At 45.9% G+C, this 57671-nt stretch carries 33 protein-coding genes and 1 pseudogene (1 of these 34 running past the window's edge); 22 read left to right on the forward strand and 12 right to left on the reverse strand.

From position 1 onward, the window contains the following. Nucleotides 1-174 precede the first annotated feature (174 nt). A complete protein-coding gene (locus tag QUA53_RS19405; RefSeq protein ID WP_333099248.1) occupies nt 175-423 on the forward strand; it encodes a hypothetical protein in 249 nt (82 codons plus the stop codon). A gap of 302 nt (nt 424-725) precedes the next feature. On the opposite strand, the gene QUA53_RS19410 is transcribed toward QUA53_RS19405, so the two are convergent. Together QUA53_RS19410 and QUA53_RS19415 are read right to left on the reverse strand one after the other, a co-directional pair. Beyond that, on the reverse strand, nt 726-1418 hold the full coding sequence (locus tag QUA53_RS19410; protein WP_333099247.1) for a PEP-CTERM sorting domain-containing protein: 693 nt from the start codon (nt 1416-1418) through the stop codon (nt 726-728). 623 nt (nt 1419-2041) lie between these two features. Continuing rightward, entirely contained in the window at nt 2042-2641 is a 600-nt protein-coding gene (locus QUA53_RS19415) for a sulfite oxidase-like oxidoreductase (RefSeq protein ID WP_333068079.1), read from the reverse strand. Between the two features lie 275 nt (nt 2642-2916). On the opposite strand from QUA53_RS19415, the gene QUA53_RS19420 reads away from it, so the two are divergent. Then, nucleotides 2917-3186 carry a hypothetical protein gene (locus tag QUA53_RS19420; protein WP_333150818.1) on the forward strand — a complete coding sequence of 90 codons (270 nt, stop codon included), beginning with the start codon at nt 2917-2919 and terminating at the stop codon, nt 3184-3186. Between the two features lie 349 nt (nt 3187-3535). Here the strand turns inward: QUA53_RS19420 and QUA53_RS19425 are convergent, their stop codons facing one another. Next, the gene (locus tag QUA53_RS19425) at nt 3536-4231 is read right to left on the reverse strand and encodes a TrkA family potassium uptake protein (RefSeq protein WP_333099245.1); all 696 of its coding nucleotides are present in this window, start codon (nt 4229-4231) and stop codon (nt 3536-3538) included. A gap of 140 nt (nt 4232-4371) precedes the next feature. After that, nucleotides 4372-5706: a TrkH family potassium uptake protein gene (locus QUA53_RS19430; RefSeq protein ID WP_333099243.1), complete on the reverse strand. Its 1335-nt coding sequence runs from the start codon at nt 5704-5706 to the stop codon at nt 4372-4374. A gap of 261 nt (nt 5707-5967) precedes the next feature. Here QUA53_RS19430 and QUA53_RS19435 point away from each other — a divergent pair, with 261 nt between their 5' ends. From QUA53_RS19435 to QUA53_RS19445, 3 genes are all read left to right on the forward strand, one after another. After that, nucleotides 5968-6921 (forward strand): methyltransferase domain-containing protein, encoded by a 954-nt coding sequence (locus QUA53_RS19435; protein ID WP_333099242.1) that lies wholly within the window; start codon nt 5968-5970, stop codon nt 6919-6921. A gap of 36 nt (nt 6922-6957) precedes the next feature. After that, complete coding sequence (locus tag QUA53_RS19440) at nt 6958-8016, forward strand: homogentisate phytyltransferase (RefSeq protein ID WP_333099241.1); 1059 nt, start codon at nt 6958-6960, stop codon at nt 8014-8016. Between the two features lie 126 nt (nt 8017-8142). Continuing rightward, nucleotides 8143-17961 (forward strand): tetratricopeptide repeat protein, encoded by a 9819-nt coding sequence (locus QUA53_RS19445; protein WP_333099240.1) that lies wholly within the window; start codon nt 8143-8145, stop codon nt 17959-17961. A 108-nt stretch (nt 17962-18069) separates the two neighbouring features. Here the strand turns inward: QUA53_RS19445 and QUA53_RS19450 are convergent, their stop codons facing one another. Further along, nucleotides 18070-21285 (reverse strand): glycosyltransferase, encoded by a 3216-nt coding sequence (locus tag QUA53_RS19450; protein WP_333099239.1) that lies wholly within the window; start codon nt 21283-21285, stop codon nt 18070-18072. A gap of 109 nt (nt 21286-21394) precedes the next feature. On the opposite strand from QUA53_RS19450, the gene cobA reads away from it, so the two are divergent. The 7 genes and pseudogenes from cobA to QUA53_RS19485 all read left to right on the forward strand — a co-directional run bounded on the left by cobA (nt 21395) and on the right by QUA53_RS19485 (nt 26482). Then, nucleotides 21395-22960, forward strand: a complete 1566-nt coding sequence (cobA, locus tag QUA53_RS19455) for a uroporphyrinogen-III C-methyltransferase (protein WP_333099238.1) — start codon at nt 21395-21397, stop codon at nt 22958-22960. Nucleotides 22961-22992: 32 nt separating this feature from the next. Further along, complete coding sequence (locus tag QUA53_RS19460) at nt 22993-23190, forward strand: DUF2281 domain-containing protein (protein ID WP_333099237.1); 198 nt, start codon at nt 22993-22995, stop codon at nt 23188-23190. Between the two features lie 16 nt (nt 23191-23206). Next, nucleotides 23207-23500 (forward strand): Fic family protein, encoded by a 294-nt coding sequence (locus QUA53_RS19465; RefSeq protein WP_333222016.1) that lies wholly within the window; start codon nt 23207-23209, stop codon nt 23498-23500. A gap of 295 nt (nt 23501-23795) precedes the next feature. Continuing rightward, a complete protein-coding gene (locus QUA53_RS19470; RefSeq protein ID WP_333099233.1) occupies nt 23796-24986 on the forward strand; it encodes a tetratricopeptide repeat-containing serine protease family protein in 1191 nt (396 codons plus the stop codon). 87 nt (nt 24987-25073) lie between these two features. Then, nucleotides 25074-25652, forward strand: a pseudogene (locus QUA53_RS19475) (Uma2 family endonuclease). A 305-nt stretch (nt 25653-25957) separates the two neighbouring features. After that, a complete protein-coding gene (locus QUA53_RS19480) occupies nt 25958-26140 on the forward strand; it encodes a hypothetical protein (protein ID WP_333099232.1) in 183 nt (60 codons plus the stop codon). Between the two features lie 75 nt (nt 26141-26215). Further along, entirely contained in the window at nt 26216-26482 is a 267-nt protein-coding gene (locus tag QUA53_RS19485) for a hypothetical protein (RefSeq protein ID WP_333099231.1), read from the forward strand. Nucleotides 26483-26554: 72 nt separating this feature from the next. On the opposite strand, the gene QUA53_RS19490 is transcribed toward QUA53_RS19485, so the two are convergent. Beyond that, entirely contained in the window at nt 26555-31702 is a 5148-nt protein-coding gene (locus QUA53_RS19490; protein ID WP_333099230.1) for a CHAT domain-containing protein, read from the reverse strand. Between the two features lie 205 nt (nt 31703-31907). Between QUA53_RS19490 and coaE the strand changes: the two genes are divergently transcribed. Both coaE and patX read left to right on the forward strand, forming a co-directional pair. Beyond that, nucleotides 31908-32639: a dephospho-CoA kinase gene (gene coaE / locus QUA53_RS19495; RefSeq protein ID WP_333099229.1), complete on the forward strand. Its 732-nt coding sequence runs from the start codon at nt 31908-31910 to the stop codon at nt 32637-32639. 815 nt (nt 32640-33454) lie between these two features. Beyond that, entirely contained in the window at nt 33455-33658 is a 204-nt protein-coding gene (gene patX / locus QUA53_RS19500) for a heterocyst-inhibiting protein PatX (protein ID WP_333099227.1), read from the forward strand. Between the two features lie 307 nt (nt 33659-33965). Here the strand turns inward: patX and QUA53_RS19505 are convergent, their stop codons facing one another. Then, nucleotides 33966-35372 carry a TldD/PmbA family protein gene (locus tag QUA53_RS19505; protein ID WP_333099225.1) on the reverse strand — a complete coding sequence of 469 codons (1407 nt, stop codon included), beginning with the start codon at nt 35370-35372 and terminating at the stop codon, nt 33966-33968. Between the two features lie 402 nt (nt 35373-35774). Between QUA53_RS19505 and QUA53_RS19510 the strand changes: the two genes are divergently transcribed. After that, nucleotides 35775-37391 carry a HAMP domain-containing sensor histidine kinase gene (locus tag QUA53_RS19510; protein WP_333099223.1) on the forward strand — a complete coding sequence of 539 codons (1617 nt, stop codon included), beginning with the start codon at nt 35775-35777 and terminating at the stop codon, nt 37389-37391. Between the two features lie 145 nt (nt 37392-37536). Here QUA53_RS19510 and QUA53_RS19515 read toward each other — a convergent pair whose 3' ends face one another. The 4 genes from QUA53_RS19515 to QUA53_RS19530 all read right to left on the reverse strand — a co-directional run bounded on the left by QUA53_RS19515 (nt 37537) and on the right by QUA53_RS19530 (nt 45511). Then, nucleotides 37537-43089 (reverse strand): AAA family ATPase, encoded by a 5553-nt coding sequence (locus QUA53_RS19515; RefSeq protein WP_333099222.1) that lies wholly within the window; start codon nt 43087-43089, stop codon nt 37537-37539. A 169-nt stretch (nt 43090-43258) separates the two neighbouring features. Continuing rightward, nucleotides 43259-44761: a UDP-N-acetylmuramoyl-L-alanyl-D-glutamate--2,6-diaminopimelate ligase gene (locus tag QUA53_RS19520; protein WP_333099221.1), complete on the reverse strand. Its 1503-nt coding sequence runs from the start codon at nt 44759-44761 to the stop codon at nt 43259-43261. 198 nt (nt 44762-44959) lie between these two features. Further along, a complete protein-coding gene (locus QUA53_RS19525) occupies nt 44960-45265 on the reverse strand; it encodes a glutaredoxin family protein (protein WP_333099249.1) in 306 nt (101 codons plus the stop codon). Between the two features lie 90 nt (nt 45266-45355). Next, entirely contained in the window at nt 45356-45511 is a 156-nt protein-coding gene (locus QUA53_RS19530; protein WP_333076272.1) for a hypothetical protein, read from the reverse strand. A gap of 82 nt (nt 45512-45593) precedes the next feature. Here QUA53_RS19530 and QUA53_RS19535 point away from each other — a divergent pair, with 82 nt between their 5' ends. The 3 genes from QUA53_RS19535 (at nt 45594) to QUA53_RS19545 (ending at nt 48890) form a co-directional block, all read left to right on the forward strand. Further along, nucleotides 45594-46871: an ATP-dependent DNA ligase gene (locus QUA53_RS19535; RefSeq protein WP_333099219.1), complete on the forward strand. Its 1278-nt coding sequence runs from the start codon at nt 45594-45596 to the stop codon at nt 46869-46871. Nucleotides 46872-46963: 92 nt separating this feature from the next. After that, nucleotides 46964-47539, forward strand: a complete 576-nt coding sequence (locus QUA53_RS19540; protein WP_333099218.1) for a Uma2 family endonuclease — start codon at nt 46964-46966, stop codon at nt 47537-47539. 109 nt (nt 47540-47648) lie between these two features. After that, nucleotides 47649-48890, forward strand: coding sequence for an exonuclease SbcCD subunit D (locus QUA53_RS19545; RefSeq protein ID WP_333099217.1), 1242 nt, complete (start codon nt 47649-47651; stop codon nt 48888-48890). A gap of 85 nt (nt 48891-48975) precedes the next feature. On the opposite strand, the gene fmt is transcribed toward QUA53_RS19545, so the two are convergent. Further along, complete coding sequence (gene fmt, locus QUA53_RS19550) at nt 48976-49974, reverse strand: methionyl-tRNA formyltransferase (protein ID WP_333099215.1); 999 nt, start codon at nt 49972-49974, stop codon at nt 48976-48978. A 1021-nt stretch (nt 49975-50995) separates the two neighbouring features. Here fmt and QUA53_RS19555 point away from each other — a divergent pair. The 4 genes from QUA53_RS19555 to QUA53_RS19570 form a co-directional block, all read left to right on the forward strand. Further along, on the forward strand, nt 50996-51343 hold the full coding sequence (locus tag QUA53_RS19555) for a hypothetical protein (RefSeq protein WP_333249022.1): 348 nt from the start codon (nt 50996-50998) through the stop codon (nt 51341-51343). A 56-nt stretch (nt 51344-51399) separates the two neighbouring features. Beyond that, on the forward strand, nt 51400-52740 hold the full coding sequence (locus QUA53_RS19560; protein WP_333099213.1) for an ABC transporter substrate-binding protein: 1341 nt from the start codon (nt 51400-51402) through the stop codon (nt 52738-52740). A 563-nt stretch (nt 52741-53303) separates the two neighbouring features. Then, nucleotides 53304-55817 carry an MASE1 domain-containing protein gene (locus QUA53_RS19565; protein WP_333099212.1) on the forward strand — a complete coding sequence of 838 codons (2514 nt, stop codon included), beginning with the start codon at nt 53304-53306 and terminating at the stop codon, nt 55815-55817. Between the two features lie 847 nt (nt 55818-56664). Then, nucleotides 56665-57671, forward strand: partial view of a response regulator gene (locus tag QUA53_RS19570; protein WP_333099211.1) — the beginning only. Its footprint extends 2713 nt past the window's final position; the window shows 1007 of its 3720 coding nt (coding positions 1-1007); it begins with the start codon at nt 56665-56667; its stop codon lies beyond the right edge, outside the window.

The following is a 57671-nucleotide window of genomic DNA, read 5'->3' on the forward strand; positions in this document are numbered from 1 at the left end:
TCCTGGCACATCTTTAGATGAACTCATCTGTGCCTACTGCGCTCAATAGTGTCTCTTTTTTATTTGAAATGACTATACCAATTCAGTGCCGGTACTAACAACCATTACACACCAGCCCACCAACCTGCGTTTAATTTTAGCCTACAAGCTCGGCCTTCCTGAACAATTGAAACCTTGGTTAAAGCTATTTCCGAAGTCGAAGGCGTTTTGTCCCAAACAACTCCAGAAGTTGAGAGTTTAGGCATTAACCAAGATTATTTGCATCTTATTTTCCCCTATTGGAAGCTGCAGGAACAAGCACAGGTGCAACGGACAAAAACTGTGGTAGTGGAGGCGATTAAAGTAGCGTGCGTCTGTGGGAACCTTAAAATTATTCAACCCGTAGCGGTGACTTTGTACGATCGAACCCTTTACCGTGAGTGAGTTTGGAATTTTGAGTTGGGAGAGGGAGACTGTGGGAGAAAGCGAGAGTGGGATAGTCAGAGAGTGGGAAAAATCCTGTTTCTCCTGTCGGACTTCTTCACTTTTGACTTGTGCCATCCCCCTCCATCCGTTAAATCCATTAAATCCCGTACACTGCTGCGTGGCCGAACGTCCCTCTGACTTCTCCCTTCTGACTTTTCAAATCAAGCAAAAGGCGAGCCTATTTCTCATTAGCACGCCTCCAAATAGAACTTTATTTTGTTGTCAAACGTAATTGATGAGATTGTTCCGGTTGAAACAAATCATGAAGTCGTCTTGCTAGCGCGGCGACGGCGTGCTGCAACCAAGCCACCCAAACCGAGAGCCAAACCAGTCATTGTCATCGGTTCTGGAACTGCTTCTGCGCTCACTGCGAAGTCTTGGAAGTCTGCGTCGTTGTTGTTACCACGATCGTCGAAGGAGATTAGCGTGCCTCCATTAAACAGAGAACCTGTGCCGTTGGTAAATTGTCCAGCAGCTTGGAAGACGTTCGTGGTTTCTTTGCCAAGTGCGTCCCACAGTTGCGATTGCGCCCCAAACACCGCTTGCTGGCTGCCACTGTTCAAGGCTGAGGTTGAGTAGACACTGCCACCCCAGTCACTGTCGAGCCCCAAAGTGTAAACTTGATTTGCCAGGAATGTGAATACTACCGAGCCAGAACCCAAGACTGTATTGCCCAGAGTTCCTTTCCATTCGTTGTCCCAGTAGTTGTCTGAGGATTTAGTTTCCGAAAACAGCGTGCTAACTAGAGAGACCGCCGAGTCCTTCACACTGTAGACTCCCAAAGAGGATTGGTACATTCCGTGAGATTCTTTGAAGTTAAACTTGACGCTTGTATCTTGGGTGAATGTGATGCCGTTGGTGCCAAAGGAGAAGGCTTGAGCTGGAGCTCCGGCGCCAAACAGAGCTGTGGCGGCTGCGGTAGCTGTTAGGGCGGATAAGAGTTTGGTATTCATAACCTGTTCCTTTTGTGCGAGGGTCTTAATATTTTCATTATGCGATACTTTCTTTGTATTTGGTTCACTTTAAGTAAAGTTTGACATATTCTTTATCAAGCCTTTACATAACCTTCACAAATGCTGTCGCTCGCATCTATCAGCAGGCGATCGCTCCCTACAAATAGCCACTAAATAATTATAAAGAGTGTGGATGGAAACCTTGCAGTCACTGGTCTGGGAGCGCGGAGTAGCGCAACTGATTTGGAGCTGACCTATGCTAATTTTTTATTTAATTCTCAAGTCTAAATCCTGAACAGCAAACACTTAAGTATAAATACGGTAATATTTGTGCGTACTGACAGTTAGAGAAGTTTTATATTAACCAGAAACTGGGAATATTTGTTTTTTGGGACTTTTGTAGGGGAGTTAAAGTAGTTTATCTATCGGGTAAAGTACGTACAAACTGCGATCTTTGGATTTACGTGTTTTGGTTGAATTAAGTAGATGCGGTGGCGTGAGATATCCCAAAGATGCGGAGGGGATGGAATTTCCGCAGACTGAAGCAGTAAAAGATCGGATTGCCCCTCAACAAAGATTGTATAGAGAAGCTCTCGCCCCGTCTTTGCTCCCGATCGCCCAAATCAAAAAAGACCGCTGTAGCGTTCCTCTGCCCAAGGTTCCCCCCGCTGGTGGTAGCCGTTGCGTTCCCAAAAACCGAGTTCTTCGGTTTCTGTAAATTCCAAGCCGTTAATCCATTTAGCGCTTTTCCAAGCGTACAAGTGGGGAACTACGAGCCGCATTGGGCCGCCGTGGTCTGCTGACAGAGGTTCGCCGAAGACGGTGTGGGCGAAAAAGTTTTCTTCTCGGAGGAAGTCGGCGATCGCAATGTTGGTAGTATAGCCGCCGTAGCAGTGTTCCATGACGTGCAGAGCTTTTGGATCGACTTCTATATAGTTCATAAAATCTGTGACTTTGACTCCCGTCCACTGCACATCGAGTTTTGACCACCGGGTGACGCAGTGAAAATCCGCCGTAAAGTTACTTTGGGGCATGGCCTGGAAGTCCGACCAAGTGAAGGTTTTTGGTTTTGCTAATCCCCAGACTTTAAATTCCCAACTCTCAATACTGACGGAGGGTGTATCGCCGTAGGTCAGCACAGGAAAGCCGTTGGCGAGGTATTGACCTGGGGGGACGCGATCGAGGTTTTCTGATTCTGGCTTGCGAAAAAATTTGCCCAGCATTGATTCACGCTCTACAGTAACTGCCTGCAATCCTGAGTATAACTTGCAGAGATGGGCGCATCGCTATTCGTCTCCAGGTAGAAAGCTTTCATCACTTCTGCCGAAATAAAATCCCCCTATCATGCTAGATGCCCGCCTAATTCTGCCTTCGGAGAGAGGAGAAGCTAAAAATTTTAAAAATTTATCACCCCAGCGTATGAATTACCTAATCCTAAATTTTATCGTAATTAATGGTGCATTTCCGAATCTTTGATGTATTGTTACAATATGCTCAGATGCCATATGTAAAAAAAATTGATGGGGTAAAAATCATGATCGCAAGTTGCTTGATTCCGTTGACGGTATGCTTGATTGCTTGGTGGGTGACTGCCGGGACTGACAACAGAACGCTAGACGGAATTCCGGCTCCCATAGCTGCAATTATTGGAGTGTGTTCGCTAATTTGGTTGCTGGCGGTGTGTCCTTGGCCTGTTGAACTCGCTCTAGTTTTGGCCGTGGTGGTTTTCGGCAAAGCTTATTTGCAAAAAATTTTGAAAGTCGGCTGAATTTTCAGGGCTAGCGCTCCTATGATTTGCGGGGGCGCGATCGAGTGCTGCTACTTTGTTAAATAGTTAAATAAAATTTTTCGCGATTTGTCTGGCTAGGTTCTCGGAGGAGGTCGCAAAGACGGAATCAACCCCAGAACTGGTGAAATTCAATTTATATATTTCAGTTAAAAATTAGAGCATAAAGATTGACAGAGAAACCCGGTTTATCTAAGATAAACCGGGTTGGTAAGGTTATGAAATTTTCACACATCCCGCAATAATTGCTTAGGACTTAGACACTCGGAACCCAAGAAACCGGGTTTCTGAGTCTACGAGTTTTGCTGTACGTGCGTAAAATAGCGAACTGTTAAATTGGCAAGCGACTGATATCTTTATTAGAACCAACTACTACCATCGCGTCGCCTTTTTTCAAGCGTTCACTTGGTTGCGGATTGATCTCGAACTTGTCGGCGCGACCGACTGCTAGCAAGTTCAAACCATACTTGCGCCGGAGCTCCAATTCCGAGATGGTTTTACCGTCAAACTTTTCAGGAACGAGCACCTCAACGATGCTGTGATCTGGGTCGAGGTCAAACCGTTCTAAAATGCTGGGCTGTGTAAGAATCCGGGCCAAAGAGCAGCCCATTTCTCGTTCTGGAAAAACTACATGATCTGCACCCACTTTTTTCAACAGTTTTAAGTGAGTTTCCGAAGAAGCTTTGGCTATTACGTGACTTACCCCGCCTTCCTTAAGATTTAGGGTGGTGGTAATGCTTTCTGCTAGGTAATTGCCGATCGCAACAATCACTGTTTCAAATTCAAATATACCGGCTTCCCCAAGAGCGCTAGGCTCAGTAGAATCTAACTGCACAACGTGAGCAGCAATACGATCGGTCAAAGCTTGAGTTACTTTTTTTTCATCGGTGTCAACTCCCAAGACTTCGTAACCCAAGCCGTGCAGAGTCGAACACACAGCTTTGCCGAAGCGTCCCAAACCAATAACTGCAAACTGCTTGTTGTCGGCGCGCAAAGTGCGAAAAAAATTCAAAGATGACAGGTTCACTCAATATCCAGCGCTGAGCCTCTTGCTGTTTAAATTTTAGCAGAGACAGCGCCGCCTCCTTTTGATTTTTGGGTAAGTAGTAAAAGTTGATTTGGGTTGTCACCCATTGTTTAGATTATCAGCAAGTAGGCAGGATTTTTTTATCCCACTAACAAACTTTCCTCAGCATACTTAAAAGACCTGGGTTTGGGGTCGCCAAATGCAGCACTTATCAGCAGCAACACGCCAACCCGACCTATATACATTGTAGCAATCAAAATCAACTTACCGATCGCTGAAAGCGTGGGTGTAATCCCAGTGGAAAGACCGACCGTGGCAAAAGCTGAAACTGCTTCATACAGCGCTGCGATAAATTCTACTTGGGGATTGGTCAGCTCGATTAAAATAGCAGATGTGAACGCGACCAACAGGGAACCGAAGACTACGCTAATCGTTTTCAGAATCATTGGTGGCGGGATTTGACGCTGATAGCACTCCACATCTTCCTGGCCTTCGATAACTGCTGTGGTACAGCAAAACAATAGCCTAAAAGTTGTGGTTTTGATTCCGCCGCCGGTGCTGCCAGGACTGGCGCCGATAAACATCAGCGCTATAGTCAGAAATAGCGAGGCTTCGCTCATTTGGCCAATGCTAATTGTATTGAAGCCCGCCGTGCGGGGAGTAACAGCTTGAAACCAAGCTGCCATCACCTTTTGAGGGAAATTTAGAGCACCGAAAGTGTCTGGGTTGTCGTATTCCAACACCAAAAAGGCTAGCGTTCCTAAAATTAAAAGGACAGCCGTTGTAGTAGTAACAACTTTGAAGTTTAGGGAAAAAACTGTGCAGATTGGGCTTTTGTTGAAGCGATCGCGCAGCCACAGGTACATTTCCATAATTACTTGATAGCCGATTCCCCCAAATATGATTAAACCCCCGACTGTGAAGTTAACCATAGGCGAAGTGATGTAGCCGATCAAATTATCTGAATAGATGCTAAAACCGGCATTGTTAAACGAATTAACGCTGTGAAATATAGCAGACCACACGCCCTCTTTAAATCCGTATTGGGGGACGAAAACCGTCATCAGCAAAAACACTCCTGTTAATTCAAACAAAAGCGTTGTTGCTAGAATTGACTGCACGAGTTGTACTACGCCGGCTAGCCCGGATTTGTCGAGAGATTGTTGCAGGGCAACTTTGTCTTTCAATCCAAAGCGGCGACCCAATAATAGCAGCAAGAAAGTCGTGGCTGTCATGTAGCCCAAGCCTCCTATTTGCACCAGTAAAACTAGGCACAGTTGCCCCCAAAAAGAGTAATATTTTCCGACATCCACAACCGACAAGCCCGTGACGCAGACAGCGGAAGTAGATGTAAACAGTGCTGTTATTGGATCGCTCCAAGTTCCATCAATTGTGGAAAAGGGCATCATCAGTAATAAAGCACCTGTGAGGATGACAGCGAGAAAGCCCAAAGCAATGGTTCGCGAGACAGTCATTCGATTTTAGATTTTAGATTTTAGATTTTAGATTTGACAGGGAACCCACAAATCGATTTTAGATTTTAGGTTTGAGAGGGAACCCACAAATCGATTTTGGATTTGAGGTTTGAGAAGGAACCCACAAGATCGATCCTCGGGCTTGAAATCAGGACATCTCTGTTTGGCGAATGCCGGAGACCGATCGAACTCAATCGCCAAATTCTATGACAACAGCGGGAAAATAACGGTAGAATTCCTTTAATAACTTGCGATCCGGCGATGACATCAACACTTTACCAGCAAATTCAGCAACTTTACGACGCTTCTAGCGGTTTGTGGGAGCAGGTGTGGGGCGAACATATGCACCACGGTTACTACGGCCCGGATGGCAATTTGAAAAAAGAGCGCCGACAGGCTCAGATAGATTTGATAGAAGAACTGCTGGCTTGGGCTGGAGTACCGTCAGAGAAGGCACTGGGTGAATCTTACCGCATTCTCGATGTCGGTTGCGGGATCGGGGGCAGCACGCTGTATTTGACCGAAAAGTTTAGTTCGATCGCTCAAAATAATTTAAAGTTGGATGGCAAGGTCGATCGAGATTTTAGCCGATCGCCCGAACTCAACAAAACGGGCGCTAGCGTTACAGCTACCGGGATTACTCTGAGTCCGGTACAGGCCAACAGAGCGACCGAACGCGCTAAAATTGCCGATGCTCAAAGCAATGTGAATTTTTTGGTGGCCGATGCTTTGAATATGCCTTTTCCTGACGAGTCATTCGACTTGGTTTGGTCGCTCGAAAGCGGCGAACATATGCCAGACAAAATTAAGTTTTTGCAGGAATGCTGTCGCGTACTCAAACCGGGAGGAACTTTGATTTTGGCAACTTGGTGTCACCGCCCGCTGGGAGAAACGGCGGGTGAATTAACTGATGAAGAGAGAAAGCAATTGGCAGAAATTTACCGGGTTTATGCTTTGCCTTATGTAATTTCTTTGCCGGAATATGAGGAAATTGTCCGCAGTTTGCCTTTGACAAATATTCGCACCGCTGATTGGTCAAAAGCTGTTGCTCCTTTTTGGGATGTGGTGATCGATTCTGCTTTGACTCCGAGCGCGATTTGGGGTTTGCTAACGAGCGGTTGGACGACTATTCAAGCAGCACTTGCTCTCGGATTGATGAGCCGTGGATATCAGAGCGGGTTGATTCGTTTTGGGCTGATTTGTGCTGTAAAATAACAGGCATATATCAGAGAAGTTTTGAGTCTTGAGTTGATGAGTAAGGTGCGTATTACGCACCCTACAGAATATTATTTGTTTGGCGTGGGTGTGAGATTTATGGGCAATGATTCGATTGGCAAGTCTTGGATTGATAAAAATGGCTCGGCTCCGCAAAGCTGGATGAGGGCATTTTGGGAGTTTTCTCGGCCGCACACAATTGTGGGTACTAGCTTGAGCGTGTTGGCGTTGTACGCGATCGCCCAAAGCACGAGGCTGTTTGTGAATCCTGTATTTGGGCCCCTAGCTTTTGCCTGGTTGGCTTGCGTTTGCGGCAATATTTATATTGTGGGATTGAACCAGTTAGAAGATGTTGAAATTGATAAAATAAATAAGCCGTATTTGCCGATCGCCTCTGGAGCATTTTCTCGGAAAATCGGGGAATTAATTGTAATTGCAACTGGAATTATAGCAATTTTGACTGCTGTTTTGCAAGGCCCGTTTTTGCTGGCTACCGTTGGCGTTAGTTTAGCGATCGGGACTGCTTATTCTCTGCCCCCAATTCGGCTGAAGCGGTTTCCTTTTTGGGCGGCGCTGTGCATTTTTACGGTGCGGGGCGCTATCGTAAATTTAGGGTTATTTTTACACTTTAATTGGGTGTTGGGTTTGGGAAGGGCGAAAAGCGCTTTTTCGGGCTGGAGTTTGGAGAGTGTGTCTTTTCGGATTCCTGCGGAAGTTTGGGTGCTCACGGTTTTTGTTGTGGTGTTTACGTTTGCGATCGCCATTTTTAAAGATATCCCCGACATGGAAGGGGACAAGGAATATAATATTACTACGTTTACGATTGAGCTGGGCAAGCCGGCCGTCTTTAATTTATCTCGCTGGGTGTTGACGGTTTGTTATTTGGGCGCGACTTTGGCGGGAGCGATGGTATTGTCTAATGTTAATTTAGTGTTTCTGGCAGTTTCTCATTTGGTGGCTTTGGGTTTGATGTGGTTTTGGAGTGCGAAAGTTGATTTGGACGATAAAATAGAAATTGCGGCATTTTATCAGTTTATCTGGAAGTTGTTTTTCTTAGAATATCTGATTTTTCCCGCCGCTTGTTTGTTGGGGTAGAAGGGGAAGAAGGAAGAAGGAAGAAGGAAGAAGGAAGGAGAAAGGGGGAAGAAGGAAGGAAGAGTTAACAAGTTAGAACAAGTTGGCAATTACAAGTTAGCGAACTCCCAAACAACAAAGATAACTATGGCTTCTAAAAAAAAATCGCCAAAATCTGCCTGCAAATTGGGTGCAGAAGAATCTTTAAAAATAGCTTGGGAACACCACCAAGCGGGACGTTTGTTAGAAGCTGAGAAGTTGTATCGGCAGATATTAGAAGCGCAGCCGCAATCAGCAAATGTGCTGTGTTTGTTGGGAATAGTGGCGAGACAGCAGGGAAAGATTGCAGAGGCGATCGACTTTTACGAACAGGCGATCGCCCAAAACCCCGATTTTGTAGAAGCACATTTAAATAAGGCTAATCTTTTACTGGATGTGCGCGAGTATCAAAGAGCGATCGCCAGTTACGAACAAGTAATCAAAATCCAGCCAAATTCCGCACTCGCCTACAATAATTTGGGCTGGATTAAACAGCAATTAGGTGAAATAGACGCGGCTATTTTAGCTTACCAAACAGCACTGCGACTAGATCCAAACCTGCACGAAACAGCGCACAATTTAGGACATTTATTTAAAGAGAAAAATCACTTTAACGAGGCGATAGCTTATTACCTCCACGCTTTAAAAATAAATCCCAATTTGATATATTCCCTGATGGAATTGGGAACTATTTTGCAGCAGCAAGGTAAATTAGTAGAAGCTTTAAACTGCTACCAGCAAGCTGTAAAACTAGATCCAAACAATCCAGAAGCTCACAACAATGTAGGAGCATTTTTCCACGAACAAGGCAATGCAAAAGCAGCAATATCCCACTACCGACAAGCATTAAACTTAAAGCCAGACTTCGTGGAGGCTATTAACAATCTCGGACACGCTTTGGTCGATTTAGGAGACTTTCAAGAAGCTTTTTCTTGTCACAGTCGAGCCTTGGAATTGCAGCCCGACAATGCCATCGCACACCTCGAATTAGGTTTAACTTTGCTATTATTCGGAGATTTTCAGCGCGGTTTTGCTGAATACGAGTGGCGGTGGCGCACTCCGCAACTACAACCGAGGCAATTTAAACAGCCGGTTTGGGATGGTTCGGATTTGCAGGGGAAAACTATTTTACTCCACGTCGAGCAAGGCTTTGGTGATTCTATTCAGTTTATTCGCTACGCCCCAATTCTTCGGAGCCGAGGCGCTAAAGTTATGGTGGCTTGCTATCCAGAACTGATGCGGTTGTTTGCGACAGTTCCAGGTATTGAATATTTATCAGTTAGTTTAGAGGGTTTGCCAGAATTTGACGTTCACGCACCTCTGATGAGTTTGCCGCGAATTGTGGGGACAAGTCTGGAAACAGTACCGGCAAATGTTCCTTATTTATATCCGCCTACTGAGTGCAAATTTGCGCTTTATTCTGATGCCCAATTGAAGGTAGGGATTGTTTGGGCGGGGAGTCCGCAGCGCCGGAAAGACAATCAGCGTTCTTGCAAGTTGAGCGAGTTTATTCGATTTTTGGATGTTTCGGGAATCGCTTTTTATAGTTTACAAAAAAACTTGTCCGAGAGCGATCGCACTTTGTTGAACCAACACTTAGTGCCGGATTTAACTCCGCATTTGAACGACTTTGCTGATACCGCTTCGGCTATATCTCAACTGGATTTAGTCATTAGTGTCGATACGGCTGTGGCGCACTTAGCCGGCGCTTTAGGAAAACCGGTTTGGGTGCTGCTTTCTTTTGCTCCTGACTGGCGTTGGCTGCTGGATCGTGAAGACAATCCTTGGTATCCAACTGCGAGGCTTTTCCGCCAAAGTCAGCCGGAAAGTTGGCAAGAATTGTTTGACGAAGTACAGGCGGCTTTGAACTCTTTTGCGATCGCCAATACTGCTAGTTATTCAGAAGATTCTGCCAAAAATTCGCTTGACTTCGTTTCACTCGCCATGACTGCTAATAATGCGCCCGACCTCGATTCTGTGGCTCTCAAAAAGACAGGTGCAAGCTTGCTAGATGAGAGCAAACAAAAAATTGTTGCTGCGAGCGAAGCGTTAGGTAAGGACTCCGCAGTCCAGCCCTTGTTGGGGAGTGAGACATCGGGGGCGAGCGCGACGGGTGGGGATAACCCTGTTGTTTTAGAGGATTTATTGCGACAAGCAGAACAGTTAATGGAAACAGGTGATCGGGAAGAGGCGATCGCCCTTTACGAACAGATTATATCTCTCGATCCAAATTGCGTTCAAGCGCGGATTAATTTTGGTTTTCTCAAACAAGAAAAGGGCGAATTGGAGGCCGCTATCCCGCATTACCGAGAAGCTTTAGCCATCGATCCAAATATTCCTCAAACAGCGTACAACTTGGCAAAGATTTTTGAGGAACAAGGTCAAGCGGAAGAGGCGATCGCACATTACGAGCAAGCTCTTGTAGCTCAACCGGATTTCGTACCCGCCCTGATTAATTTAGCGGTGGCCCTGCAAGAAAAAGGCGAACTTGTAAGGGCGATCGATCTGTACCGGCGAGCGCTGGAAATTAATCCGCATAGCTGGGAAGCTTACAACAATCTCGCAACAGTGTTGCAAGAACAGGGCAATTTAGAAGAGGCGCTGGAGTATTATCACAAAGCTCTAGAATTGCTGCCGGATTTTGTGGAAGCTATTAACAATTTAGGCCGGACGTTTCTGGAAAAAGGCGCGGTAGAAGATGCGATATCCTGCTACAGACGAGCAATTCATTTAAGTCCAAATCACGCTAGCGCTCACCTAAATTTGTCCTTGGCTTTGCTGTTGGTGGGAGATTTGGAAAATGGTCTAGCCGAATACGAGTGGCGCTGGCAAATTAAAGAATTTCACACTGGTCATTCCTGTTTTTTGGCGGGACCAGAAAATACTGTTTCGGCGAGAGAATACCGGCGGCTGTGGGACGGTTCTGATTTGGTGGGAAAGACTATTTTGCTGCACGCCGAACAAGGTTTAGGCGATTCGCTTCAGTTTATCCGCTACGCTGCGATCGTCAAAAATAAAGGCGGTAGGGTAATTGTTGGCTGTTACCCGCAATTGCACCGTTTGTTTGCAACGGTTGACGGCATTGATTTGCTAATAGTTAAAGGCGAGCCACTGCCGGAATTTGACGTGCAAGCGCCGATGTTGAGTTTGCCCTATATTATCGGTACAAAGCTGGAAACAATACCAGCAAATACTGCTTATTTATCTCCGCCTGCGGGTGCTGAATTTACGCTTCTGCCCGATCGCACTTTGAAAGTTGGCATTGTCTGGGCGGGGAATCCAAAACACCGCAAAAACAAGCAGCGTTCGTGCAGTTTAAGCCAGTTTCTGCCGCTTTTTGAGGTTTCGGGGGTAAGTTTTTACAGCTTGCAGAAAGATGTTTCCGAGGCAGATCGCGCGCTGTTGAATCAAACGCCGATCGTAGATTTGAGCCCGCATTTTGGCGATTTGGCCGATACTGCGGCTGCGATCGCCAAACTGGATTTAGTTATTAGTGTCGATACCGCTGTCGCCCATTTGGCGGGCGCTTTGGGCAAGCCAGTGTGGATTTTGCTGGCGTTTTCGCCGGATTGGCGGTGGCTTTTGGAGCGTGAAGATAGTCCTTGGTATCCAAGCGCAAGGCTGTTTCGCCAGCATCAGCGGGGCGACTGGGAGGACGTTTTCGATCGGGTGGCGCAAGCTCTAGGCGCGGTTGCTGCTGCATTTGTGCCGTCGGATTCAGCGGATGCAGAGTTTCGGTTGGGCCTGGATTTGCAGCAGCAAGCCGATTTTAGCGGTGCGATCGCTTGTTATGAGCGAGCGATCGCGATCGATCCTAATTACGCAGCGGCGCACAGCAATTTAGGCGTTGTCAAACAGCAAACGGGCAGGCTAACAGAGGCGATCGCGCACTACCGACAAGCCCTAGCAATTGACCGGAATTTGGCGGAAACTGCGAGCAATTTGGGCAGCGCGCTTGCGGAAGCAGGAGAGACTAAAGAGGCGATCGCACAATATGAGCGGGCGCTTTCTTTGAACCCGAATTGCGCGGAAGCGCTGATTAATTTGGGCCTGTTGCGGGAAGAGCAAGGAGATGTGGCGGAGGCTATAAGCTGCTACGAGCAAGCGATTCAAGTCAATCCTAATTGCGCGGTGGCTTATTTGAATTTGGGGATTGCTTTGGAGGCGCAAGGGGAGGAAGCGGGCGCGAATTACGAACAGGCGATCGCGAATTACGAACGGGCGATCGCGATCGAGCCAAATTATGTGGACGCCTTGAACCGTTTAGCATACGCCTCGATCCGACAAGGCAAAATTCCAGATGCGATCGCCTACCACGATCGAGCTTTGGCGCTGCAGCCAAATTTGGCAGAAACCGATCTCGCTTTCGCGAGTTCGCTGTCGAGCCCAGATAAGTTGGATGAGGATTTAGCTGTTTGCCAGCAAGCGATTCAGGCATTGCCAACCAGTGCACAGGCTCACTGCAATCTGGGAATTGTCCTGCACAAACAAGGCAAAATTGAAGATGCGATCGCCTGCTATCAGCAAGCTTTGAGCTTGAAACCCGACTTTCCACAAGCTTGGAACAATCTCGGCAAAGCTTTTGAGGAAGCGGGAAATATGGCAGGGGCGATCGATTGTTACCGTCGGGCGATCGAACTCAAACCCGGTTATATCAATCCCCTCACCAGTTTGGCAAGTGCTTTGCACGATCGCGGTCAACTTGCAGATGCTGTCACCTGCTACAGCCAAGCAGTAAAATTCAATGTCGCTAACCCCGAAGCTCACCTAAATTTAGGTTTAGCTTTGCTGTTGTCGGGAGACTTTCAGCGCGGTTTTTCCGAGTACGAATGGCGACTCCTAGTTAAAGAAAAACAGTTCCGGCGGCACAACTTTATTCAGCCACTTTGGGATGGTAAAAATTTGGAGGGAAAAACTATTTTGCTTTGCCCGGAACAGGGGTTAGGCGATGCAATTCAGTTTATCCGCTACGCAGATTTAGTCAAACAAAAAGACGGTAGGGTAATTGTTTGGTGTTTGCCGGAATTGCAGCGCTTGTTTGCACAAGTTTCTGGAATCGATGCGTTAATAGTGAATCCAGAGGATGCGCCGGATTTTCAAGTGCGGGCGCAGCTAATGAGTTTGCCTCACCTTCTGGGAACAACTTTAGAAACTATACCGACGAAGGTTCCTTATTTAGCTCCGCCGGCCGGTTGGGAATTTACTCTCAATCCAACTACTAATTTGAAAGTAGGGGTTGTGTGGTCGGGAAATCCTAAAAATTCCCAAAATAAGGTGCGATCCTTACCCCTAAATTTGTTGACAAAACTGTTAGATATTCCTGGAGCCGATTTTTACAGTTTGCAACAGGAAATGACAGCAAACGAGCGCGCTTTGTTAGAGCAAATGGCCGTAACAGATTTAAGCTGTTATTTGCACGACTTGGCGGATACTGCGGCGGCTATCTGTGCTCTGGATTTAGTAATTTCTGTAGATACTTGTGTGGCACACTTGGCTGGTGCTTTGGGCAAACCCGTGTGGATTTTGCTCTGTTTTGTGCCGGATTGGCGGTGGATGTTGCAACGCGAAGATAGTCCTTGGTATCCCACGGCACGGCTGTTTCGCCAGTCAACAGCGGGAGATTGGGAAGGAGTTTTAGAAGAAGCTGCTTTGGCTCTAAAAGAAAGAATTTGTCAGCATCAAAAAGCTGTACCGCCAATAGAAGCTCAAACCAATATTGACTTATATCAAAAACAGTTTAATCAGGGAAATATTCTAAAGTCGCAAGGAAGATTTGCCGAGGCCATCGCTTATTTTAAAAATGCTTTGGTTTTGCAGCCGAGTTCAATAGAGGCTACGACTAATTTGGCAGTGACGCTGCACCAAATAGGTGATTTAGCCGAAGCTGCTGCCTATTATCAGCGCGCGATCGAAATAGATCCAAACTGCGCTCAATCCCACAATAACTTGGGTATTTTGCTGCAAGATCAAGGCAATATAATGGCTGCTATATCTTGCTTTCAAAAGGCGATCGCCCTGAACCCGGTTTACGTCAAAGCTCTCAACAATCTCGGCGCGGTACTCCAGCAGCAGGGCGAGTTGCAGAGTGCGCTCGCGTGTTTTCATCAAGCACTTTCTGTCAATTCCAATTACGTGCCCGCGCTGGTAAATTTGGGTAGGTCGATGCAAACACAATCTCAGCTAGACGAGGCTGAACGGCTTTACGAGCGTGCAATTGGAGTAGAACCAAACAATCCTACAGGACACTATCACCTGGGAACGTTACGCTTGGGGGCGGGAAAAATAGAACAGGCTATTTCTAGCTTGGAACGAGCCATATCTTTGAACCCTAATTATCTAGAAGCTCTTACTAATTTAGGGAGTGCATTTGAACAAGTAGGAGACGTAAATCGAGCAATTTCTTGTTACAAAAAAGCAATAAAAATCGATGTTAATTGTGTAAAAGCTCACTTCAATTTAAGCTTAGTATTGCTGTTGACTGGGGACTTGCCGTGCGGTTTAGCAGAATACGAGTGGCGCTGGCAAACAGAACAGGCGAAAAAATTACTACGGTTAAATTTTGACCAACCAGTTTGGGACGGTTCAGATTTGAACGGACAAACTATTTTGCTCCGATCCGAACAAGGTTTGGGCGATGCCATTCAATTTGTTCGATACGCGGCAATTGTGCAGCAAAAAGGTGGTAAAGTAATCATTTCGTGCTATCAAGAACTGAAGCGTTTATTTAAGCAGATTTCTGGCATCGAACAAGTGGCGGTTCGCATGGATGAATTGCCGGCTTTCCAAGTGCAAGCACCGCTGATGAGTTTGCCTCATATTCTGGGAACAAATTTAGAAAATATACCCGCAAATGTTCCTTATTTAGCTGCGCCGTCCAATTGGCAATTTTCCCTAAATTTTGATCGCAATTTCAAAGTTGGGATTGCGTGGGCGGGAAGTTCGGAACATTTGAAGGATTTTCAGCGATCGAGCGATTTAAGCTATTTCCTGACATTGTTAGATATTCCAGGTGTAAGTTTTTACAGCCTTCAGAAAGACTTATCGCCTGACAATCGTACTTTGTTAACTCAAATTCCCGTGATAGATTTGAGCGACAATTTGAACGATTTTGCCGATACTGCGGCGGTGATATCGCAACTAGATTTAGTAATTTCCGTGGATACCGCTGTCGCGCACTTAGCCGGTGCTTTGGGTAAACCGGTATGGATTTTGCTGTGTTTTATGCCGGATTGGCGGTGGATGTTGCAACGCGAAGATAGCCCTTGGTATCCGACGGCGCAACTGTTTCGGCAGCAAACACCGGGCGATTGGGTGGGAGTTTGCGATCGCATAAAAACAGCGTTAAAACACCTAATTTCTACTCGTTCCCAAGCTGTAGCTGGTAAGGAAGATACCGAAGCCTCGCCTCGATTTTCTTTATCGCCCGCACAGGTACAATTTCACATAGCAAATGCCTTAGAAAAACAAGGTAAAAAAGCAGAGGCAGTCGCTCGTTACGAACAAGTAATTGCCGCTTCACCCAGCCACGCCGAAGCCCACAGTTATTTAGGTTATCTCAAACAGGAAAACGGGCAAATAACCGAGGCTATTTCGCACTACAAACAAGCGCTAGAAACCAATCCCAACCTGAGCGAAACAAACTTATACTTGGGTTCTGCCCTCGAAGAACAGGGAAAAGTCGCAGAGGCGATCGACTTCTACAATAAAGCAATTCAACTACGTCCCAACTCGCCAAATTGGCGCTTGAGACTAGCATTAGCTTTGCTCTTAACTGGAAATTATGAGCCGGGTTTTGCGGAGTACGAATCGCGCTGGCAAACTCAACAATTAGATCCGCGCTCTTTTGAGAAACCGCTTTGGGACGGCTCGGATTTGCAGGGAAAAACAATTTTATTGCACCCCGAACAAGGTTTTGGCGATACCATACAGTTTATCCGCTACGCTCCTTTAGTTAAGCAAAAAGGCGGCAAAGTTATTGTTGCTTGTCATGTCTTGCTGAAGCATTTATTTGAAGGAATTGCAGGAGTCGATCGAGTAGGAGTCAGGCCGAGCGATTTGATAGATTTTCAAGTGCAAGCCCCCTTGCTAAGTTTGCCGCGAATTCTGGGAACGACTTTGGAAAATATACCTGCGAATATTCCTTATTTAGCTGCGCCACAGGATTTTAAATTTTCCCTAGAACCGAACAATAAACTAAAAGTAGGTATTGTGTGGGCGGGCGGCCCGCTGCACCGCAACAATCATCGGCGATCGTGTAAATTGAGCGATTTTTTGAAATTTGTAGATGTTGCAGGAATTAGTTTTTACAGTCTTCAGAAAGATTTGTCAGGGGGCGATTCCCTACAGGATAGCTGCGCTTCACGCACTTTATTAAAGCAACACCAAATTGAAGATTTAAGCGAATATTGCGTTGATTTTGCCGACACCGCAGCAATTATTTCGCAACTCGATTTAGTAATTTGCGTAGATACTTCTGTGGCACATTTAGCCGGTGCTTTGGGCAAACCCGTGTGGATTTTGCTGTCTTTTGTTCCCGATTGGCGCTGGATGCTGGAACGCGAAGATAGTCCTTGGTATCCCACTGCGCGGTTGTTTAGGCAGCAAAAAGCCGGTGATTGGGATGGAGTTTGCGATCGCATCAAAGCAGCCTTAGAACACTTAATCTCTACTCGTACCCAGGCTCAGCCTGCTAACGCAGATTCTTATGCTCCGCCTCAAATTCAACCCCCAGAAACTCCCCCACAAATTACCGGAATCGGCATTACTTGGCCCCTCAGCATCACCAGCGGCTGGGGAATTTACGGCGTGAATTTAACACTACAACTGCTGCAAAATCCCGCTTGGCAAGTTGCACTTTTAGCACCGCCATCAATCACCTCAGAATCTATGAATCCGCTGCATAAATCCTTGTTATTACCTGTAATTGAAAAGCAAAAAAGTTTTCAGGAATTAGTAGCAGCCAATTCCGACAAACAAATCAGTTGTAATTTTCCCGTACTTTACGCTTTGGGTAATAATTTAGAATCCTCTGGAGTTGACGATAAAATTACCAGCGCTTGTCAAATAGGAGTCATATTTTTTGAAGACACGCGAATTACAGCAGAAGCACTAGAAACAGCCAAAAAATATAGCGCGATTGTCGCAGGTTCCAACTGGAATGCGGATGTTTTGAGAAGCCACGGCTTGACTAATGTGGCGATGGTACATCAAGGAATTGACCCAACAATTTTCCATCCTGCACCTAAATCTAATCTATTTGGCGATCGCTTCGTCATTTTCTCCGGCGGCAAACTGGAATATCGCAAAGGTCAAGATATTGTAATTGCCGCTTTCAAACGATTTCGCGCCAAACATCCAGAGGCTTTGTTACTAACAACATGGCACAACTTCTGGCCTCAGTATATGCTAGGAATCGAACAAACCGGAAACGTTGCCGGACTTCCCAATATCAACCGCGACGGAAGTTTAGGAATTTCCCAATGGTTAGTGGCTAATGGTTTGCCAGTTGACTCTTTTATCGACATCGGCTTAATTCCCAATCACCTCGCGGGACAAATTTTGCGAGAAGCCGACTGCGCTGTTTTCACCAACCGCTGCGAAGGTGGCACTAATTTAGTCGCGATGGAAAGTATGGCCTGCGGAATTCCGACTATTTTATCAGCAAATACGGGTCATTTAGACTTAATTTACAGCCACATTTGCTATCCTTTATGGACCCAAGGACGAGTTAAACAGACTGCTCCTTTTTCCGGTGTTGAAGGTTGGGGGGAGTCTGAGGTTGCAGAAGTTGTCGAGGCTTTGGAACAAATTTATACTAATCGCGAAGAATCAAAAAATCGCGGTTTAGCTGCGGCTAACTTTATGCTAGATTGGACTTGGGAAAAACAAGTTAAGCGCTTTCTTGATGTTATATCAAATTCGCTTTAACAATAATCTTTTTCCGGTGCATAGAATCCGCTACTACACAAAGTTTAGTTAGCCTAAGCGTTGGCGCGCTGGCTTCGCCCAGGCGAACTAAAGAATAAAGAATCCAGATTAACTTGCGATTTGTTCCAATAGCTTTTTAGCACTATTCACGCTTTCTATATCGTAAATTTCCCGGTTGTAACAAACAATTTGTGCTACCAACTTTTGATGATATTGCTGAGATTTTGCCAACATAGAACCCTGGTAACGCCTATAATTGACAACTACTTCTCTCGTTCCCAAAAAGGGAATATTGTGCTTGTGGCAGTTAACCCAAAACTCCCAATCTTCGTAACCTTCCTTCATCCCCACTTTGTACCCGCTGACCAAATCCAAAATAGATTTGTGATAGAGTGAAGACGGGTGAATCATGTTAGATTGCTTGATATTTTCGGGAGAATACAAGTCGTAACTGGGTACTATGCGATTTTCTGTACCAAACATTTGATAAGAACCAAATGCTACGCAAGGTACATTTGATTTTAAACATATTTCTAAAAGGTCAGTCAAGGCGTTTTTAGCTAGGATATCATCAGCATCTAAAGGCATAATGTATTCACCGTTTGCGGCTGCTATGCCAGCATTTCTAGCACTTGAAAGCCCTTGATTTGTTTGTTCTACAAGCCTAATTTGATATTGGGGATTTGTTACTATTAAATTTTTGGCAACTGTGCTGGTAGTATCTAAGCTGCCGTCATTGACAATGATAATTTCCCAATTTTTGTAAGTTTGGTTAATTACGCTAGTTACTGCTTCCACCAAAAAATGAGATTGATTGTAGCAGGGAATAATCACAGATACCAAAGGTCGATCTGCCAATTGTGGCGATGCTGTAACTTGTTTGACACTTTCTGATTGTAAATTATGTGCCGAATTTCTCGCAGTTTGCAAGCTATAAAAATAAATCTTGGGATGGACGATGGCTAATTGATTCAGATCGGTATTTTGATATTCATTTACTAACCTCGGATATCCCGACAAGTATTCTTGTTTAACAAAAATCAAGATATTCTGAGCGTACCAAGGCTCTACTTTGTCATTGTTCCATATTTTTTTTCTCAAGCAGTCAATAACTGCATAGCCGTTTTTCTGAAAGTAATAAACCCAATATTGTGGCCACTGTTCGTTAACGTGTTCGACGCCTCCTTGAAATGGTATCGCAGCAGAAAACAGAATCACTGGTGCTAGTTGAGTGAGAGAATTAACAAAGTTTTCGGCACAGGTAGCAGGCAAATGTTCGGCAACTTCCAGAGAAATTGCTAAGTCAAATTTTCTGTTTATTTGCAGCGGTTGCTTTAAATCGGCGGATTGGAACTGATTTAAAGGAATTTGTAAAATAGTGCGATCGACATAATCACCATCTATTCCCAAACAATCAGCAATTCCCAACTTGTGGAACGCAGCTAACCAACTTCCCGTACCGCAGCCCACATCTACCACACTTTTAGGTAAAATGGGTTGCAGCAAGTCTAACAGCAGGGGAATAATTTCTCTAGCAGAACTGCGAGTTCCTTCTCCGATTAATTGGTAAAAATCTCTTGTATAAGATGACTGTAGGTTTTGATTGGTTTGGCTGGCTGTTTGAGAATTAATTGTCTCTAAACTGCTAATATTGTAACCGTGCAAATGTACTGGCAACTGCCAGGAAATCTTGGGGTCGGGTTGATGTTTTACTGGCTCGACATTACCCCGCCAAGCCGCGCCCATAATTTGCATTGTTTGATATACTACTGTTTGCCATCCCCTTTGCTTCAAGTAATCTAACCCTTTACCAACATCTGGAGCGGTTAAATCGTGAAATAAAATTATTGCATCTTCCTCAGCCAATTTTTCGCACGCAATGGCATCATTTAACGGCCCATCACCTCCGTGTTCTCCGTCAATAAAAATTAACGACCATTTGCGGTTGAATTGAGCGGAAAATTCTTCTACTCTTTGGGGGCTATAGCCTGGTATTAGCTCGACTGATGTTTGAACGCCCCACGCATTTAGAGCGCCTTGAATTGAGTCGATTACGCTTTGTCTAATGTCCTCTCTTTCTAACAGCGGATCTACGACATCTAACTCAACTCCTGAGAGCGCTAAGTGACAAGCCGACCACCCTAGCCAGCAGCCTATTTCTAAGGCTTTTTTACCTTTGAATTGCAGAGCTGTATTGTAAAGGATGTGTGCTTCGTCGCGATTCAAAAACCCGATGAATGGATAGCGCTTGTCTGCATACCAATTATGCGGAACTTCCCGGCGTAAATAAGGCCAGTTACTCGTATTTGGATCGGCAATAATCATATTGGGGAAATAGGAGTCAGGTATAATTATTTGGAACCCTGGCGAAACGTAATCCCCTGGTTGTAATAAATTATTTTTGCTAAGTTCAGGTTGTTGGTAAGTCATTTTTGGTTCTTGAAAGATTGGTATTGCTTCCTGTTTTTTAGGTTGATAACGGACACTAATTTCCAGTAGATCGCCGTCAGTTGCCATCAATTGTACTCGGTCAAACTGCTGGCGACCAGCTAAATGCAAAATGCCGATCGCCTCCTGCGGCAAGTACGGCTCCACAAAACAGCCTCGCTGCTTGTCCCAAACCGGAAAACCGTTGAATATCCAATTGCACCAAGGTGGGAGCATTTCAGTGAGATTGAACAATTCGCCACTGTAAACAGCGAGGTTGAGGGCAAATTGATCTGTCATGACACAGCCGGATCTTTGCAATCCTTGATTGAGTTTCTTAGCCCAGATTTCCCAGTGCAAAGCATCTTTTCTGAGGGCGAAAACTCCGGCATTTAATATCGGATAACTGTAGAATTTCTTAGCAATTTCTTCACCAAAGTTAGCTTCATATAGTTGATAAACCCACTGCCAAAACTGAGGAAGTTGTCCGTACTGCTGCAAGCTTGCCCTGTGAACTTCGGGAATAATTGCCAGCCCCCGGCGCGATGCTCCTGCAACCAACAAATTAATTGCTCTCCAGTCTTGAACCCAAGCATCTGCATCTATCCAAAGGTATATATCAAAATTGGGAAAGTATTTTCGCAAATAAGGTCTAACTAATAGTCCTTTTAAATGTTCGGGAGATTCATTTCTGCCAGGAAAGTCAAAGTCCCACTCCGGCTTTTGAATGATATTAACTTGTGTTTTTAACCACTGCAACTGTTCGGGAGTGCAGCCGAGATCGAAAAAGCCGATCGCTACATTTTCACCCTCGGGTTTTTCCCGCACCGATAAAATAGTACCTTGCACCAATTCAAAGTAATTTGCATCGGCGGCTGTGATGATGATAATCTGCATAAAGAGCTTTTCTTATACAATAAACTGCTGAGTATAGCGTAGGGTGCGCCTCGGCGCGTCTTACTATAGGCTAGCCATATTCATAAAACTATACTATCGAGGAGGAATTGTGAAAAACCACAAAGGGAAAGTTTATCTAGTCGGTGCGGGGCCGGGAGATTGTAACTTGATGACAGTGCGATCGCACAAACTGCTATCCCAAGCCGAAGTTTTAATCTATGATGCTCTCATCGACATCCCGCAACTGGAATTAATCCCAGCAACTTGTCGGAAAATAGAAGTCGGGAAACGCGGCGGCAAACCTTCCACCCAGCAGCAAGAAATTAACCGTTTGCTGGTAGAAAATTGCAAGTTAGGCAAACAAGTCGTGCGGCTAAAAAGCGGCGATCCGTTTATTTTTGGTCGCTCCAGTTCCGAAATTCAAGCATTAAAAACAGCGGGCTGCGAGTTTGAAGTAATACCCGGAATATCCTCCGCATTAGCTGCACCTTTACTAGCAGGAATTCCCCTCACAGATCCGGTAATGAGTCGCTGTTTTGCAGTAATGAGCGCCCATGAACCGGATGCTTTGGAATGGGAAGCATTAGTGCAGATAGAAACTTTGGTAATATTGATGGGAGGACGCAATTTAAGCGAACTCGTCTGGCAATTGCAAAAGCACGGACGATCGACCGAAACTCCGATCGCCATTATCCGAGATTGTGGCCGCCCCGAACAGCAAATTTGGCTGGGCACTCTCTCGAACATTGTACAGCAAACAGCAGGTCAATCTCTATCGCCTTGCGTGATGGTAATTGGGGAAGTAGTTAGATTGCGCGAATATTTAATCCAGCCAGAAAGCACAAATATGATCGATACACCTGTCACCACTAATAACAGCAAATTGCCGCTAGCAGGAAAAACCATTTTAGTCACGCGATCGGTTTCTCAGTCTGCTGAATTTAGCGATCGACTCCAGCAACAAGGAGCTCGCGTTATCGAAATGCCCGCCTTGGTAATTGGGCCGCCATCCACTTGGGAACCATTAGACAGTGCGATAGCACAATTGTCAAGCTTTCACTGGTTAATTCTCACTTCCCACAACGCTGTAGACTGCTTTTTTCAACGCTTACAAGCAAAAGGCAAAGACGCCCGGAGTTTGTTTGGGATTAAAATCGCCGTTGTCGGGAAAAAAACAGCAGAAAGTTTGCGATCGCACTCTCTACAACCAGACTTTATTCCCCCCAACTTTATCGCCGATTCCCTAGTCGAGAACTTCCCCGATAACTTGCAAAGTTGCAAAATCCTATTTCCGAGAGTAGAAAGTGGTGGCAGAGAAGTTTTAGTAAAAGAATTCACCGCCAAAGGAGCGCAAGTAATAGAAGTGCCAGCTTACCAATCTTGCTGTCCCGAAACTATCGACCCGATCGCCCTCTCCGCACTCCAAAATCAAGCCGTAAATATTATAACATTTGCCAGTTCCAAAACCGTGCATAACTTTTGCAAGCTCATAGAAAAAAGCCCGGAATTGTCCCGATATCAGGATAGGTTAAAAAATGTTTGTATCGCTTCTATCGGACCGGAAACTTCCAAAAGCTGCCAAAATTTATTGGGTAAGTTAGATGTGGAAGCCAAAGAATATACCTTAGATGGATTGACTGAGGCGATCGTTGAATGGGTACAAGCGAGGTTGTAAAATAGTTGTACGAGCATTAGGATGAAAGAAACATGACCGCAAAAGACCAACTTCTTCAAGAACTCGACCAAGTGCCAGAATCCTTGCTGCTGAAAGTGCTTGAATTTGTCCGTTCCTTAAAGAGTGAAGAAGAACAACAAAAACTAGAAGCCAAAGCCAAAGCATTGCAGGCATATCTAGATTCAGAACGCGAAAGAAAGGACGTTTATCGTCGCCTTGCCAACTCCTAATTTTGTCAGCCAAAGTATGGTTGTCAATATCCACGCCAGACAGATAGAAAGATTTGGTGGCACTCCCGTCGTCAGAGATGAAGGTTTGTTAGAGTCGGCTTTTGCTCCACCGCAAGCCACTTTTGGCGGTCAATTATTGCATCCGATAATTGCCGAACAAGCTGCTGCTTATCTCTATCACATAGCGATGAATCATCCGTTTATTGACGGTAAGAAGCGATCGGCTTTTGCGGTGATGGATACCTTTTTGCGTTTAAATGGTTCCACTCTGAATTTGACGGACGCTCGAGCATATGATTTAGTCATGTGAGTCGCACGGGGAACCATGACTAAGGAAGAACTAACCACCGAGTTCGAGTCATGTATTTTTGAGCTTTAATAAGTAAGTTGGGCAGCATTCATGGAGATTAAGTAAGGTGTGGCGTACTCATCCTACATGGAAATAGCGAATCGCGGAACAAAAAAGCGAGTAAAATTATCACTAAACAACAAAGCCGAGATCCTTTGCGTCAAATCAGTAATAAAACTAAACACAAAAAAGCACAAATCGCCGATCGCCCTTTCTCCGCCAAATCCCGCTACCCAACTACTAATTAGCAATAGCCATGAATATAAATTTTTCTCGTTACGACACCTTAACCACCCTGCTAGCAGGAACTACCGCAGCCTTAACCATAGTCATCAGCCAACCCGCGATCGCCAAAACCCCCCAAGAAGTCGCCAGCATTGCCGGGCCGCTGACAGTACAAATTAACAGTTCCCTAGGAGACGGTTCTGGCGTAATTATTGCCAAAAAAGGCAAAACTTACACAGTTTTAACAGTCAATCACGTCGTAGAAAAAGCAGACGTGAAATACACCGTTCGCACGTCTAAAGGCAAAAACTATCAAGCAACCTCCGTCACCCGTTTGCAAACCGCCGAAACTGACCCGGATTTAGCCGTAGTCAAATTTGAAAGCCCCGAAGAATATCCAGTCGCGACGATCGCAGATTCCGATCAAGCCGTCATAGGCACTCAAATCTTCGTTTACGGCTATCCAGCTACGGGCGGACTTTTCGGCGCCCAACGAGAACCCGAACTCTCTCCCGGACTCGTTACCAGCCGCCCTGGCAGCCGCCCGGAAGGTTACACTTTGCGTTATCAGGCCGTAACTTGGAGTGGCATGAGTGGCGGCCCAGTTTTTGACTCCGAAGGCCGAGTCATCGGTTTACACGGACAAGGGGAATTTGGTTTCGCGCAAACGAGTTCCGGCGAAGTCGCCCCGATTAAAACCGGATTTAACGCAGCAGTTCCAATCAATACATTTATCGCGAAGCTAGTGGCGGCGGGAATAAACAAATCCGAGTTGAAAGTAGACAATACTCCCGCCACTATCGGCCCGGTATCCACCGCCAATCCTCAAGACGCCCAAGCTTATTATTTTCGAGGACTTTCGCTGTTAGATCAAGGAGATGCTTGGGAGGCGATCGCGGATTTCAACAGAGCACTCGCTTTCAAGCCCAAATATACCCCTGAATTGTATTTTAATATCGGTAATGCGCGCACTTTCATCACCGCCGCCTTGCCCCCACTCGAACCCACCCGCGGTTCCACTGCTATTCAAGCATACACGCTGGCGATCGCAGCCAATCCCGGTTTTGCCGACGCTTACTACAACCGAGCTTTAGCTTACCTGGACAACAAAGACCAACCAAAAGCAATTGCCGATTTTCAAAAAGCAGCGGAACTTTACAAGCAAGGCGGAAGAACCAGCGCCTATCAAGACGCGCTCAACAGAATCAAACAATTGCAGTAGAATTAAAAGTTAACAATTAAGAATTAAAAATGGGATTATTCATTTTTAATTCTTAATCAAGTTCGTACAAACAGCAGGTAAATAACAATGACTGCTATCACCTTAAACCTCAATTCCATTATCAAACTAACTTCTGAACAGTTTTATCAACTGTGCTAAGAAAACCCGGAGTTGAAACTTGAACGGAACGCCAACGGAGAATTAATTGTCATGCCACCAACCGGAGGAGAAACGAGAAAAAGCAACTCAACAGCGAATGCTCAAATCTGGACGTGGAACGATCGAACTGAACTCGGAGAAGTGTTTGATTCCTCCACAGGGTTTACTCTGCCCAATAAAGCCGATCGCTCTCCTGATGTCTCCTGGGTAGAAAAAGCCCGCTGGGCAGCTTTGACACCCGAACAAAAAGACAAATTTATCCCCTTGTGTCCGGATTTTGTAATCGAGTTTCTTTCTCTGAGTGACAGATTGACAAAGACTCAGGGAAAAATGCAAGAATATATGCAAAATGGCTGTCGTTTGGGTTGGTTGATTAACCGCAAAAAACGAGAAGTAGAATTTTATCGTCCCGGTCAATAAGTGGACGTTTTACAATCTCCTCTCACCCTTTCTGGGGAAAATGTTTTACCGGGATTTGTTCTCAATTTGCAAAAAATTTGGAATTAGCAGAATTCACTTTTGAATTATATCATCTTCGGTAAAATAACCGTTACCATTTCGTAGTGAAGAATGGAAGTCAGAGGGAGTAGGAGCGCGACTCTTCGTCTTAACTACGAACCAATTTCGCTATCGTTTGAGCGAGATAATATTAGCTGGGAATTTGATAAAATTATAAGTATCCATAAAATTAATGTGCTTTAATTAGAGTTCAAACAATTCACGCTAACAATGTCACATTAGAAGAATTAAAAACGCTTTTTGACCTGCAACTTGTCACAGACGACCAGTTTTTTAGAGAATGGCAAGACGAGATGCCCGAAATCACCGACTTTCAAAAACGACAGCTAAATCTGATTAAAGCTGGTTACTGCAACTTGCTAGAGTATCCGCCAATGCTGGAAAACAACATTAGTTTGTCGAGCGCCTATCCGCTGTTATTTGTCGGCGAGTTTTATCTGCATCCTTTCTACATTAAACCCAAAAAATCAGTTTAAATTTCCGAAGAAGATGAAGGCGTTATCATCCAAGGTAGCCTAGATACTTTACTTTTAAAAGAGCAGTTGTGGCTGGTGGTAATAGAATCCAAGCGAGTTTCATTTTCGATTGAAGCCGGCTTGGCGAAAATCTTAGCTTATATGCTGGCAAATCCCAACCCGGACAAACCTGGTTACGGCATGATTGCTACAGGCGGCAGTTTCATCTTTGTAAAATTAGTGAAAGGAGAATCACCTGGATATAGCACATCTGATTTATTTGGAATTAGCAATCGCACCAATAATTTACATGATGCACTCCGCATCCTCAAACGCTTGAGTCAAATAGCAGCTAGCAATTAGTTATGAGTCATTAGTTATTGGTTATTGGAACCAACAAATAACAAATAACCAAGAACAAGTAACCCGTAAGAATTACCACGGCGAACCGATCATTGTAAAAGCAGCCCAATAATAAGGATGCGACAAATTTCGATCGCCCCTAGCGGTCAACTCCGACGGTAAAGGCAGAGCTTGATTTTTGCCCGATCGCACCAAATAACCATCTTGCAAACGCACTTCTCCCCGCAGCATAGCCAACTGCGCTTGCCGCAAAGCCTCAGCCTTAATCGGCGTTGTACGCAACTGCTGGTAAAACTCAGTCATCAGCCCCAAAGTACCGACATCGCTGACATACCACAAACTCGCCAAAGCCGATTTTACCCCCGCGTGTATCGCCAACCCCGCAAACCCCAACTCAGCTTGTTCGTCTCCCACCGCCGTAGTACACGCACTCAAAACCAACAACTCCACCTGCGGGTTAGATAACTTCAACTGATCCAACTGATTCAACCGCAACTTAGTATCCCAAAACTGAATGTAAGAATTTTCCGCCCCCCCAGGCTGAAAATCACCGTGAGTAGCTAAATGAATAATTTTGTATTGCGGTTGATTGCGCTTCTGCTTCAAATTTGCCAAAGTAAAAGCTTCATTGAGAAAAGACGAACCCGGCCAAATCTTGCCCACAATTGTCGATAGTTCCAACGGCACCGCAGGCAAAGGATTTTGATCGTATTTGGCCGGAAAATTCGACGCACCCATCGCTAAAACTTCAGAACCCTTAACACCGGCATAGCGAGTATCAGTTAAACTCAAACTCGGAATCAGCCCCAGACTGTACTTTTCTACTAAAAACTGCTTGCCGTCGTAAAGAGCAGCCAAAGGCAAAGTTCGCAAACCTGAATCCATCGAAAACACCAAGGTGTCAATCTTGTTAGCCTCCAAGTCCGCTTGCAGCGGTGCAATTAACCACTGGTAAAGTTCCTCGGCAGGTTGCTTGTAGTCAGCAGCATTCAATCTCCTGGGAGTTCTGATAGCATTAGTGAATTCTTTAGCAACTTGCAGCACTGTCTGGCGGCTTGCAGGCACGCTTTTAAAAACACTTTTGCCGTCTGGCAATAACAACACAAGTTCTAAATGTTTGTCTTTTGCCCACACGTAAAGAATGGCGGGTTTAACCCCAGTCAACCGATTGACGCTACTGAGAGTATCTCGAATACTTTGCTGCGTGACTGACTTTTCAGTGAGATTGCCCCCAAAGTAACGTTCAAATTCCCGGCCCTGAGTTCTATCCCTTTGCTGCACTGCGTCGATCGGACTTATTTGCGCGATCGAACTCGCTCTAGAAATCTCAGGAACTCTTACATTCCCGATACTTTGTGTACTCACCGCACTCGCAGGCTTCTGTGGAGTTGTTGCCACGCTGGCGTTTTCTGTCGTCGCAGGCGTACCCAAATTGTCTTTTAACACCGACGGCGACAGCAGTACCGGGCCGCTAGCAGGCTCGTTCTGCCGCGCCTCAAAAGAGGTAGCAGCAGGCTCTGACGAGACATTTGCGTTACTGCTCTTTGGCACCGACGCTGCCGTGCCTAAAGTCACTTGAGTCACAATTTGTTGAGAATTGTCTGTAGTTTGCAGTTCCACGCTGGTAGTGGGTGCCGGACTCGGCACGATCGCCAGCGGCCCAATAGTAGTTGAGGAGGTGGCAGTGTTCGACTTCGAGTTTCCCGTCCCAAAAGTCGCCGCCGTGCAGGTTCCCGACGGGCAAGTGCTTTGCAGCAGCGTCTGTGAACCCGATTGAGCCAGGCCGTCTGTAGAAATGCTGACCTCGGCGCGCTCAGTAGCAGTTCCTGTTCCCGGAGTCCGAAACGCTCCCCCAGCCTCGATTGCCACATCGCCGCCCGTATTGCCACGAGCTTTGATCGAAACAACTTCAACATCTTTCTGCCCGATAATTTGGCTCGAACCGGCACTTCCCGATTGCGAACTCGAGTTGATCACCCCTGTAACGATCCGGCCCGGCGCCGCAATCGAAATATCTCCCCCGCTTCTGACACCAAAAGCATCGATGTTGCCGGTTTCTACCGCACCGGCGCTGCGAATGTTGATAGGGCCCGCCACCCCGGAAGTTGAGCGAGATGAAACCGTACCCGCAGTCAACTTGCCTTGACTGCTAGTGATGTTAATCCCCGCCGTCGAGGTAACGTCTCCGACGGCTACAGTACCGCCCATCAGAGAGATCGTGGCGTTATCAGCGCCGACGATCGCACCCGTCCCCACGATCGCGCCTGCGCCATTGGGCGATCGAATAGTCGTCGGATCTTGAAATGTCACGGCCGCTGGCGTTGAATTTGCCGTTGAATTTGGCGTTCCAGAAGCAATCGATATCACACCGCTACCGTCAGCGCGCCCGATCGCGATCGAAGCAAACCCATTCCGAAAAGTGTTCAATTCAGCAGCAGTCAAGTTCAGAGCTTCTGTATCGCCAGAACCTTGAATTATAATATTTTGACTGGGATCGGCCGGTTGCAACACCAGATTGCCGTTGCTGGCGATCGAATTTTTGTCACCTGTCAAGTCAATTTCGTTGCCCGTCAGGGTAATATCTCCCCCTGTTTGGGCGCCACCAGCTTCGATCGCCCCCGCAGTGACTCCATTGCGCCCCGTCAGCGTTACCTTCCCCGCGCGATCGCCCCTCGTGTCGATCGCCCCGGCAGTCACCGTTCCCTGTGCGGTAACACTAACATCTCCCGCCGAATTGCCTGTATCTTCGGAAGAATTGACAGAAGTGTTGATGGTGCGGGAAGTTCCAGTAAGTAGCCGACCGGTTGTGACATTGCCTGCGGTGCTGACGATGCGAATTTCCTGATTTTTGGTAGTGATATTTCCGGTTCTGATATTGCCATCAGCTTTGAGAGTAATTGAGGCATTGTCGGCCGCGGTCAAGGAATTTGTGGTAGTGATTGTTCCCAAACCCGCTGGCGACTGAATAATTAGCGGATCGTAAAATGTGAAATCGTTGGCAATCAGAATGGAACCGATACCGTTGCTGCGGCCGATCGTAATTCCAGCAAACCCATTTTCCAAACTTCCGAGGTCGCTTGCCGTCAGATTCAAATAAATATTAGTACCGACATCTCCAGAACCGCCGATCGCAATATTTTGACCGGGACTCCAAGGTTGCAGTACCAAAAAGCCAGTACCGCTGACTGAATTTTTGTCGCCTTTAAAATTAATTTCATCGCCCGTCAAAGTAATGTTTCCCGACCCCCCTGCGACGAAGCTCACTCCCAGAACATTCCGAGCCGTCACATTTACATTTCCCGTCGCTTCCGGGCCGCTGGCATCAAGTTTTTGGGCCGTTACATTCAGGCCTTCGAGTACAATATTCCCGCTGCTGCCGCTGCTGGGATTGGATGAAGAAATGTTGTTTGCAACAGTCGAACCCGGACTAATCAAACTAATATTTCCCCCGTTACTCGACAAATCGCCCGCAGTAATTTGATTTCCCGAAATGGCGATCGCACCGCCAGCCGTGCTAATTGTATCTCCAGAATTCATCGAAAAAGCACCTGCGCCACTGCGATCGGCATCTGCTCTTAATGTTACCGAACCAGTAGTTGCTTGAAAGCTTAACTGATTGTCTGCCAAATCAGCAATTGTAATATCGTTGAGCGCTTCGAGAACCACATTTGAAGTCGCCGACATACTTTCTAAAGCTGTAGCCGAAATTGTCAGCGAAGGCTCAGAATTGTTTTCCTGTCCTGCTAGCGTTCCTGTTGCCAAAATATTATTTTTGGCAATGATTTCCGCATCGCCCGCACCTTCTGGGGAATCTGTAATTAAAATATTTTCCGGATCTAACAGCAAAGTCCCCAAACCGTTTGTCCCAGAAGTATCGACTTTACCGTTAAAAATTAATCTTTGCTTGCCCGACACTTCCACAAACCCCCCAACACCTGCGGTTCCCGTTGCAGAAAAGCCATTTGCCCTAATGCTGCCCAAAAATGCTGTTGTGTTGTCAGCCCAGACAAAAACACTCCCGCCGTTGCCTGATTCAGTTGCGTTGGCGGCGATCGAACTTTTGGCATCCACGTAAGTCATCCTGGCATTCGGCACAGTTCCCTCGCCTCGGTAATCTCCCCCGATCCGCACCGTTCCGCCGCCGTCTGGCCCGGAAGCCTCAATCTTCGCTCCCAACAGCCCTACCTTGTCGCCCAACACGTTGACGCTTCCTCCCGCGCCCCCCGTAGCAGACACGTCCGCAGATCCCGCTACCAGCGCAGTTCCAGGACCTCCTGGCACTGTTGGGCCGCCTGTGAGCACAACTTCACCTCGAGCGTTCGTAGTTATACCCGTAGCGTGAGCCACGCCGGGACCCGACAGCAGCCCTGGTAAACTCTGGGGAGAGAAGGGAACTGCTTCCGAACCCGACACTCCGGCTGCTGGAGAAACTTCTAAACTCAGCAAAAGTCCGTTTTGACTCAACCGCACCAGATTTTCGCCCGGAACAGCCGCCACAGTAATTTGACCGCCTGGGGCTGAAAGTTGCCCTGTACTGATTACCGTACCGCCCAGCAAAGTCAAATTTTGCCCGGTTCCGACAGCCAAGTTACCTGCATTGACAATACTTCCGGGCTGTGGCCCAAAAACAAAAGCATTCGGTGTTCCGACTAGGGCAGCGTAGTCGTTCGCCCCTGTACCGTTGAACCAACGGTCGTCAAAACCGATACCGCTAGCGGTGGTAGCCAAAAAAGACCCGGACACATCGAGTCGGGCATTTGCTCCGAAGATAATGCCTGCGGGATTCATCAGCAACAAGTTAGAATTGCCGCCAGTAACTTGAATTAGACCGTTAATTAAGGAAGCGTCCCCACCGACAACGCGGCCGAGGATATTTTTAACGCTTGGGTTGGAGATGAAATTGGCAGTTTCACCAGAATTCAGACCGAACCGAGTAAAACTGTGGAACAAATTTGCTCCGTCTCTGGAGGGAGTGCCACCTTTAATATCGTAGCGAGGAGACGACCCTGTACCTGGGACGGTGACAGCGGTTCCGGTGCCGTCTGGGGCTGGAGTAATAGATTGTGCCGCAGCAATTTGAGATTGGGGATAAATTGCCACGACTACCCATCCGCTGCTGTTTTCTTTGAGGAAAACCAGGTTGGGTAAAAAATCTACTATCAAAAATCCAGCAAGGGGAATTGCTGCCAGAATCGACCGCACAGCACGTTGAGCATTCATAAGTTTGCCTCGGTCTAGACCTTAATTCGAGTTTAAAATTGAGATTTTAGGTAAAAAAGAGCCGATCGCACCCCAATGCTGACACTTCCTAACGCGAACTCTCGATCGCAAATCTTAAATTTTAAGTCTAAATTTGATTGTGTCACCAACATAGCAAAGACTGACAGTAAGTGTCGAAACACAGGAAGTTTAAACAGAGAAAATTATGAGCGATCGAATTGTCCGTCTGATTGGTTTAACTGGGGGCATCGCCACCGGTAAAACCGCTATATCTAATTATCTGAGAGATGCCTGTGGATTTCCGATTTTAGATGCCGATATTTACGCCCGCGAAGCTGTGAACCCCGGTTCGCCAATACTTGACTCTATTGTAAAACGATACGGCGCGAGTATTTTGCTCCCGGACGGCAATTTAAATCGGCCAGAGTTGGGAAGTATTATTTTTTCTAACGCAGACGAGCGGCAGTGGTTGGAACAACAGATTCACCCTTACGTGCGCCGCCGATTAGTTGAGGAAACTCAAAGCTGCATTGCTGCATCGAGTTTGGTATCCCAAGACACACAGGATTTAGGTACAAAGACTCAAGAAACCGGGTTTTTTCACCACAAGCTAGAACCGAGTATTGTTGAAAAAAAAACAGGTTTCTGTGCCAAGGCTGACACGTTGACTTTGGTTTTGGTAGTGCCGCTGCTGTTTGAAGCTAACATGACTGACTTGTGTACTGAAATTTGGGTAGTGTACTGTTCACCCGAAGTGCAGTTAGAACGACTAATGCAGCGAGACGGCTTGAGTTACGATCGAGCTAATGCCCGCATTAATGCCCAGTTACCGCTGGCTCAAAAGTGTCAACAAGCTGATGTTATTTTGGACAACTCGTCAACCCTCGACTCGCTATTCCCGCAGGTAGATGTGCAAGTCAGTCGCTGTGAGATTTGATATTTGAGATTGACTCCGCGATATCAGTTTTAAAACTAGGTTTTTTTTACTCCCTGCGCGCCAGTTCGATTTGAGAGTTGAGATTTGAGATTGACTCCACGATTTTGTGAACGGGCTTTTTTCCCCAACCCCTTTCGACTCCTCCTTCGGAGTGGCGCGTAAGCGCTTTTGTCACAAAGCAAGATCGGAAAAGATGGGAAAAGATCGGAAAAAATAAAAGGTTCACAATTTATTTAAAAATACAATATCAACCATTTATGAAGTAAATGTGAACATTAGGCATTGCCCGCTTTAAGGAATCTCATTCACCAAGATATGTATATGTAACGTGCGGATGGCGCGCCTTGGTACTCTCCTGTGGTTTCTTTAATCCCCGGGTTGCCGCTTCACCTCAATAAATTATGCAGTTAATCATAAAAGTAGTAAAACTTTACAATTGGCGGTTTTTGTTTCCTTGTTGGAAGAGCGTTTCCAGAGGATTCCAGGGGTGATAGAATTTTAGATTTTAGATTTTAGATTTTAGATTGGGGAATAATTTATAACTACCAGGGTTGGGAAGACGGGCATAGAAGAGTAGCATGATTTTTTTGAACATAATCTTGAATTATGCTGGTTGCCCGCAAATAGCAGAGAACTAGAAATTATCAGTGAAAAAGCGAGCTAGATAATGGATTTAACCGGCTTTTAACCAAAAGTCAAAAAAATTGCAAGTGCCCTTACTTACTAATTGATGATTTCACCGCAATTATTTTTTTATCCTGATAGCAGAGTACAGACTGCGTATCAAGAAGGGGAAAATACAAACACCAAAATTTATGATGCGCGTTTACTCTTCCATCCTGATGTCAAGCCTGTTACTGAGTGCTGGCGCAGTTAATACTCAAAGCTTAGAAACTCGATCGACCTTTTTTGCTCAAGACAACTCTGCTCCCGAAATTTTAACCACTCTAGCTGGCACTCCGACCTTTGACGCAGATAACGGTAAAGATGAGCCACCACAACGAGGAACCGGGAGATAAAGCCGAAAAAAGCGATAATTGCAGAGAATTAGGGGGAGAATGGGAGAATATAAAATTGGGAGAATAAGAGAAAAATTGAAGATTTCGATTTATTAATTCGGGACTTAGGTACTGCGTACCAAAAAACCGATTTTTCAGCGGTATTTGACGACTCAAAGCATAATTGTTCGCTATTCCGGTTGTTTGGCCAAGCATCCTCAAAATATCAGACACCACAAACGGGCGCGAAATGTTGAACTTAAAAAATAAAGGTAAAGCGCGAGTAGGAATCTGGCGCTTTACCTTTATTTTTTAAACTTTTGCAGCTTTAATCCTCTGCCGCAGCTTCACCACCAACAACGACATCGCGAATCCGCAAACTCGGGCCGCCACAGCCGACGGGCAAACCGCTTTGTCCTGCCTTGCCACAGCCGCCGGATTCATCCCAGTAGAAATCGTCGCCGATCGCCTCAATATCGGCTAAAGTGCTGAAAACATTACCCGAAAGAGTAACATCCCGCACCGGATTGTCTAGTTTTCCGTCGCGGATCATCCAAGCTTCGCCGGCACTGAAAGTAAACATTTCGCCGTTAGTCATGCCGCCTTGCCAATTGCGCGCGTAAACTCCTTCTTTGATACCAGAAAATAAGTCAGCAACTGGCGTGTCACCGCGTTCGATCCAAGTATTCGTCATGCGGACGATCGGCGGATAATGATAATTCAAACAGCGAGCATTGCCAGTAGGCGTTTCTCCCAACTTGCCAGCAGTTTCCCGCGAGTGCAGCCGCCCGACTAAAGCGCCGTCTTTAATTAACTGAGTAGTAGTCGCGGGAGTGCCTTCATCGTCGTAGAAATAGCTGCCACGGTGTCCCTCTGGCGCTGCACCGTCGAAAATTTGCAAGTTTTTGGGGCCGAACTGGCGGCCGAGGGTCATAATTTCCAAGATGTCGGGATTTTCGTAGGCCATGTCCGCTTCGGAAAGGTGTCCGAAGGCTTCGTGGACGAACAATCCGGTCAAAATTGGGTCGATGACGACGGTGTAGGTGTTGCCTTGGACGGGGGGTAAAGCTAGGGAATCTACGGCTCTCTGGGCGGCGCTGCGAACTTGAACATCAAGCTCGGTTAAGTCTTCGTAAGCTTTGCGGGAACCCGTGGTTTCGCGGCCGGTTTGTACGGTTTCCCCGCTGCGGGCTGTGGCCGCAAAGCGCATTTCCATGTCTGCCCAACCTTGTTCGAGCATGGTGCCTTCTGAGGTGGCGAGGATCATCCGCTGGGTGCTGTCGCCGTAGCGCACGGAGATGGTGGCGATGCGGGGGTCAATGCTGCGGAGAATTGCCGCGTAGCGATCGCACAATTGTTTTTTGTCAATTAGGGGAACCAGACGGGGGTCTGTTCCTGTCAGCGGCAGCAAGCAAATGTCTTGTATTGGGGTGACAGGCGCCAGAATCGTTTCTTCTTCCCCGATCAGTTTGGCCGCGGCGATGGCTTCTTCGATTCTTTCGGCGAGGGTGGAAAGTCGGTTAAAACTGGCAAAGCCCCAGCCGCCTTTGTGACAAGCTCTGACTTGGCCGCCAATTGAGACTCCTTCGCTGAGGGTTTCAATTTTTTCGCCCCGCAGCAGGATGTCGGTGCCTTCGGCTTCTTCCAGTCGAATTGCCAGATAATCGACTTGGTGACGGTAGCGTGCCATTAAGTCTGACAGCAGATTTTTCGAGTCGGCGATCGAGGTGGGCATAAGGAAAGCGCGGTGTTTAACTTACTTCATTTTGCACTTTTGTCAGGGCGATCGTCCAAAATACCGCCGCAAGCGCGGAGATTGCGACTTATTGGTACGGTTCTGCCAATATCGTTAGTTGACAAATGTGGATATCCTGTGGGTTAGGAGGAAGGCGCAAGAAATTATGCGGGATTTTTCGATCGTGCTGGTGCTTGACCCAGCCCAAAAACGGATACCGTGCCACGTACTCCTGTCGTGGAAAGATAAAAATTTTAGACCCTAGTTCAACCTCCCAGATTTATCTGTGGGGTAAATCTAAAATCTAAAATCTAAAATCTAAAATCGACTGACTCCTAACTCCTGAACTCTCCTATACATAAATACTTCACCCTTCATGCCTCCGAAGGTGGGTTTATAACTGTGAATACTTACTTTTTACCGACAATAAGCGAAATTTTAGCCTCCGAAGGCCAAGAAAATGACCTGAGTCTCTTTGATGCTAAGTTGGCGGGAGAAAAGAACCGCCATCGGTGTCCTGCCAGCCGTGGGGCTTCTCGGCTGAAAGCTGAACAGGAATGGTACGGGGCGATCGCAGCTTTGAATCAAATGCTCGACCGGCAAAAATCAGGACAAAAAGCAGATGCCGATCGAGCAAATTGTCGATCGACAATTCCCAATGCCTGTCAGGGATTGGTTTTGTCGGGCCCGTCTTCGGTTTTGACTGACCCGGCTTTGGCCAATGGCTTTGCCAATTGGATTTTTACCAGTATTCCCGACAACGATGCAGCTTTGTGGTCTTTTCGGGCCAGACAAACTTTAGCTTTAATGCCGGCGGCTGATGTGCAAACATCAGTGCCTGCAGCAGCCCCGGCTTTGGCTTTGGCAAGTGGCGATCCTTTGGCGCACGAGCAGTTTTGTTTGGTTTTAACTGCTAGTTTTAGCCTGGTGATGGTTTTGGGTGAAAATTCTGCGGGAATTCCGGCTTTTCTATTTTCTTTCGATCCGCAAGTAGTCGCCAAAGCTTGGGAAGTTTTGCGGCGCAGGGTGACAGAAAGCGAATGTTTGCTTGCCAATTCTGACGGTAGCTTCAATTTATCAGTTAGCCAATTAACTAATAATTCTACTAAATTAGACGCGCTTTTCCAGCAGTTTTTGCCTTTGGAGCCAAATTATCAAACAGTGATGCAGTTCAGCCGCTTGCTGTTGCATAATTTGCCGGGTGGGAAAGAGGAAGGAAGCAGGATAAAGGATGAAAGAATTGATGATGGTTTGAATCCGAGGCATAAAAAGTTATCGGCTACAGATATCAACTGCAAATCTCCAATTCCTCTGGCTACTAAAGAGGTGGAATTGCTACAGGCGATCGCCCATGAAGTCCGCACCCCTTTGGCTACTATCCGCACGCTGACTCGATTGTTGCTGAAACGTCCCAAGCTCGATCCTGTTGTGGTCAAGCGTTTGGAAATGATTGATGCTGAGTGTACCTCTCAGATCGATCGCTTCGGTTTAATTTTCCGTGCCGTGGAATTGGAAATGTCGCAAGCTAAAAATTCGGGCGTGCAGCTAACAGCCATGTCTCTCGGTGAAGTGCTACAAAATAGCATTCCCCGCTGGCAAAAACAGGCCGCTGTGCGAAACCACACTTTGGAAGTTATTGTGCCGAAAAAGTTGCCTGCGGTAGTCAGCGATCCGACGATGTTGGATCAGGTTTTAACTAATTTGATTGAGAATTTTACTCGAACTTTGCCCTCCGGTAGTCGCATTCAGGTGGAGGTGACATTGGCGGGCGATCAGTTAAAGTTGCAGTTGGAATCGGAACACTTACCTGAAGATAATGGCGCATCGACTTTTGCAGCTAAGGCGAATGGTCCTTTGCGCTCGATCGGGCCTTTGTTGATGGTGCAGCCGGAGACGGGAAGTTTGAGTTTAAATTTGACCGTGACTAAGAATTTATTTCGGGCTGCTGGCGGGAAGTTGGTAATTCGCCAGCGGCCCCAAAAGGGCGAGGTGATGACGGTATTTTTGCCGCTGCAATAGTCAGTTGCCAGTTGTTGGTTGTCCTATCAATTCCGGTTGCATCGGAATGATTTAACCGCAGAGAACGCAGACAACGCAGAGGAAGAGAAGAGAGAGCTCATTAATATCGGTCAACAACGGACAACTAACAACGGACAACTAATCTTTAATCAATTAAAATCTCAATGACAAACTCCGTTCCTTCTCCCGGTGAAGAAAAACAACTCAGTTTTCCGCCGTGTTTTTCTTCTACAATTTGACGTGCGATCGCCAGTCCCAACCCAGTTCCTTTGCCCACATCTTTAGTGGTAAATAGATGGTCGAAGATATGATTTTTTACCTCTTCTGACATTCCTTTTCCGTTATCGGCGATGGAAATTTTTACCTTTTCACTTTCTACTTTGGTCCGAATAGTGATGCGATTGGGATGGGATTGAATTTCGGCAAAACTCCGTCCTTGATTCGATTCTTCTAAGGCATCGATCGCATTTGCTAACAAATTCATAAATACCTGGTTTAATTGTCCCAAATAACATTTTACTTTGGGAATATTGCCGTACTCTTTAATGATTTTAATTTCAGGATGCTTGTCGTTCGCTTTCAGGCGATGGCGTAAAATCATCAAAGTGCTATTGAGGCCTTCGTGAATATTAGCCTCAACTTTATGGGCCGTATCGGCGCGAGAGAAAGTGCGGAGGGATGTGCTGATGTTTTTGATGCGCTCGCATCCTATTTTCATGGAACTCAGCATTTTGGGTAAATCTTCTACTAGATAATCTAAATCTATTTCCTCTGCTTTCTTAATCAATTCTGCTTCCGATGGAGGAAACTTTTCTTGATAGAGGCGCAAATAATCAATTAAGTCTTGGACTCCCGCATGAGCTTCATTAATGTTCCCGGCAATGAAACCAACCGGGTTGTTGATTTCATGGGCAACCCCCGCCACTAGATTACCTAATGCTGACATCTTTTCACTTTGGATCATTTGCATCTGAGTTTGCTGAAGTTCATTCAAAGTCTGCTGCACTTGGTGATAGAGACGGGCATTCTCCAGAGCGATCGCCGCTTGACTAGAGAGAAAATTCAGCACTAGGAGGCGATCGCGACTAAACACCCCACTCGTTATGCGATTTTCTAGATACAAAATGCCGACCAAATTCCCCTGATTTAGAATTGGTAAACCCAGCAAACTCTCTGGTTGGTGGTGCTCTAAATAATCGTCAATCACAGGCAGATCAGTTTTGGCGCGATCGATGACAACTGCTGCTAGGGTGTTTTTGACATACTGGATTAATTTAACGGGAACGGTGGGATTATTCTCTAGGGGTTCCGTTTGCAGGCTAATGTTTTCCCATGTAGCTATCGCCCGCACTTGCCATTGTTGATCTTGGTAGAGCATCAGTGCACAGCGATCGGCTCCCGAGTTTTGTAACATGGTTTGGGTGACAATTTGCAGCAACTCATCCAGGTCGATCGTGCTGGAAATCATTTGGGAGATTTGCAGCAGAGTCGAAAAATCTAGAGCATGGTTGATCGAGGTGCTTGAGGTAGTGTGCTGGGCGGTCGAATGAATTGAGTAGGTGGGATTGGTAAGGGTGGAAAGGGTTTCTAAAATAGTGAAGGGTTGGGCGCACTGTTGTAAGATGGGGCGCAGCAGATCGGGATAACGTTGTTCTAGTTCATCGGTTTTGGCTTTTGCTCCCCAGCGGGCGTAACAATAGTAGGCTTCCTGCATATAGCCTGCAGCGACTTTTTGTTTGCCCCAGCCGAGGTAGAATTTAGATGCGAGTTCGTTGGCTAAGGCTTCTTCGTTGAGGAATTGGTGTTCTTGGGCCAGAAAGATGGCGCGATCGTACAACTCAGCAGCCTGCCATTTTTGTTCAGCAACACGAGCCATCTCCGCCTCTAAAAGCAGAAATTTGGACAGACAGTTTTCAGGACAGTTGTGTGCCCAGATTTGAAGTTGTGCCCGATTATTCTGAACAAATTCTTGATAATCTTTTTGTTGTTTATGGGTGGATAATCCATAAAGTTGCAATACAGTCAAAGACTGATAAAAACAATGCAGAACACGTTGAAATTGCCCATATAGTGCATTAGAAAACTCTCCCCCCGCTACTAACATTTCATAAGCTTTAGCATACTCACCATAGGTGAAAAACAAAAATGCTTTAGCGAAATAGTAAGTGCTACTGCCATAGCCATAGCCAATTTCATTGAACGTTGCTAGCGCCGATTCTTCATCAAATGTTTCAGAGCTAAGGCTATACTTCCCTATCGTTAGCCCTTGCAAATTCTCTAGGAGCTTGCACTGAAGAATGAGGGCAAAAGCTGTCGTAATCTCCGTCCGTTCTGCAAAGCTGATGTACTTTTCATGTCGAGCCAGCAAACTGTGAATATCGCTTGATACGATCGCCTGCTGCCAGAAACTGAACAGAGCACTGTGATGACACCAAGAAAAATCTCCTACCTCCATTGCCCCCTGATAAGCAGCTTGTTGCAGAACAAGATTGGAACTGACGTGCTTGCGCCAGTGGTTGATAAAGTTGCCGAACGACATATAAATTTTGCCATTCAGGGTGGTGTTATTAAATTTTTCATTCACCTTCAACCCTAAAAGTCCAAACTCATAGCCCAGTTCATAGTCTTGAAAGCGTTGGCAGAGAATTGTCCCATACCAAACATAAACAAAACCCGCCACATTTGTATTCCCGTATTGCAAACAGAGATTGGTCATGTGTAAAACAACCAACACTAACAACTCCTGATTAGTTAGGTAAGTGGGCGGTACCATGTTCATCAGCAGTTTGATCGGCATCTGGCGTTCTTCATCAACAATGAGTGGTGCGTCAATTAGTCCTGCAACTGCGCGCTGATTTAAGGTTTTTTTAACTTCCAGAGCCATCCCTTCTAACTCTTCTTCATTTGGCATAATCGCCAGTTCTAAGCCTAACAGTTTCAGCCCTGCGATTCCTACCTGAATCGCCTTTTGATATAGTGCCTTATTTTGATAATGCGTTAACTGAATTGCAATAATCTTGGCTTTATCAAGGCTAGATTTTGCATGACTAAATGCGGTTTTAATTAAAATTTCAGCTTCTTCAAAATTACCTGCTAAAAATTCAGCTTCAAGACTTTCTAAATATACAGTAAATGTTAATCTATAGGCAGATTCCCATTTATTTTTGGGTAGGAAACTTAAACCGAAAGCGAGATATTTTGTCGCCGACTCATAAGCAGTTGACATTTTAGCTCTCTGCCCTGCCAAGAGGCTAATCTTAGCTAGCTTAGTTCTTTCTTCCTGCTGCGTTATTAGCTCCGAGCCAATGATAAAATGATTGATAATATCGAATACTTCTTCTCCTCTTTCAACTTCTGAGAAATTCGGAAGAAGTAACTGTCCAATTTTGAGATGGGTTGCTTGCTTTTGGTCATCAGGAATTAATGAATAAGCAGCTTGCTGAACCCGATCGTGTAGAAACTTGTAGTGAGGTAATTGAGCGGCGGTATTTGGCAAGTTGGGGGTGCTTTTCCCTTCTTCTTTCCCTATATAAAACTTGTAAATTTCACTGGTTGGTAAGATGAATCCTTCTTGCAATGATTTCCATAAATCCGCAGCAGTTTCTTCCGGCGACTTCTCGCTGACTACCGCCAATGTATTCAAATCAAACTGCGCTCCTATGCACGCAGCCAACTTCAGCACATCCTGAGTTTCTGGCGGCAACTTCTGCAACTGCACCGCCATAAACTCCACTACATCATCGGTGATAGTTAGGGCTTTGACTTTGGCGATATCGCACTGCCACCCCCCTGTTACCCCCCTGTGTCCTCCCCTGATAAGGGGAGATGTTACCCCCCTCTCTTCCCCCTGGGTAAGGGGAGTGGGGTCAAATGCAATCAGCCCATCTTCCTGTAGCGCCCTGAGAAATTGCGTGGCAAAAAATGGATTGCCTTTGGTTTTTTGATAAACTAACTCGGTTAATGGTTGAGCAAGAAGGATCTCGCACGAGAGCGTATCTGCTATCAGATCGTTAATATCGGCTTTACTCAGAGGTTCCAAGGTAATAGTATTTACCGTTACTTGGGATTTTTCCATCTCTGCTACTGCCAACATAAATGGATGAGCCGGAGATACTTCGTTATCTCGATATGCCCCAATTACCAGCAAATTCTGACTATCTTTTTCACTCATCAACACTTGCAAAAGCTTCAGAGATGCTGAATCTGACCATTGCAAATCATCCAAAAAAATCACTAAGGGATGTTCTTTTGTGGCAAAAATAGAAATAAATTTTTGAAATAGTAAATTGAAACGATTTTCGGCGGCACTTCCCGAAAGTTCAGAGACAGGCTGTTGTTTCCCAATAATTCGTTCCAATTCAGGAATTACTTCTACAATAACTTGACCGTTTTCGCCAAGAGCATTGATAATTTTCCTTTGCCATCGTTCTAGCTGAGCGTCGCTTTCTGAGAGTAATTGCTCCATTAAATCTCGGAAGGCTTGCACAAAAGCACTAAAGGGAATGTTACGTTGAAATTGGTCGTATTTGCCTTTGATAAAATAACCGCGTTGCCGAACTATGGGTTTGTGAATTTCGTTGACTACAGCGGTTTTCCCAATGCCGGAAAATCCGGCTACTAGCATCATTTCGCTGCGGGATAAGTTCGAGTCACGCCAGTCCTCATTAATCAAGGCGAGGTCTTCTTTTACCTCTTGCTTCTCGGTTCCAGGCTCTTCTGTAGAACGAGATTTAGAGGGGTTTGCTACTCGATCGAATGCTGCTAATAATGCAGCGACTTCGGTTGCTCGACCGTAGAGTTTTTCAGGTATGATAAAGCGATCGCAAAAATCTCGCCGCCCAATGGCAAAACTCTCTATTTTACCTGTCTCATTGAGTTGTTGCCAACAAGTTTTTAAATCTGCTTTCAGTCCTAATGCACTCTGATAGCGACATTCGGCATTTTTTGCCATTAATTTGCTGACCATCTCCGAGAGAACAAGGGGTATTTCAGGATTAATTTCACGTACAGATGGCGGGTGCTGGGCAATATGACAGTGGATCAATTCCATCGGATCGCTCGATTGAAATGGCAATTTTCCTGTCAGCAATTCGTAAAAAGTTACACCTAATGAATAAAAATCTGTACGGTAGTCAAGGCCGCGATTCATTCTTCCTGTTTGTTCGGGAGATAGATAGCTGAGTGTTCCTTCAATTACGTTGGGACTCATCAGTGTTTGAGTTTCTCGCGGCAGCAAAGATGCAATACTAAAGTCAATGAGTTTGACTTGTTTAGTATCAGGATTTATTAAAATATTGGCGGGTTTAATGTCTTTGTGAATGATGCGGTGGCGGTAAAGTATATCTAATGTATTGCTTAGGTCGATCGCAATTTGGAAAAAATCAACCAGAGATTGCACGGTTTTTCCTTTCCCCGTCCATTCCTTCAGAGAAATTCCCCCGAAGTCTTCCACAATCAGCGCATAGCCGTTGCGGTAGGGTTCCAAGCTGTAGGTTTGGATGATTCCGGGCAAATTTAGGTTTTTGGCGATCGTGTATTGATTGCGAAAATGCAAGAGTTCGCTGAAGCTGGGATACTCGTTTCGCAAGACTTTGATGGCGACCGGTTTTTGGTCTGAGAGGCGAGTTCCGCGATAAACTAGGGTGCGAGTGCCTGAATAAATTCGAGCGAGAATTTGATAGCCAGTTAGTTCTATCATAACAATAATTATTTTGCTGTTAAAATATTTTGTTTTACTATTATAATCTAGTGCAAATCAGATTCTAGCTTCGTATTAATACTTAAAAATATAACAAATTTCGCAGCCCGCGAACAACTAACCGTTAACAGTTAACCGAATTCGGTTAACCGTTAACAGTTAACCGAATTCATTTAACTGAATTCATTCTGGCTTTTAAGGCATCTCGCGCTTGTTCTCGATCGTCAAAATGGACTTTTTCGGTGCCCAAAATTTGATAATCTTCGTGTCCTTTCCCTGCAATCAGCACGCCATCACCCGGTTTAGCCTCCATAATAGCAGTGCGAATTGCTGCGGCTCGATCGCACATCACGATCGGCTTTACTGCGGCGGGAATTCCTGCTAAAACATCCTCCAAAATGCGATCGGGATTTTCAGTGCGCGGATTGTCGGAAGTAACAACCGCTAAATCGGCTAATTGTGCAACGATTTTACCCATGATCGGCCGCTTAGTGCGATCGCGATCGCCGCCGCAGCCAAACACGCAAATCATCTGACCCGGAATAAACGGCCGCGACGCCTTCAACAAGTTCTCCAAACTGTCGGGAGTGTGGGCATAATCGACAATAACGCTAATATCTTGGTCGGGACTAATTTGCACCCGTTCCATCCGTCCCGGAACTCCCGAAAACTGAGATAATTTCTCCACAATTGCGGCCAAATCTAAACCCAATTCTAAAACAGCACCGACAGCAGCCAACATATTTGATAAATTGAACTGACCGACTAAAGGCAAAGAAAAAGCAGTTTCACCCTTCGGAGTGTGCAGCATTCCCTTAACTCCGTTCGGCTGATACTCCAAATCAGAAGCATACAAATCTGCCGTTTTCAAAACAGTGCTGTAACTCCAAACTTGGTCAGATTTTAGGTTCTCAAATATCCGCTTACCGTAGGGGTCGTCAATATTAATTACAGCACGATTGGCGAGGTAATTAGAACCGAATAAAAGCGATTTCGCTTCAAAATAATCTTCCATATCACGGTGATAATCTAGATGATCTTGAGTCAAGTTTGTAAAGACAGCAACTTCAAAGCTACACCCCAAAACTCGCTGCTGTGCTAAAGCGTGGGAACTGACTTCCATCACCCCGTGTTTGCATCCGGCTGCTACAGCTTCTGCTAATTGTTTTTGCAGGTCAACCGCAAAAGGTGTGGTGTAAAGTGCAGTTTGTTGGAAGCCCGGCCAGCGAGTGTAAAGCGTGCCAAAAATCGCCGTCGGCAACTGCATTTCATTGAGCAAAAATTCGATTAAATGAGTTGTTGTAGTTTTGCCGTTAGTCCCGGTAACGCCGACAAGTTTTAATTTGCTAGCTGGATTGCCGTAAAAAGCAGTTGCTATTTGACCGCAAACTTGAGCCATATCGGCTGCTGCGATGACGCAATTACCCCTGTCTTCCGAAGGTGTTTTCTCGGCTGCTTGGGTGGAAATTATGGCGGCAAGTGCACCAGATTCGATCGCACTTTGCCAAAAATCTCCCCCATCTACGCGCGTTCCCGGCATTCCCAAAAATAAATCTCCCGCCTGACAAGCGTGGGAATTAGTGGATAAACCCTTGACTTCGGCATCGAGGGCGGGATGTTGCGCGTCAAAGGAAATGCTGGGAACTGCTGCTAATAATTCTCTCAATTTCATCTGAAAAACTCCTCGCTTGAATGTCTTGAATATGACTGGCGGAACACATTGTTTGAGCCACAATCTACAGGTTTTTGCTGTGCGCGGTGCAAACTCTAGGTTTTTTTATGCGCGGTGTAAAACCTATCGGCCTAGATTAAGCTGCACACCGAGCACCCCGAGGTCAGGATTAAAACCTGAGTTTTTGGGTAAATCGTATTATTGTGACGGATCGATTTGCAAATATTTCTGTAACATTTGCTCCAATTGGCCGACACTACAGCGGGGAGAAGGACGGGGTAACAGTTCTTCAGCGGAGAATGCAGCCTCGCCAGTAGAATTTTTTGACTGAGGCTGCACTTTAAACAAAACTGGAACTTCGTACTGATAAGCTTGAAACCAGTCCTCGCGTTCAGTAATATCTCTGACTTCGAGTTGAAACTTGACGCTTTCAATCTGTTCGAGTTTTTCTTGCAACCCTTCGCACAAGTGGCATCCGGGTTTGCTGTACAAAATCAATCGCATCATAACAGTAAGATTAAACTCGATCTTAAATTCTGAAATGTCCGATCGCAAGTTGGCGAACCAAACGCGAGTAAGACGCAACTCACGGCTTTATTGGTCGCAATGAGCGATCGAAGTTATCTTAGCATTGGCAGCCAACAGATTACCGCGCTTGACTATCTCTTTCTTCTCTTCCTCTGTGCCCTCTGCGCCTCTGCGGTGAAAAAATAAATCTAGTTCACCAATGAAAGAGTTAAATTTATTCACACCATCTAATTGTCAAATTAGACTTGACTAATAAATCAATCTTTAGTATAGTGTATAAATAGCCCTACATAAAGGAGGCAGTATGGACTGCACCGAATACGCAGAAGCCAAGCGAAAAGCAGCTAAAAAAATTAGCGCCGACATTCGAGAACGCTGGAACAATCGCATCGTGACGCGAGGATTGCACTTGATGGGAGAAGCGGGTGCAGTGCAGTATTTGGCTGATTACGGGCGCGGAATTGGTACGGCAAAAGTTATTGGTTTTGCACTGTGCGCGGAGTCGGAAGGATACCCCGAAATGGCTTTTGGCTTTTGGAAAAGAGCGTTTGAATTGGAAACGGGAGAAAAGCCGATCGTCCTCAATACTCCAAACAATTCTACCGCCGATTTCGCTCCTGCTAAACAATCAACTTCCGCCTCAATAATAGAAACTGCCAATAATCCCATTTTTGCAGAATTGCCACCGCACTTACAGCCGGGAAGGATTGTCACCATGCAGCCGGTGGACGCGCCGAGTGAACGTTCTTATTACATCGAAAACCCCGATTATTGGGGACAGCCAAAGCGCGACGGCAATCGAGTAGTGGTCATTGCGACGCCAGATAAAGTATACTACCAATCGCGATCGACTAACCTGCGACAGCAAGCATCAATTGAGATCGATCGCACATTAATCGACACAGCCGATAAAATTGGCACCTTTGTTTTAGACGGCGAACTGTATTACAAAAGCTGTACGGGTAGCGAACACCGCACCGGCGCGCAAGCTGCTACAGTTAATATTGAAAGCGGTTTTCCGACAATCCAGCCCAGCGCAATTTATGCCATTTTTAAAAGTTTGTTTTTCAAAGGCAATGATTTAACTGCCGTGGCAGAATCCGAACGAATTGCAGCGGGAGTTGAAGTTGGCGAAAGGCTGGCGAATTTATCCCCAGCCTTTGAAGTTGTACCGACATTTCGCACCACCGCCGAAAAAATCATCCTGGCAAATCAGCAGGAATCTGAAAATAAAGAAGGCGAAGTTTGGGTGTTGCACAACTGCCAGTATGTCGGCGGCAAAGATGTTAAGAAATATTCGATGGTGAGAACTAAATACTGTCAAGAACACGATTTGTTTATTGTGGGTTTGACGGCGACAAAAGTTGCGGGGCGGCCGTTTAGCGCCGTCAAAGTAGCGCAAGAAATTGATGGCAAATTAGTCCCAGTAGGAACCGTGGGAACCGGGTTTAGCGGGGAGGAAATGCAGGAAATTGCCCGACTCTACGAGGCTAACCCCAAAAGTGTCAAAATTAAAGTGCGATCGCAGGGTTTGACAGAAAGCGGCAAACTGTGGCACGCCAGATTTCTGGAGTTTTGTTAAATTTGTAGGGAAACGGCAGTGACGTTTCCCCGCCGGGTATGCGATTATTAACCAATAGTGTCAAATAAATAAAAATATCGGAGGAAACCTCAATGTTTGTTAGCAAAAATAATTTCTACATTTCTCCAGAAGAGTACATAGAAGGCGAGCGAGTAAGCCCGATCAAACACGAATACAGACGCGGACACGTTTATGCAATGACAGGGGTAAAAAAGCCTCACATTATTATTGCGAGCAACTTAGTAAGGCGACTGGGAAATCACTTAGATAACACCGACTGCTTAGTTTTATCATCAGATATAAAAGTCCGACTGGAAGAGGCAAATTGCTATTACTATCCTGATGTAGCGGTGACTTGCGACGAAAGAGATACAAGTTCTACTCAAGACTTCATTTTATATCCATCTTTGGTAGTTGAGGTATTGTCGCCCTCAACAGCAGCTTTCGACAGAGGCGATAAATTTGTCGATTACCAAACTGCATCGAGTTTGCAAGAATACGTGTTAATCACTCAATCCGAAATCAAAATTGAATGTTTTAGACTCAATGCTGAGGGAAATTGGGTTTCTCAGACTTACCGACAAGGAGATGAGTTAGAGTTAACGAGTATAGATTTTCGCTGCCCGATCGCACAAGTTTACCAAAAAGTACCCGGCATCATATTGTGATGTATGAAAAACAAATTTATTTGGGTCGCAATCAAGAATGCAAATCCTTCTTCTGAGGACTTCCGTCCTCACTACGAACCGAAATGATAGCTAACAAATAGAAAAAACAATGATTAAAATCTTACACCTTTCAGATATTCACATGGGAAGCGGCTTTTCCCACGGGCGGATTAATCCAGAAACCGGTTTAAATACGCGGCTGGAAGACTTCGCTGCGACGCTGAGCAAATGTATGGATAGAGCAATTTCTGAACCCGTAGATTTAGTTATATTCGGCGGCGATGCTTTCCCGGATTCGACGCCTCCACCGTTTGTAAAAGAGGCTTTTGCTTGCCAATTCAGCCGCTTGGTGGAGGCGCAAATTCCGACTGTTTTGCTAGTAGGAAATCACGACCAACATTCTCAGGGACAAGGCGGTGCGAGTTTGGGGATTTACCGGACTTTGGGGATACCTAAGTTTATTGTAGGCGATCGCCTGGACACTCACCTCATTCAAACCCGCAGCGGGCCCGTACAGGTGGTAACATTACCTTGGTTGACTCGATCGACCTTAATGACACGTTCCGAGACTGAAAGCCTGTCTATGGGCGATGTTAACCAATTATTAACCGAAAAACTGACGATCGCCATGGAAGGCGAAATCCGTCGCCTCAACCCCGACATACCAACCGTACTTTTAGCGCACTTAATGGCAGATAAAGCAAGTCTTGGCGCCGAACGTTTTTTAGCAGTTGGCAAAGGTTTTAACATACCCGTTTCCATGCTAACTCGCCCTTGTTTTGATTATGTCGCTCTCGGCCACGTTCACAAACATCAAAATCTCAATGCTTCCAACAATCCGCCCGTAATTTATCCCGGAAGTATCGAACGAGTTGATTTTAGCGAAGAGAAAGAAGATAAAGGTTTTGTGTTAGTTAATTTGGAACGGGGAAAAGCGGAGTGGGAATTTTGCGCTTTGCCAGTGCGGGTGTTTCAGACTATTAAAGTGAATGTTTCCGAATCGGAAAACCCGCAAGCCGAGTTAGTTAAAGCTATTGGTAAGAAAGAGATACAAGACGCAGTTGTGAGATTGATTTACCAATTGCGATCGGAACAATTAGATTTAATCGACAACGGAGAATTGCACACACTTCTGGGCGAAGCGCACAGCTACACAATCCAACCGGAATTAGTCAGTCAGCTAGCGAGGCCGCGGTTGCCAGAATTGAATGCTAATAATAGTATAGAACCGTTAGAAGCTTTGAAAACTTATTTAGCAAGTCGCGAAGATTTGAAAGATGTTGCTGAGAGTATGTTAGAGGCGGCGCAGGGTTTGTTGGGCGACGCCGAGGAAGTTTTGGTCGAATTTTAGGTCAACTGTCGCGCATCTAAATTACAAGATGATTTTGCTTCCAAATATTGTGGGGTGGGCAGGATGCCCGCCCTAAACATACAATTTAACCCGCAAAAACTTCCCCCACCGCCAACCGAGTTCCGTTGGCAAAATCCACCCCAGACTGCACCTTTTTCCCCGCCAACTGCACCTCCCGCAACAATAATAAACCATCGCCAGTGTGGACGATCGCCCCCAAGCCCTTCACAACCTTAACAACTTCCCCATTTGCGCCCGACAACTGGGCTAAAACAGGCCATTCGCGTTCCAAAACTCTCAAATCCGCTGGCATTTGCAGCCAATATTCCGGCCCGACGGGTACAGTAGCTATCACCTTCAAAGAATTGCCGCGAAAAGTAGTCGTGCAATCCGGGAAAAATCCCCTAACTTGATTGTGAAGGGCGATCGCACTTTTCGACCAATCCAGCACATAATCTGCACTCTTAATCATCGGCGCATAAGTCGCCTCAGCATCATCTTGAAGAACAGCTTTAACTTCTCCATCCCTCAACCTCACCAAAGTTTCTATCAACAAATCCGCCCCAACTTCCGCCAACCTATCTGCTAAAGAATCAGCATTATCCAACAGTGAAATACCAGCAAAAGCCTTCAATAGCATAGCCCCAGTATCCATGCCAGCATCCATCAGCATAGTAGTAATTCCTGTTGTCTTTTCCCCGTCATAAAGACAGCGCTGAATCGGTGCGGCACCGCGATACTTCGGCAAAATTGAACCGTGAACGTTAACGCAAGCAAAACTAGGAATATCCAGAATTTCTTGAGAAAGAATTTGGCCGTAAGCCACCACCACAAACACATCCGCCTCCGCTTCCCGCAATTTGGCAATTGTTTCCGCATCCTTCTTAATTCGGTGCGGCTGCCAAACCGGGAGACTGTGATTTAAAGCCACATCTTTTACAGGTGAAGGCATCAATTGATTGCCCCTTCCCCGGCGTTTGTCCGGCTGAGTCACCACACCCACAACCTCAAATTCTGGATGACTCAGCAAACTTGATAAAGTAGGAACAGCAAAATCGGGAGTGCCAAAAAAGACAATTTTCATAGATTCTTAGTTATTAGTAAGTAGTCCTCAGTCATGACTGATTAGTTATCAAGTAGGTAATGGCAAAAACCAAAGTATATTGTAGAGACTCTTAAACACGTAGGAGCTATGATACAAGCTAGTTTATGAGTGTTTTTACCCACCGAGTTCATGTAATTTTTATTTTTCAGATCGAATAATAGTAGTTTGCTCCTAGATTATACACTTCGAGAATAGTTCCGACTTGTGCGATCGGCAAAAAGGATCTCGATTGGTACTCAGGTACAGCCCGACTCGAACGATCCAAAGCAATGGGTTTGATAGACACAACCACATTTGCATCCGTTCTTCCTAAGTTAACTATAACTGTTCTACACTAAGAATAATCATCTAATTTACCTTTGTCACTGCTAATCTCAATCTTATCATATCTTTCCAAACAATAAAAAAACGTCTAATCTCCTGCTTAAACTCAGCCGCAGCTTATTTGCAGACACCGCCGAAAAATAAAAGTTTCTTCATGAAGTCACCAATCCCCAAGCTTTTAATCCTGCTATCTTGTGAGTACAACCCAAATTAACATAAAACCCATTTACTGTCGAAATTGCCGTTTATTGGCAACCGCAATTTTTAGATAGATTAGCCTTAGAATCACAGTCGGTAAAACATTCCTTACATCAAGCAGGACATTACTAATGTCTCGACTTTTCGTCAATTTTATCCGCCTCAATTTTGTTAACAATATCCCCGTCAATTAAACTAATCTTAGATATGTGCACCGCCCCCGAAGGAAAAAGTATATTTGCTTGGAAAACCTTAAAGCCAGAATTGCTGTTGCGCAACGAAGTCATAGGTAAACGCATAGGAATGCCGATCTCAAATTTAAAACCCTGCCAAATTAAACCATCCCTCGCCACTAACGTCGATTCAAAAATACTTACCGAGAAAATACCACCAACTGCTATTTTAGTAATAGTAGAGGCTCCTTATGCTGGTCAGTCACTCTTAGCAAAAGGAGACAAAGCACCCCGATGCTTTCATAATGTCACCATCAACCGCAATGGCAACCGAAAAAAAATTTTTAGCCAATTCTGCTAAAATTGTAGCGCGTTCAGGTTATCTTGCATACAGGAACTGCACTTATTCAACCGCAGAAAACGAACAAGTCAACGAATGGCTGTTAAGCAAATTCCCAGAATTTGGGTCAGTCACTGTTCCTCATTTAGAAAAATATCGATCGCACCTGACAGAAAGTCCTTGCTATCGGATGTGGCCGCAAGATAAACTAGGAGCAGAAGCTTTCACCGTTTTGTTTCAAAACACCTCGGACGGAGAGAGAAATCAGCTACCAGCAGATTTTCGAGATTTAGCTCTTTTTACCAAGATCTAACTATCCCCATCCATCTGCGGTTTAAAAAAATCTTCTTACCTGAATCTAACTAACAAATGATTTTATCCCGATTATCCAAAGCAATTAAAAGACCACTCAAAATAGCCTTCGGCATTTTAATTACCTTAAATCTGCTAATATTAAATGGCTGTCAAAACAGCACTACCCCAACCTCAAAAAATGGGGAACCGATCGAACTTACGCTCTGGCACGGCATCAATCCTCCACCAAATCGCGACGTATTTCAAACCCTCACAAACCAATTCAACAAAACCCATCCCAACATTCAAGTTAAACCAGTTTATATAGGTCAGCCAGACCAACAACTGCCCAAGATACTAACAGCAGTAGTTGGAAATGCACCACCGGATTTGCTTTGGAATGCTGCCACAATTTCAGGAAAACTCGCAGAACTCAACGCAATTCAACCCTTAGAAAACTGGCTCAACAAATCGCCCCGGAAAGCGGAAATCTACCCGGCACTGTTCGAGTCAATGGAACTCGGCGGACACACTTGGTCAGTTCCTCTAGCGACAAACAACGTCGCCATATTTTACCGTCCCAGCTTATTTGCAGCAGCAGGAATCAAAGAAGTGCCACAGAATTGGACGCAATTAAAGCAAGTAGCCCGATCGCTCACGCAAGACACCAACGGAGACGGCCGCACAGACCAACACGGCATAGTGCTCCCCCTAGGCAAGGGAGAATGGACAGTATTTACCTGGCTGCCTTTTATGTTCAGCGCAGGCGGCGAACTCAAAGGCAAAATACCTCAAAGTCCTGTACCCCAAATAGATAATCCCGGTTCTCACGCCGCCTTAGAATTGTGGAGTGACTTGTTAACAGAAGGTTCAGCAATATTGTCAGCACCCGAACGCGGTTATGAACTCGACAACTTCATCGCCGGGAAAGTCGCCATGCAAATCACCGGGCCGTGGACGCTAGCACAGTTGCAGCAAAGCGCGATCGACTACGCAGCAATGCCTTTACCGATTCTCAAACGCCCCGCAGCCGTTGTAGGGGGTGAAAACCTATTTTTAATGAAAACCTCGCCAGAACGAGAGCGAGCAGCCCTAGTATTCTTAGAATACGTTATAGGTGAAGAATTCCAAACAGCATGGGCATTGGGAACCGGTTATTTGCCCATTAACTTAAAATCGAGACAGAGCCAAGCTTATCAAAGCTTTGTGGAAAAAAACCCTGTTTTGCGAGTATTTTTAGAACAAATGAACTCAGCCAGAGCGCGACCGATTATATCAGGTTACTCCCGCCTGTCAGAGAACCTCGGTCGCGCCATAGAGGCAACCCTTCTGGGCCGCAACCCCCAAGACGCTCTTAAAGAATCTCAAGAGCGTTTGACACTAACCTTAGATATTGCAACAGCCAAAGAGAAATAGACAATAAAAAATATTTTTTATTGCCTGTAAATAATCCGCTTTCACTGTATTCGAGCGAAAGACTGAAAGCCTCGATTGATGGGTTAAAAATCTAGTGAAAATTACGAGCGCCTGCACTTCTAATCAGAAACCGTGTTGCTTGCCCCAAACTGACGTAAAACAGATATTTTACGTCGCTCTTATTTGTATTTTAGGTATGGTAGGTATTATCGATCGTGATGCAAGATGTTAGGGTAAATAGAGTTACGATCGCCAGACACAAAAAGACACCCGCTCTCGCTCGGTAATAAAATTTTAACAAAAACCAAAAATTTACAAACCAATTGCTTAGCCATTAGAGATATATTTACAAAAAAGCGATACTCCCGAAATTCATGGGCAGAGTTGAGGAAACAAAAAAACCGCTCCCTCAACGGCACTACAAAAAGTTAGCTCAAAAGCTTCTCCCACTACCTACCACCCATGACCTACCATCACCTAATAGAAACATTTTCTCTACCTCGTGCCTGTCCCGTGCCACCTACTGAGATCCCAACAACCGTCCACCTTTTCCCCAAACGACCATGCAGACAAAGTTCCTTAATGCAATCAAAGGACATTCCTGGCGGTACTTCCTCGCAGTAGGCGCGATCGCCCTGGTCTACTATTGGGCGTCGCAATTCGCCATTTCCACCCTCACCCTCAGTTCAGAAATTTACCCGATGTGGCCAGCCGCAGGAATTGCCCAAGTCGCCCTGCTGCTGTTTGGGCGACAACTGTGGCCGGGAATCGCGATCGGAGGCTTCCTGTTCAGCATGAGCGTACCGTCGGCCAACATCGGCACGGCATTGATCTCGGCAGGCGCCAGAACCCTGCAAGCGTGGACGGGAACTTATCTACTTCAGGGCATTAACTTTAGCGCCAGGCTCGATCGGCTCAAAGACGTTTTAGGAATAGTCGGACTAGCAGCCTTGGGATCTACCCTGATCAACTCCACCATCGGCAGCATCGTCGTATGCCTGACCGGTTTATCGAGGTGGAGCAATTTTGGCACGATTTGGGGGACTTGGTGGGTGGGAGACGCTATGGGAATTGTGCTCGTTGCCCCGCTGCTACTGACGTGGCAGCAATTGCCCAAAGTCCCCACCCATCGCAAACAGATAGCTGAACGAGCGATTTGGCTGCTGCTGCTACTAGCACTCGGCTGGCTCGTCTTCTGCTCCCGCACCCGCGCCGCCTACGCCCGCTATCCCCTCGAATACTTACCATTTCCGCTCGTAGTTTGGGCTGCCTTTCGATTCGGTCAGCGCTACACGGCCCTCTCCAACCTCATCCTCTGCGGCTTCGCAATTTGGGGTATCGCCCGAGGCAGCGGCCCCTTCCTCAAGCACGCCAGCAGTATCCCCCAAGCACTGTTATCCCTGCAAGCCTTCATCGCCGTCATCGCCGTCACCGGCTTAGTCTTAGCTGCCACCGTCGCCGAACGTCACCAAGCAGAAGCCTCCCTGCGCGCCAGCGAAGCCAGCCTCGCTAACGCCCAACGCATCGCCCAGCTAGGCAACTGGGACTTAGACCGCAACGCCCAGCAATTGCGGTGGTCAGAGGAAATTTACCGCATCTTGGGACAGGAACCGGGAACTTTTGAACCCAGCCTGGAAGCCTTCTTAGAATACGTGCACCCTGAAGACAGAGAATTAGTCAAAACCTCGATCGAAGCGGCTTTATTTCAGCAACGGCCTTACAGCATCGACTACAGGCTCATACTCCGCGACGGCAGCAACCGCACAGTCTACGAACAAGCCGCCGTCACCTCCCTCTACATCACCAGCACCGTCCAAGACATCACAGACAGAAAGCAAGCCGAAGCCGCCCTGCGTTCTTCAGAAGAAAGATTTTCCAAAGCTTTTCACGCCTCCCCAGTCGGCATCAGCATCTGCACCCTCACAGACGGATGCTTCCTCGATGCCAACGAAAGCTTTTTGCGCTCATTAGGCTGGTTGCGGCATGAATTTATCGGCCGCACCGCCAACGACTTAGGAATATTCGTCAATTCAGAAGACGGGGAGCGGCTCGCCCAGATTGTGCAATCACAAAATTCGATCAGCAACCAAGAAATCAAAATTCGCACCAAAGCCGGCGAAGTGCGCGACTGGCTGCTGTCAGTCGAACTCATCCACCTCGGCAACACTCAGTGCGTTTTAATCATGACCACCGACATCACCGAACGCTTGCGTTCCGAAGAATTCCGCCGGGCCGCAGTAGCCGCCGAAGCTGCAAATCGCTCGAAAAGCATTTTTCTCGCCAACATGAGTCACGAACTCAGAACCCCCCTCAACGCCATCATCGGCTACAGCGAGATCCTGCAAGAAGACGCCCGAGACCTCGGTGCCGAAGAGTTCATCGACGACCTCCAGAGAATTAACACGGCCGGTCAGCACCTACTCGCGCTGATTAAAGATATTCTCGACTTGACCAAAATAGAAGCAGGGCGCACCGACTTGCACGTCGAAACATTCACCATTTCAACTCTGGTTGAGCAAGTAGTAACCACGATCGCGCCGATGGCAGACAAAAATAGCAATATCCTAGAAATACAATGCCCCGAGGATATTGGCTCGATGCAGACCGACTTGACTAAACTCCGGCAGTCTCTGCTCAACATCCTCAGCAATGCCGCGAAATTTACTTGCTCCGGCGCGATTACCTTCGCCGTTACCCGATCCGTCGAAACCCCCGCCGACGCTGCAAAGAAAGGCAAAAAACTTGGAGCGTATAGAGGAGGTGGCCAAGCTGAAAATAGCTTGTCTCTCTTATCTTCCGCTCAAGATTGGATCATTTTTACGGTCAAAGATACCGGCATTGGCATGAGTCCCGAACAGTTAGCCAGAATCTTTGAGCCTTTCACGCAAGCCGATTCTTCAACTACTAAAAAGTACGGCGGCACTGGCTTGGGGCTGACGATTACTAAGAAATTCTGCGAAATGATGGGCGGAGACATTACTGCATTAAGCGAGTTGAATAAAGGTTCTATTTTTACCATTCGGCTGCCAGCTATTTTCACAGACCTTTCGATCTCAACCGAAAAGTCTGACGAATAATATTTTTTTTACAGTTATTTTCGATGCCTGCAACTTTTGTTGACCTCTCCAATTCGCTGCTTATTTCGCTAGCAGAGCGGGAGATTTTGCACACAATTCCTCACATGATAAACTTAGTTTTGTAGAAGTTTTTATATATAGTAATTTTAGGTTATTAGTAATAATAATAACCCCCACCCCAATCCTACCGGCATCCTTATGAGGGAATAATAAATTTCCCAATAATTTAAAATTACTATAGAGGTACAAGATTAAGGCGGGTTAGATCACCCTAATTAATTGATGAGTAAATACGAAAAGTGCTGAAATCGTTTCCGCTGGGATTGGAATAATAAATTTTCCTGTCCAGTAGCCTCGTCCGCGATCGTTTTTTGGCGGCAACCTAGTTTTTGAGGCTAAGTTCACTTGATTAATATTCCGAATAGTTTTTCTATAGCTCAAAGACTGATTCTCGCTTGACATTGATTGAATCTGGATAATTAAATTAATGTCAGATCCACCCTTGTCTTGAATTTAATTAGACTTTTTTATGAGCCTTGCCCCGCGTAAGCTTGTAGTATCGTTACCCAAACTTTCCTGAGTATTGACTGGATAAGATGATATTATTATTTTTGAGCGTGCTGCCGACATTCAGAGGATTGGTGAGTTGAAAAACCTTAAAAGTTCGGAGAATTTATAATTAGGGCAGTTTGAAAGATTTTGGAGAGGAGACACGATCCCTCGGCTTCTCAATAAAACCTGTGATAGACTTCGATCCCGTACTTGTCCCCTAACGGTATACCTACGTATATATACTATTAATTAAAAAGATATACTGTAGAAAGTTGCTTACAAAGCGCCAGAAAATATGCACCCCCACCTCCAGCGCCAACTCGAACAGCTCGGTTTAGTCGGCGAGTCTCCACCTCCCACTGCTGAGCAGTGGCAGCTTTTATTAGAGCAGGTAAGTTGTAGCTATGAGCGAGTTCAGAGTCAGCAAGAACTTCAGCAGGAAGATTGTTTTAACTTGGAGACGGTGGCATTAAAGGATTTAACTGACTCGCCCCAGTCCCCTCAAGACTCTCCAACAGCTTCAGAATTCGATCGACTGCGGGCGATTGTCAACAGTTTGGGGGCAGGATTGTGTATCCTTGACGCGAAGGGCTGTGTAATCTCGGTGAATGCAGAGGCAGAACGCTTGCTGGGGTGGCGAGAGTCGGAACTTGCAGGCGTTTCTCTGCTAGAGCGCATCGGGAAGCAAAATAAAGGCAACAAATCCCAAGTTTTGACGGCTCCGAAACAGTCGCCCAGCAAGAGTGAAGATAGGCCGATCGCACCTACACTAGATTTACAAGAGGCGATCGCTTCCAGTCAACCTTCCAGCAATTGGGACGACGAGTTTTTGTGTCGCGACGGCAAGATTTTACCCGTTTCCTATTTTTTCCATCCCGCAGTTGAGGGCAGCGAAATATCAGTCTTGGTGTTTTTTGGCATTTTTGAGATTAGAGAACACAAGCAATCGCTCTCGATACTGCAAGCAGTTCTAAAATCTACAGATGCAGGAATTCTGGCGGTTGACATAAACGGCAATATATGTAAATATAATCAGAAATTTCTAGAGATGTGGGGTTTGTCCGCCAGCCAAGGAAAGTTGAGCCGATCGACCTTGGGTACACTCAAAAACACGCTCAAAACAGGATTCCCCTTCGACAGGGAACAATTAAAGTACCCGCAAAGATTTCTCGAAAACGCGATCAAAGTGTCGGTAGATTCAGATACTAAAATCAGCGAATTATTAGAATTCAAAGACGGAAAAATTCTTGAATTAAATTCGTTGCCATCAAAAATCGGAGCAAAAACAGTCGGTAGAGTCTG

The organism is Microcoleus sp. Pol12B3 (assembly GCF_036701355.1).
GTDB lineage: Bacteria > Cyanobacteriota > Cyanobacteriia > Cyanobacteriales > Microcoleaceae > Microcoleus.

Coding starts and splice junctions, on each gene's coding strand:
- QUA53_RS19410 (WP_333099247.1), bottom strand. CDS start 1,418: ATGAATACCAAACTCTTATCCGCCCTAACAGCTACCGCAGCCGCCACA.
- QUA53_RS19415 (WP_333068079.1), bottom strand. CDS start 2,641: ATGCTGGGCAAATTTTTTCGCAAGCCAGAATCAGAAAACCTCGATCGC.
- QUA53_RS19420 (WP_333150818.1), top strand. CDS start 2,917: ATGCCATATGTAAAAAAAATTGATGGGGTAAAAATCATGATCGCAAGT.
- QUA53_RS19430 (WP_333099243.1), bottom strand. CDS start 5,706: ATGACTGTCTCGCGAACCATTGCTTTGGGCTTTCTCGCTGTCATCCTC.
- QUA53_RS19435 (WP_333099242.1), top strand. CDS start 5,968: ATGACATCAACACTTTACCAGCAAATTCAGCAACTTTACGACGCTTCT.
- QUA53_RS19440 (WP_333099241.1), top strand. CDS start 6,958: ATGAGTAAGGTGCGTATTACGCACCCTACAGAATATTATTTGTTTGGC.
- QUA53_RS19445 (WP_333099240.1), top strand. CDS start 8,143: ATGGCTTCTAAAAAAAAATCGCCAAAATCTGCCTGCAAATTGGGTGCA.
- QUA53_RS19450 (WP_333099239.1), bottom strand. CDS start 21,285: ATGCAGATTATCATCATCACAGCCGCCGATGCAAATTACTTTGAATTG.
- QUA53_RS19460 (WP_333099237.1), top strand. CDS start 22,993: ATGACCGCAAAAGACCAACTTCTTCAAGAACTCGACCAAGTGCCAGAA.
- QUA53_RS19465 (WP_333222016.1), top strand. CDS start 23,207: ATGGTTGTCAATATCCACGCCAGACAGATAGAAAGATTTGGTGGCACT.
- QUA53_RS19470 (WP_333099233.1), top strand. CDS start 23,796: ATGAATATAAATTTTTCTCGTTACGACACCTTAACCACCCTGCTAGCA.
- QUA53_RS19480 (WP_333099232.1), top strand. CDS start 25,958: ATGCCCGAAATCACCGACTTTCAAAAACGACAGCTAAATCTGATTAAA.
- QUA53_RS19490 (WP_333099230.1), bottom strand. CDS start 31,702: ATGAATGCTCAACGTGCTGTGCGGTCGATTCTGGCAGCAATTCCCCTT.
- coaE (WP_333099229.1), top strand. CDS start 31,908: ATGAGCGATCGAATTGTCCGTCTGATTGGTTTAACTGGGGGCATCGCC.
- patX (WP_333099227.1), top strand. CDS start 33,455: ATGATGCGCGTTTACTCTTCCATCCTGATGTCAAGCCTGTTACTGAGT.
- QUA53_RS19505 (WP_333099225.1), bottom strand. CDS start 35,372: ATGCCCACCTCGATCGCCGACTCGAAAAATCTGCTGTCAGACTTAATG.
- QUA53_RS19515 (WP_333099222.1), bottom strand. CDS start 43,089: ATGATAGAACTAACTGGCTATCAAATTCTCGCTCGAATTTATTCAGGC.
- QUA53_RS19520 (WP_333099221.1), bottom strand. CDS start 44,761: ATGAAATTGAGAGAATTATTAGCAGCAGTTCCCAGCATTTCCTTTGAC.
- QUA53_RS19525 (WP_333099249.1), bottom strand. CDS start 45,265: ATGCGATTGATTTTGTACAGCAAACCCGGATGCCACTTGTGCGAAGGG.
- QUA53_RS19535 (WP_333099219.1), top strand. CDS start 45,594: ATGGACTGCACCGAATACGCAGAAGCCAAGCGAAAAGCAGCTAAAAAA.
- QUA53_RS19540 (WP_333099218.1), top strand. CDS start 46,964: ATGTTTGTTAGCAAAAATAATTTCTACATTTCTCCAGAAGAGTACATA.
- QUA53_RS19545 (WP_333099217.1), top strand. CDS start 47,649: ATGATTAAAATCTTACACCTTTCAGATATTCACATGGGAAGCGGCTTT.
- fmt (WP_333099215.1), bottom strand. CDS start 49,974: ATGAAAATTGTCTTTTTTGGCACTCCCGATTTTGCTGTTCCTACTTTA.
- QUA53_RS19555 (WP_333249022.1), top strand. CDS start 50,996: ATGTCACCATCAACCGCAATGGCAACCGAAAAAAAATTTTTAGCCAAT.
- QUA53_RS19560 (WP_333099213.1), top strand. CDS start 51,400: ATGATTTTATCCCGATTATCCAAAGCAATTAAAAGACCACTCAAAATA.
- QUA53_RS19565 (WP_333099212.1), top strand. CDS start 53,304: ATGCAGACAAAGTTCCTTAATGCAATCAAAGGACATTCCTGGCGGTAC.